This is a genomic window from Ruegeria sp. BHSB056 (assembly GCF_059613305.1).
Genome location: NZ_JBXWSG010000003.1, coordinates 54,860 through 96,052 on the forward strand (window position 1 = coordinate 54,860; position 41,193 = coordinate 96,052).

Genomic DNA, 41,193 nt, shown 5'->3' on the forward strand with positions numbered 1-41,193 from the left:
GCATCAGAAAAACCGCGTGAGACCGTGATTTTCACAACCCAAAACTGCCATACGGGATAAACCGAACCATATCCCCGGGTTGGATATGCCGGGCACCATCTTCTATTTCGACCAGCCCTTCGGCCCAGCTGAGCCCGCTGATCCGGCCCGATCCTTCTGACTTGAAGACTTCAACCCGGCCTTCCCGTATGCGCGCGCGCAGGTATTCGCGGCGGCCCGGTTTCTTGCGCTTTTCAAAGGCAGCGGGCACTTCGAACCCTTGCGGCTCGATCCAGCCTTCACCCGACATCAGGCCCAACGCCGGTCGCGCAAAGATCAAGGTGCAGACCAAAGCGGCAACGGGATTGCCGGGCAGTCCAAAGACCGGGGTTCCAGACCACAACCCCAAAGCCAGAGGGCGACCGGGTTTCAAGGCGATCCGCCAGTGTTGCATCGCCCCCGCCTGGCGCAGCAAGGCAGATACGTGGTCTTCGTCACCAGCAGATGCGCCACCACTCGTCAGTATCACATCTGCCTGTTCCGCAGCCTGGTCCAGCCGTTCCCGCAGGGCGTCCCGATCATCTGACACACGCCCCATATCCACAGGCACAAACCCCAGCCTTTCGACCAGAGACAAAAGCATCGGGCGGTTGGCGTCGAATATCTGACCCGGTCCGGCGCACTCTCCGGCGTCGACCAGTTCATCACCGGTCGATACCACGGCGACACGCAGCGGTTTGCGCACCTTCACCTCGGCAATGCCCAAAGCGGTGAGCAGCGCAAGATCAGCCGGTGTCAATCGGCGCCCTGTAGGCAAGGCCAGATCGCCCGCGGCCACATCCTCGCCCGCTTGCCTGGTATTTGCCCCCTGTTTCAGCGGACCATGGAATGCGATATGCCCGTCTTTTACTGTGACATCCTCTTCCAGAATAACCGTATCCACCCCGTCAGGCAGCGCCGCACCCGTCAGAACGCGCACTGCCTTGCCCGCAGGAACGTCACCCTCAAACGGAATACCGGCTGCTGCACGCCCATCGACCAGCGGCAGGACCTGTGGCCCATCTGAAACCGGACCAGCGAACCCGAACCCATCCACGGCTGTATTCGGCTGCGGCGGGTTGGAACGTTGGGCTGTCACATCCTCTGCCAGAATGCGCCCACTCGCCTTGTTCAGCGCGACCACCTCGACCGAGGTAATCGGATGCAACACGTCGCGCAAATAGGCCAAGGCGTCATCAACCGGCGTCCACTCCACACCCGCTGGCAACGCAAAACAATCGTTGCGCAACGGTGGCGGGGCTATGTTTGGCTTTTTCTGAGTCACACCCAATATCCAGCCTTCCTCTGCCGCTGAAACATCTAATTGCGCATTCAACTCCTGCTCTGTCAAACGCGACAGAGTCAAGGCGACCTGTTCGACCTGCCAGGCATCCTTGATCCGCCCGTCCGGTGGCGCACCCAAGGTGAGCGACGGCCAGATTTCCACAAAGGCGATGGGTCTATCCAACGACTCGAACGGCCAGACCGCGACTTGTCCGGCAAAGCGATGGCGGAGCCTGCTTAGAACTGGAAGCCCCATCATCACCTGCCCACCGACCGCGCCTGCACCCGCCATCTGCCAGCAGGTGAAACTGCCTTTTGCCAAGGCTTCAACCGCACGACGGTCGGAAAACGGATTGGAATAGCCTGTCTTGGTTCGCGGCAAACCATCAATGTCACGCCCGAGGCCATTCATCCAAAATGGGCCTCTTCCTCCGAATTGTCGATTGATCCGGCCTGCCAAGTCGAAACGATTGTTCATTTTCGAACCGTCCTCGACATGCTGTTCGTACCAGTCCCACAAGGTCAAGGGGTCATCCGTACCGGTCATCGCGCGGGCAAAACCCTTCGGGTATCCAAAAGGGAAATCAAACCCCAGAAACAGGCGGCGACCTGCCTTCAGTTCGGTGCGGATCAGGGCATCCAGCCACGCCTCGGCAAGCGCCCGGTTGCGCAGGTATTCAGGCTTCTGTGCCTGCCCTTCACGCACAATACAGACCCAGATCGCGTCTTTGCGCGGCGTTGGTCCGGTGTCATTTCCACCAGACCAGTCCACTATGGCAAAGGTCTGGAACAGGGTCACAAACCGACCTCATCTAATATGAAGTCCGCGATCCTGACTGTGTCGTTCAGGTCGAATACCGGGCGATCCAGTTCCAGCGCCGTGTCGCTGGCAACGGCTCGAACGGTATCGTTTTCAATCGCGATCAGAGTGTTTCCTGTCTCGGCGCGAAACGCCTCGACCTTTGGGTGGCCTTCCCGCTTGAAGCCTTCAACCAGCACCAGATCAACCGGAGAAAGCCGCGCCAGCAGTTCAGCCAAAGGCGGCTCGGGTGCGCCGCGCAGCTCTTGCATCAAGGCGACGCGCTGCCCCGACGCAAGCAACACCTCGCTGGCGCCAGCAACGCGGTGACGATGACTGTCCGTGCCCGGCTGATCCACATCGACGCCGTGATGCGCGTGTTTGACGGTTGAGACGGTAAAGCCCCGCCCCGTGATTTCGGCCACCAGCCGTTCCATCAGCCCGGTTTTGCCCGCGTTTTTCCAGCCGGTGACGCCGTAGACCCTCATACCTGCTCCAACAATGTCCGGGCGCGGTCCAGATCGTCAGGCGTATTAACATTGAAGAACGGATCAAACGGGTCAGCCTGAAACAAAGCCTCGCGTCCGTCATGTTTATCAGTCCACAGCACGACCTTGCGCAACCCGTCCGTCAGAGCCGCCCGCAGATCATCGCGCAACGCCACAGGCCAGAGCCCAAAGGTCGGGTGCCGGTTGACCCGCCTGCCCCCACCGGATTTCAGCGCCTCGTCGCCCGTTCGCGGAGTAGTGGCCAAGACCAGAGGATGCACCTGCCCCGCTGCCGCCTCTTGCAGGCGCGCCACCAGATCACGAGGGAAGAACGGTGTATCTGCGGCAGCCGTTACGATACTGTCGGCCCCCTGATCTGCCGCCCAATCGAGCCCCGCCAGAACACCGGCCAAAGGGCCAGCGAAGCCTTCAATCGTGTCAGGCAGAACGGGTAGCGTCAGATCGCTGAAACGCTCGGGGTCGCCATTTGCGTTCAGGGCCAAACCATCGACTTGCGGAGACAGCCGGTCAACGACATGGGACAGCAGGCTCTGCCCACCAATCTGCAATAGACCTTTGTCACCGCCGCCCATCCGGGTGGCCTGCCCGCCTGCGAGGATGACGCCGAGGGGTTTCCTGTTTTCATCACTCATTGGCTACTCTTCCGCCTGTGTTTCCTGTCTTCGGCCACAACCGTCGACGGATCCACATCACGAACCAACCGTTCCTCACCGGAAAGACAAACAAAGCGCTGTCCGCGCATCCGGCCGATCAGCGTAAGGCCGACCTCACGCGCGATCTCGACACCCCAGGCGGTAAAGCCGGAACGGGACGCCAACACAGGAATGCCCATCATCGCCGTTTTGATCACCATCTCGGATGTCAGGCGACCGGTGGTGTAAAGGATCTTGTCCTCTGCCGTCGCACCCTCGGACAGCATCCAGCCTGCGATCTTGTCGACAGCGTTATGGCGACCCACGTCTTCCATATAAACCAGCGGGCGGTTTTCCCGGCACAAGACAGTCCCATGAATTGCCCCGGCCTCAAGATAAAGCGACGGAGTGCGGTTGATCTTGGCCGCCAGTTCGTAAAGCCACGAGGTACGGACCTGCACTTGCGGCAGCTGAACGCCCTCAAGGCCCTCCATCATGTCCCCAAACACCGTTCCCACAGCGCAGCCACTGGTGCGTGTCTTTTTCTTCAACTTGTCTTCGTACGAAGTCGCGCGTGCGGTGCGGACAATAACGGCTTCAAGATCATCATCGTAATCGACACGGGTAATCTCATCACCAGCCAGCAGCATGCCCTGATTTCGCAGAAAACCCAGCGCCAGATATTCGGGATAGTCGCCAATGGTCATCGCCGTCACAATTTCCTGCGCGTTGAGGAAGATCGTCAGTGGGCGCTCTTCAACCACTGAAATCTGACTGACCTCGCCATTCTGGTCCACCCCCTTGACCGCACGGGTCAGGCGGGCCGCGCCCGGATCAGGAGCGATTACATAGTCTGACACGTCGGTTTCGGTGACCAATTGCAACCCCTTCACAAGACCGATACTGCTGCTGGCGTCACCATAGGATTTAGCCATGGCCTCTGCCACATCCAAGTCATACTTCTGGAAAGGTTTTCGCGACGGCACGCCGTTTGTCTTCGTGGCTGTGCCTTTTGGTCTGTTGTTCGGTGTCTTCTCGACAGAAGCAGGGTTGAATATCGTGCAGACCATTGCCTTTTCCATTACCGTCTTTGCAGGCGCGGCGCAGTTCACAGCTCTGCAACTTCTGCAGGATGAAACGCCGACAATCATCGTTTTGATCTCGGCCCTGGCAGTGAACCTGCGGGTCGCGATGTATTCCGCGTCGCTGACGCCGTATCTGGGTGCCGCGCCCTTGTGGCAGAGAGCATGTGCGGCTTACCTGATCGTGGATCAGTCTTACGCCTGCTCAATCGCGCAGTTCGAAAAAGAGCCTGAACTGACGATCCCCCAGCGAATGGCCTATTTCCTTGGTTCGGTCACTCCGATCACACCGCTGTGGGTTTTGGGAACCTGTCTGGGTGCCGTGCTGGGCGCTCAAATACCGGAAAGCTGGGCGCTGGACTTTGCGCTGCCGATCACCTTTCTGGCGATGATCGGGCCAATGATGCGTACGCTGGCCCATGTCATCGCCGCCCTGGTCGCCATTGTCGTTGCCCTGCTGACCGTGAGTGTGCCGTTCAATCTGGGCCTGCTGATCGCAGGCGCGGCAGGGATGATGGCCGGTGCGCAGGCAGAATTGATGCTAAAGCGGAACGCGCCATGAACCAGATCGACCAGACAACAATATGGATCATCATCGTGGGTCTTGCGGTGGGCAGCTATGCTTTGCGCTTTACCTTCATCGGTCTCGTCGGTGATCGCCCGATGCCGCCCTGGTTGTTACGTCACCTTCGATATACAGCCGTGGCCATCCTGCCTGCATTGATCGCGCCGCTGGTGGTTTGGCCTGCAGCCACCGAAGGACAACCGGATATACCCCGTATGTCGGCCGCAGCGGTTGCATTGTCTGTGGGCATTCTAACCAAGAACGTGCTGGCGGCCATTTTTACCGGGGCGGCAACGCTTTACACATTGCTGTATCTAGTTGGATGAAGCCGCGTCCAACTGGTTCAGGCGCGCATTGTTGAACGCCAGTCCCTTTTGCAGGTCCGCGTCGTCGTTTTCACGGTATTCCGCCGTTTGAACACCTTGCAACGCCCCAAACTGATCGGACAGTTTGACCGGATAGAATGTGGTCGTGATCTGTTCGAACCCCGGAACCTGCTGCAACAGCTGCGAGGTAGAGTTTGCACAGAATGCACCAGCCACCGGGCCCATCTGTTTGGCCAGTTGCAATGCAATTTCGGCCTGCTGCGGAGTGACCTCGATCGTCTGGATGCGCGCATAATGTGTTTCGCGGGCGTGGCTGCTGCGATACGCTCGTTCGACATTCGGGGTAATACCGTAAAGCACATCGTTCCTGATCGGTACAACATCCGCCCGGAACGATCCTGCCGGGTCGAAGATAACCCGCTCACTGCCGCTGATCATCAGCGACGTGTGCGCGCCCGAACCGGTCCGGGTGCTGATCATCGTGTACAAGGTCAGGGTCGATGGCCCCGGATCGCGATAGGAGCGGGACGTAATTTCAGTCTGATCCGCTTGCGGGCGCTGTGATGCAGCGCAACCAGCCAACGTTGCGGCCACAAGACACGCAGTCAATATCCTGAGCAAAGCCGCCCCCGAGTTGCTTACGAGGCGAAAACTGCCAGGAACAGGCACAACAAGGCGATTGCAACCACACACCAGGTGGTGGCTTTGATGAAACCGTTAAAAGTTTTGGTTTGAACGTCGATGTTCATTTCGCCGTGTTTGTGTTCAGCCATGAGTCTCAGAATCCCAATTCGCGTGTTTGACTTGTTGGATAATGGAAAACAAAACGCCTGTCACCACGTCATTCGCGCGCAGGGCGCGCTTACTTGAGGACCGAGCATCCGGGATACCCAAACCCCCACCGCCAGGGCAGGCCGCTGCACGGCCCGCCACCGAAACGAACCGCCCCATACATGGCATCCGCAGTAATCGCATGAATGGAGCGGATCTGATCAGGTTCCATATCATAGCGATCAGCATATTCGTCAGCATACAGATCTCCATGCGCCGCAACACAGGCATGCAGGGCATCATCCGCCGCTAAACGCGCGTCATAGCTTTCCTCGGCCGAATCCGTTCCGCCAGCGTTGTGATATGCCCGGTCGTGGATCACGCAACAGTTTTCCCATGGCGGATGTTCTTCAAAAAGCTCGCCAACCTGTGGGAATTGCTTTGCCACCCAGCGCCAGCTTGCGGACAACCCACCCGAACACCCGTCTGTTTCGAATGGTTGCAGCTCGGCTCCGTCGCTCTGGTCCATCAAGGCGTGATGGGCAGGCATTTCGAACCGGCGCATCAAGTCCTGTGCCAAGGCAACATGCGGAAATATGAGTAACAGCAGCGACAGATTAAGGGCTTTCATCGCGCATCGCCTTGGTGTCGACCTGCAATCCGAACGCCGTGGCCAGCCACAACATCAGCCGCTCTGCCGGTCCCATTTCGGCGCGCACGCGCAGAACCTCATTGGCCATGGCCGGGCGATCGGTTATCAGGCCATCAACACCCATAGACGCCATTTTGGACATCTGCAGCGGATCGTTCACTGTCCAGACATAGATATCCTTACCGGCATCGTGGACCTTTCGGATCAGGCCCGGCGTCGCAATCCCTGCATTGACCGCGACAAACTCGCCCTCCAACCCCGACAGATCGCCAACGGCTGTGGCCGCCAATACACCCGAACGCCAGTCCGGGCGCAGTTTCTTCATCTTTTGGACGGCCGGGTATTTCAACGACATTGTGGCGACATCGTTCTGCATCTCCAGTTCTTCCACCAGATTGATCACCCGGTTTTCCAGATCGATGTCATGGCCATAGTATTTCAGTTCGATAAGAACCCTGGACTTGCCTTTGGCCGCCTCCAGCACATCACGCAGAGTTGGCGTGCGTTCCGAGGCGTATTCCGGGTCAAACCAGCTGCCGATGTCGATATCGGCCACATCCGCCATCGTTGCATCCCAGACCTTCAGGTTAACACCCGCCAGTTTCATGAAATCACTGTCATGGGCCACGATGACCACATCATCCGCAGATTCCTGAACATCGATTTCAACCCAATCCGCTCCGTCCTCGATGGCTTTCAGAACCGAGGCCATCGTGTTTTCCGGCCGCAAGGCCGCAGCACCCCGGTGGCCAATGACCTCGGCATGATCCGGGGCCTGCACACGTTCCAGCAGACTTTGACCTGACCAAAGGCCAATACCCAACGCGGCAAGGGATGCGCCCACTGTCACAAATACAGGCGCCCGAATTTTCTGGGGCTCTGGGTGAGCGATCTTTTTTCCGTCTGTATCGAAAAACCCGTCCAGCAAGACGGCCAGCGCGCCCAGCGCCGTTGCTGCCAAAACCAGCCCCGCCAATGACCACAGCCCAGCGACGACAAAACTGAAGGTCAGGGCCAGCTTGAGGTTGCCGCCGTCCTGTACGGGTACGAGAGTAAACAAAAGGCTGGCCACTGCGGCAATCAAAGCGGCGACGACAAGGCGCATTCCCAGCCAAAGGGCAAGTTCGATCTTCAGCCGCCCGCGCTTGCCTTCCATTTTCTGCGCACTTTGGGCAAACGCCAATCGGGGCGCTGTTCGTTCGAAAAGGACCAAATGCAGGGCCAGCGCCCAGGCGGACAGGCGGCGGATCAAAAGCCACGCCAGTACAAGAACAACCACTCCGATCAGAAGAACCGCCACCTTGAAGGCGGGGGGGCGGAAGGTCAGGTAATAGTTGATGTCGTATTCAGTCAGCGTCCACCAAGCGATCAAGCCAGCGACAGCCACGAATGGCAGGGCAAGCAACAGGACACGCAGGATGAAACGCACGGCAAATCCGAACAACGCAGGGAAACGGGACAGGATCAATGCGAGCGCCGCACTGCCAGCACGCCAGGGATCTTGTTCGCCCATACGCAGCGACCCGGCCATAACCGAGAACACAAAGACCTCGGCCAGTAGAAACAGGCTCAAAACTACAACTGACGAGATAAATCCGACCGGAGACAGCAGGAACATGGCAATGTCCTGATCGGTCAAGGCCGTTTGGTCAGACAGGGAAACTGCCAGATTGACCGCCAGCGCCACCCCTGGCGCGATCAGCGCCACAAGCAGCAATCGCACAGCGAAATAGATTGGCACAAAAACCCGACGCCGGGCCCAAGCCCCCGCGTAGGCATGTGTTACGGCATGGAAATATCTGCTCACGCGGTCGCCTCCGAACTGATACAGTCATTCAAAGGCGCGCAAACGTGAATTGCAAGTCAGCTGTCTTTCAGGTCCGCAGCCAGGCGGAACCCGATGCGGTTGGCTGGCTTGTCCTCAACCGATTTGGGAAGCGCACGCAACATCACGTTCAACTGGCTGACATGTTGCACCAGTTGCGTGCGGGCTCCGGTCCCATCTGACCCGTAAAAGGTTATCATGTCAGGGTCGAAATAACCCATCCCCTCGATCCGCATCACGCCCGCGTCGCCACCGGTGAACCCCATGGCGACCTCATGATCACCGTCCAGCGTCTGTTCGAAATTCTGGATATACAGGATTAACCGCTCGTAGGCCCATTGTGCAGGGCTTTTGCTGGCCACCGGTTTCTTCAACGTCTCGGGCAGTTTTTTGCTTCCGGATTCGGCTTTTGGATCGGCGTGCACCTCGTAACACCTTGGCAACGCTGCAGCTTCTGCGGCCTCGGCCGAGGTTTCGATCTGGTCCTGCATTCGTCTACCCTTTGCGCTGATATAACCATGCCCCATCCGCGCGTTGCGTCCGGGTTACTGCACCAATGTGGTAGAGGTGATTTACATGTGCAACCGCCTCAACCAGCGCAAGGCCATACTCACCCTCGCGAATTGTGCGTTTGAACAACGGCATAAAGCAGTCAGCAGCAGATTTGGGCTGATCCAGATGATCCAGCAGCCGTTCCAGCGCGCCATGGTGGTTATCAATCAGCTGCTTCATACGCAACGGCAGACCCGTGAAGGGCAGTTTGTGCCCGCCCAAAACCAGATGATCGGGACGGGCGAGCGCCTGAAGCCTCTCGCAGGCCTCCATCCATCCTGAAACAGGATCGGCCATGGGTTCGGTCGCATAGACACCCAGATTGGGGCTGATCGAGCTTAGGATCTGATCGCCGCTGAGCACCAGATTGTCATCGCGGCTCCAGAAGGTGGCGTGTTCCGGTGCATGGCCATTGCCCAAATGAACGTCCCAGTCGCGTCCACCCATACGGATCACGTCACCCTGCTTGATCCCGGTAAAACCCAGCGGCATGGGATAGACCGTGTCGGCAAAATTAAAGGGCCGGTCCGCCATCCGTTTGTTCAAAACTTCGGATGCCATGCCCGCGCTGCGATAAAAATCCAGCGTTTCTTGCGGCCAGGTTTCCTGCACATCCAGCGTCAGCATCCGCGCAAACAGCCACGAGGTGCGGCTTGTCACCAGCTCGGCGCCGTGTTCCGTCTGAAACCATCCGGCATTGCCAACATGATCGGGATGATGGTGAGTCACCACCACCCGTCTGATCGGCTTGCCTTTAAGTGGCCCGGCCATCAACGCTTCCCAGATGCGCCGCGTCTTGTTCGAGGACAGCCCTGTATCGATCACGGTCCAGCTGTCGCCATCGTCCAGCGCATAGATATTTACATGATCCAGCGCCATAGGCAGGGGCAGGCGCATCCAGAGAACACCTTGGGCAATCTCGGTGGCTTCGCCCTGCACGGGCGGTTCAGCCCACGGATATCTGATCCCCAAGACGTGATCCCCATCCATCAGGCTTCGAACTCGTCCGTGCTCAGCGCGAAAAGGTTGTCCGCCCCGTTCTGCGCCCGCGCCAAAAGGCCCGTATGTTCTGGCAACAGGGCGTTGATGTAATATTGCGCCAGTTTCACCCGCGGCCCATCCGGATCGGCAAGGGCTGCGGTCAGGTGATAGTGCCCGCCCAGCACCCGGGCAAAAGCCTGCAGATAAGCAACTGCGCCTGCAAAACGGTTATTCAAATCGTCCTGTGCCACCAGCCATTCTGTCGCCTCGCGCAGCGTTTCGGTGGCTTCCCATACTGGCCCCGCCAGATCGGGCAGCGTTGCACGGGCGCGTTCGGCCTGATCTTCGATCTCATCCAGCAGGTTCGAAGCAGCCTCGCCCCCGTCCATCATCTTCCGCGCCACAAGGTCCATCGCCTGAATGCCGTTGGTGCCCTCGTAGATCGCGGTGACACGCGCATCGCGATAGAACTGTGCCGCTCCGGTTTCCTCAATATATCCCATGCCACCATGCACCTGGACCCCGGTTTCAGCCACACGCATCCCAGTCTGAGTACCAAACGCCTTGCTGATCGGCGTCAACAGCGCGGCCCGCGCAGCCCAATCGGCGTCACCAGTGGCCTCTGCCATATCAATTGCAACCGCATTGGCCAACAGGATCGCGCGCGCGGCATAAACATCAGCACGCATATCCAAAAGCATACGGCGCACATCCGCATGGTCGATAATCGTCCCGGACGGCGTTTTGCCTTGTTTCCGTTCCAGCGCATAGGCCAACGCGTGCTGATATGCACCTTCGGCCACACCCACGCCCTGTCCGCCCACACCCAGACGCGCATTGTTCATCATGGTAAACATGGCCGCCATACCGCCATGTTCGGCGCCCACCAGCCAGCCTTTGGCTTTGTCATATTGCATCACGCAGGTGGGCGACCCGTGCAAACCCATCTTGTGTTCCAGCGAAACCACTTTCAGATCGTTGGCCGCGCCCGGATCACCATTTTCATCAGGCAGGAATTTGGGGACAAGGAATAACGAGATTCCTTTGGTGCCGGGCACCCCATCTGGAAGGCGGGCCAGTACCAGATGGCAGACATTCTCGGTGAAATCGGTATCGCCCCACGAGATGAAGATCTTTTGACCGGTGATCGAATATGTCCCGTCACCGTTCGGCTCAGCCTTCGCAGACAACGCGCCGACATCCGACCCGGCCTGAGCTTCGGTCAGGTTCATGGTGCCCGACCATTCCCCCGTCATCATCTTAGGCAGATACAGCGCTTTCAATTCGTCGCTGGCGTGATGGTCCAACGCCTCGATCTGGCCCTGAGACATAAGCGGCGCAAGTTGCAGCGACAGGCAAGCGGCACTCATCATCTCGTTGACCGCCGTGGTGATGGTCATAGGCAACCCCATCCCCCCGTATTCAGGATTACCACTGATCCCGATCCAGCCACCTTCAGCAATAGCCTTCCAGCCATCTGCATATCCCGGAGAAGTTCGCAGCACGCCATTTTCAAGTCGTGCAGGTTCCAGATCACCGGGGCGCTGCAAAGGGGCCATCACCTCTTCGCACATTTTCCCAGCTTCGGTCAGGATCGCATTGACCACATCCCCGCTGGCATCAGCAAATTTATCCGTCGCAGCGACCTGGTCGAACCCGACCACATGGTCCAGCAGGAACTGGTAATCTGAAATTGGGGTGCGGTAGGGCATGATCACTCTCGAAGGCTAACAATTCAGAACATATCGGCAGGCTTGGAATTGTGGGCAAGCGCCGGTAAGCGTATGAGCTTGGATCAATTACCTACTGTCCCCTATGTTTCAAGCAACCAAAACGCGGCGTCACCAGATATGATCTCAACCGGCACTCAGGAATTGACGGCGGATCCCGGCGGCATCGCGCGGGCTGCAGATATGTTGCGGCAGGGCCTTCTGGTCGCTTTCCCGACCGAGACGGTCTACGGTCTGGGCGGCGATGCGCGCAACGGGCAGGCGGTGGCGTCGATCTACGAGGCCAAGGGGCGGCCCAGCTTCAATCCGCTGATCGCACATGTCGCATCGGTCGCCGCGGCGCAACGGTATGTGCAATGGTCAGATCAGGCCGAGCATCTGGCACAGGCCTTTTGGCCCGGTCCGCTTACCTTGGTTTTGCCCTTGCGCGAAGGGCACGGGATTTCATCGCTGGTGACCGCAGGTTTGGATACGCTGGCCGTCCGCGTTCCGGCACATCCGACAGCGCGCGCGCTGCTGGCCGAATTTGATGGCCCGGTTGCGGCGCCTTCGGCAAACCCGTCGGGTCAGATCAGTCCAACCACGGCAAGTCATGTCTGGTCGGGTCTTGGCGGCAAGATTGCGGCTGTTCTGGATGACGGGCCGTGCGATGTCGGGCTTGAATCCACCATCATCGGCCTGGCCGGGGAACCTGCACTTTTGCGTCCAGGTGGCATCGCGCTGGAGCAGGTCGAAGAGACGCTGAAAACGCGATTGCATTTGCATCAATCCGGTGATCTTCTGACCGCCCCCGGCCAGTTGCAATCACACTATGCGCCGGACGCCCCGGTCCGTTTGAATGCCGAAATCCGTCAGGGTGACGAGGTGTTGCTGGGATTTGGACAGGTTGAGTGCGACCTGAACTTGTCCGTCACTGGCAACCTGACCGAAGCAGCGGCAAATCTGTTTGCGTTTCTGCATCAGCTGAACGAAACCGGGCGACCGATTGCCGTTTCTCCGATCCCGGGCACGGGATTGGGGGAGGCAATCAATGACCGGCTGCGGCGTGCTGCTGCACCCCGCGACAGCTGATCAGGCGCGCCCCGCGCTGGCAGAAAGGGTCAGCGGGTCCACGCCCAAAGTAGCCAACGCTGCCTCCCATTTCGCATCATCGGGCACATCGAAAACAAGTTTCGACGTTGCCTCGGTGGTTAGCCAGCCGTTCATGGCAATTTCATCCTCAAGCTGACCGGGACCCCAGCCAGAATAACCCAGCGCCAGCATCGAGTTCAGCGGCCCGCTGCCTGACGCCAAATCCTCGAGCACATCAAGTGTCGCCGTCATGCTGAAGTCCTCGGAAATCTGCATTGAATGCAGGTTGGCCTCATAATCGGCGCTGTGAAGAACAAAGCCGCGCGACATCTCGACCGGCCCACCAAAATGCACAAGGCGCTCTCCGACAATCGGAATACGGCAGGCGATGTTCAGCTGACCCAGTAAGGTCTTAATCCGCAGGTCCGAGGGCTTGTTCACAATCAAACCCATCGCACCATCGTCGCCGTGGCTGCACACATACACAACCGAATGGTCGAATCGCGGATCCCCCATACCGGGCATCGCAATCAACAGTTTTCCGGTCAGGTCCATGGGCCGCCATCTCTTTCTCAGAACACCTCAACAATGGCCCCGCAGCATGTCCATTGGCAAGAGAACAACAGGTATTTTGGCGGAATTCATCCCAGTGAACAGAACGTGACTTGGAATCCGGGCCAACGCCACGCATTTAAGAAGGATGAAGATGTCGATGAAACACACTGCCGTCGCCGCAATCGCTTGCCTGCAACTGTCCGTCCCGGTTGCCGCACAGGGTCTGGATGGTGTGGTTCGGCTGGATATTCTGGATGGCGGACGGACTGCAAACGGCACTTATCTTACCGCCTTGAAGCTGACGCTTGAGGATGGTTGGAAAACCTACTGGCGCGCGCCAGGAGATGCTGGCATCCCGCCGGAAATCAACTGGAAACGCTCAAGCAATGTCGGGCGTGTTGAAATCACATGGCCTGCCCCCGATGTCTTCGATCAGAACGGGTTGCAGTCGATCGGTTACAAGAACCAACTGGTCCTTCCGATTGAGATTACGCCGCGCAACCCTGCCAAGCCGGTCCGATTGCAGGGCGAAATGGATCTGGGCGTTTGCAAAGACGTTTGTATTCCGGAACGTCTGGGCTTTGACCACACGCTCGACGCCAAAGCCGGGCGCCATCCCGCGATTGCCGCCGCACTGGCGCAACGCCCCTATTCCGCAGCCGAAGCTCGTGTGTCCAGTGCCACGTGTCGTCTGACGCCAACGAAGGACGGTATGCGTATCGAAGCACGGGTGACCATGCCATCGGCAGGTGGTCATGAAGTGGCTGTGATCGAACCCGGCAACCCCTCCCTCTGGGCTTCGCAGCCGGTTGCGCAACGGCAGGGCGATACGTTGGTGGCCGAGGCCGAGATTATCAATGCATCGGGCACACCCTTTGCGCTGGATCGGTCTGAGATCCGGATTACGGTTCTGGGCGCCAATCACGCAGTAGATATTCAGGGCTGCAGCGCAGGCTGAATTCATGACCCAATCACCAAAAATCGGTGCCCTGGCCGTTGTTCTGCATCAGGATCAGGTTCTTCTGGTTCAGCGCAGCAAGCAGCCCGACGCAGGGCTGTGGGGGTTTCCCGGTGGCCATGTCGAATGGGGTGAAACCGTGTTGGAAGCGGCGCAACGCGAATTGTTGGAAGAAACCTCGGTGATCGCGCAGCCATCACATTATCTGAACAATCTGGACCTTCTGCGCCGAGCCCCAGATGGGGTGGTCGTGTCCCATTACCTGCTGGTCGGGGTCGCATGTCAGTATCGCTCGGGCACGCCGAGGGCCGGTGACGACGCAATGGATGCCCGGTGGTTTCCCGTCGATCAGATACGCCAGGGCAACCTGCCCATGAGCGCGCGCGTCATAGAGCTAATGGAATATGCCTTGCGTGCGGTTCAAGCACCTGCCGATTTCGTGAGGCGACCATAGAGCATGCCTGAGGCAACAATGCTCAGAATCACAATCGGCACAGCGCCGGCAACAAACGCGCCCAGCCCCATTTTCAATGCGGCAATGCCATCCTCACCGGGATAAAGGCTTTGTAGCATGGCAAGCGGTGCACCGTTGACGGCGGGCCAGATCATCGTCAAGGCAAACCAGATCCCAAGCGTCACACCGGTTCCGGCCAACGCGCCACGAACAACCTTGTCAGGGGCCCGTGCAGCACGGCGCATGGCTGTCATCGGACGTGCCACGTCATTGAGAGTTCCCAGCAAGGCGGGCACAAGCACCAACACCAGCAACATTCCGAAACCAAGCCCGTAGACCAGTGTGATTACTGTCGGTTTCAGGAACTGCGCCTGTTGAGAGCCTTCGTATAGTAAGGGCGCTAGCCCAAGAACCGTCGTCAGCGTGGTCAGCATGACAGGTCGCAACCTGTCCGCCGTGCCATCCAGAATCGACGGAATCAACCCGCGATCCTGCTGGTATGCGTCGATCGTGGTCACCAAAACGATCGAGTCGTTGATAATGATCCCTGTCATGCCCAGCAGCCCGACAACCGTGAACATGCTCAGTGGCACCTCCCAGATGTAATGGCCCCAAATCGCCCCGACTAGGCCAAAGGGAATAATCGCCATGACCACAAGGGGTCGTGTCCAGCTGGCAAAAACCCAGGCCAGTACAAGGTAAATACCGGTCAGGCACAGGATCAGACCGTTGCGGGCCTCGGACAGGAACTCGTTTTCCTGTTCGCTCAGACCCGACATGCGCCACTCAACCTGCCTTTCGGCTGCGATATTGGGCAGGATCTCGTCCTGCATCGCGCGTTCAATTTCGGCGGCCCGTGCCGGATCGTCTTCCGAAATGTCACCTGTTACCGAAACCACCCTCAGGCCGTTTTCACGCCGAACCGTCGAAAACCCGGACTTGCGCGCGACCGAAACGATATCAGCCAAAGGTACGTAGACCCCATCAGGAGAACGCATCAGAGTTCGTTCCAGAAAATCTGCCGTCAGTTCACCTTCGGGCAGTTCGACACGGATCTCGGCACTGCGCGGCCCGTCGGGGAAGGTTGCGGCCTCAATCCCGTTCAAACGGTTGCGCAAAGCCCGCCCCAGCGTTTCGATCCGAAAACCCAGCGCCTGACCCTGCGCTGTCAGGTCCAGAAGAAACTCTTCCTTGTCATATGCCAGAGTGTCTTCGAGCGCCGAGACTTCAGGAAACTTCGACAGCGCGGTTTGCAGATCTTCTGATGCGGCTTTCAGGACATTTACGTCCGAGCCATAGAACTGCACGTCGATGGCGTCGCCACCGGGGCCGGACCGCCAACCGCGGAAGCTGATCACCTCGACCTTGGGGTGGCGCGGTACGAAATCCTGTAGCTCGCCCACAAACTCAAAACTCGAATATGGGCGCAGATCGGCGTCGATCAGTTCAATCGAAATGCCCCCCAGCACACTGCCGTCCTTGCCGTCAGCCGCAGCAAGAGCACGCCCGGCATTGCCACCAACCTCGGCCAGGACGTAGTCAATTGGATTTCGGCCATGACGCTCTTCGTAGATTCGGCCCAGCTCGTTGGTCGCATCCTGTAGAATGCGCATCATTTCAAGCGTATCTGACCGGGTCGACCCTTCGCGCATGATAAACCCGCCGCTGACTGAGCTGCGTTCAGGTGCGTTGAAGAACCGCCAGTTCACGTCGCCGCGAATGAACAATGCAACCTGACTGGCCAGAATAGCAATCATCAACGCGGCGACCACATAACGCGCCCAGATCACCCAAGCGATCAACGGGCGGAACAAGTGATCCCGGACCCAACGAAAGCCACGATTGACGACACGGTTCGGCAGATCGTACCAGTGTTCCTTGGCCGAATGCGCAATTGCGTGCGCCATGTGATTGGGCAGGATCAGGAAGCATTCCACCAGCGACGCAACCAGAACTGCGATCACCGTGAAGGGGATATCGCGGATCAGCTCTCCGAAACGTCCTCCAACCAACGTCAGGCCGAAAAACGCAATCACGGTCGTTACTGTGGCGGCCAGAACCGGCATTGCCATTCGACGGGCGGCACGCTCAGCGGCTTCCACAGGTGTCTCACCCAATCGGCGGGCGCGATAATCGGCGTGCTCTCCCACGACAATCGCATCATCTACGACGATCCCCAAGGTGATGATCAAACCGAACAGGGAAACCATATTCACCGACAAACCGCCCAGATACATCAGTGCAATCGCCGCCGACATCGCCACCGGAATGCCCGCAGCAACCCAAAACGCAATGCGCGCATTCAGAAACAGGAACAACAGGATGACAACCAGCCCCAACCCCATCAGCCCGTTATCCACGAGGATATTCAGCCGGTCGGTAATTGCTTGCGCCCGGGTACGGATCAGATCAATTCTCACACCTTCAGGCAGGCTGGCCTGCATCTCGCGGGCTACATCCTCGACCGTGTGCTGAATACCTATCGCATCTCCCAAGTTCGACCGGTCCACTCTGATGGACATGGCGGGATTGTCGCCCACGTAATAGCTGCGGTGCCGGGTGACGTCTTCGATCCGAATTGTTGCTATGTCACCAACCTTCAGCTTCGACCCATCTTCGTTCACCCGCAGCGCGATGCCTTCGATCTGTTCGGGTGTACGTTTCTCAGTTCCTGCCCGGATACGAGCCCCGGCGCCTTCCACATCGCCCGCAGGATCCGTGGTGACTTCGGCCCCGATCGCCGCCGCGATTTCCGCCATTGAGATATCATTGGCAATCAATTGCGCTGTGGTGACTTCGACAACGATGCGCGGTGCGGCAATACCCCGGATCGTTGTGCGGGTCACACCCGATGCGAACAAACGATTGACAAGCTCATCCGTCAGTTTCGCCAGCTGAGCAGTATCGGTCGGCCCCGTGATCACCACATCCGTCACCCGATCACGCCACGCACCACGTTGAATCTTGGGCTCCTCAGCGTCTTCCGGCAGATCTGTGACAGCGTCTACGGCGGTCCTAACATCCTCGACAGCGCGGGACACATCCCAGTTGGGTTCGAATTCCAGCCTGATCCGGGTCCATTCATGATGCGAAGAAGCCTCGGTGCTGATCACCCCTTCGACGGCCAGCAGCGCCGGTTCCAGCAACTGCACGATCCCGGCGTCCATGTCCTCGGGCCCGGCACCATCCCAGGTTACGGATACATCGACGCGTTCCAGAATAACGTCCGGAAAGAACTGTGCCCGCATGTTCGGGATTGCCGCCGCGCCAAGAACCAGCATGACAAGCAACAGCAGGTTGGCAACTGTCCGATGCCGCGTGAAATAACTGAGAATGCCGCCCGCCGCGCCAGGTATCTCGCGCATCATGGCGTTTATCCCCCAGCCCTGGTTTCAATACTGCGCACTAAAGACGTCGGAACACGAGCTTCGCGCAGCCGGGTTAGAACCTGCGTCTTTTCCTTCGGAGGCATCGCACTGTTCGCTTCGACCTGAGCTACAAGTTCGGCTCGTTTCTCGTCCGTCAGCTCGACCATTCCGGGGTCTGCACCCGCCTCAAACCGCAGGGGCCGCACCCGCACGCCTGACCCAAGCAGGGGGGTCCGACCGATGACGACCTCTCGCCCTTCCAATCCGTCGCCCCGCAAAAGAACTTCGTCCCCCTGGCGGCGGATCAGCTGAACCGGCAAGCTTTCCAATCGATCGTCAGGTCCAAGCACAAGAACTGTTCCAGATGCATCAAGGACCGAGGACGGCAACCGGTAAACTCCGGCAAGAGGTTGCTCCTGAACAGAGACCGTAACGAAATCCCCGGGTTTGAACCCAGATGCCTCTTGCAAGCGGGCATAGATCAACCGCCCGGTCTGGCCTTCACCGGCAGACCCGCTGTCGCGGCTAATCTGGCCAATCGCAGTCAGATCGGTCCCTGTGACTTCAAGAGATATGGTGACCGGCGCGTTGATCAGACGATCACCGCCATCCAGAAGCCGCACATATTGCGCGGTTGACACCCGAAATGCCACCTCAAGGTCGTTGGGATCAACCAGTTCAGCCAGCTTTTCATTTGCCGATACCAGCCGCCCTTCCACAAGTGTCACATCCGTTAAAGTACCGCCAAAGCCTGCCCGGATTGTCATGTCGCCCAGATCACGTTCCGCAGCTTCCAGTGCTATCATGGCGCGGGCCAACAGGGTTGATGCCTGATCCACACGGGATTCAGCCTGTGCCAGCGCAATACGCCGCGCCAGTACGGCCTGTTGCGCCGCTGCGGCAGCCAGTTCGGCCTCTTCCACGCTAGCGGCGGCCCCCACGCCCCGAGATTCCAGATCGCGTTGACGTTGCAACGCCCTTTCCCGCAGTTCCGCCTGAGCCTCAGCCGATTTCAGCTCGTCCTGCGCCAGCAGCAACGAGCGTTCTGCATCGCGCTCTTCAAACTGAGCGTCCAAGAGGTCGGACTTGGCCCGATCCAGTGCGGATTGCGCATCTGCCGGATCCAGTTCAACCAGCACTTCGCCAGCCTCGACAATTCCACCATCTTCAAAGTCTTCCGCCAGCGCGACAACGCGACCGCCAAGCGCCGCGCGCAACTCCAGCCTGCGGCGGCTTTGAACCTCTCCGAAAGCTTCAAGATATGGGGTGACGGTTTCCGCCTCGGCAGGCCGAACCGAAACAGCAAAGATCCTTTCTCGAGCGGGAGGTGTCGCGTTATCGTGCGTCAAAGCCTCCTGAACGGCCCCAACGATCATCTGCACGGCAACAAACAACAAAGCCAGCGCCAGAAACGCCAGAAAAATACCGACAAGACTATGTCGTAGAAATCGCATCGATCAGTTACCCCGGTTGCACCACGCTGCCGTCCACAACATGTAGCTGGATCAGGAAATATGCCAAGCCACAAGGCGGTTATACGGAATGGAACGTATGACCAGTCTACTTCCGTCGCAGATGTTCGTCCAATCTGGGCATTATTTCCACAAAATTGCACGGGCGATGGCGATAATCGAACTGTTTTTCCAAAATACCGTCCCACGCATCCTTGCAGGCCCCCGGGCTGCCGGGCAAGGCGAACAGATATGTTCCCCCGGCAACACCCCCTGTCGCCCGCGATTGCACCGCGGAAGTTCCGATCTTCTCCATCGAGATGATCGTGAAGACGGTGCCAAAGGCTTCGATCTCTTTTTCATAGACATCGCGATGCGCCTCGACGGTGACATCGCGCCCGGTCAGACCCGTACCGCCGGTCGAAATCACGACGTCGATCTGTTCATCCGCCACCCACGCGCGCAACTGATCTGCGATCTGTTTGCGCTCGTCCCGAATTATTCTCCGATCCGCGACAACATGGCCCGCCTTTTCGATCCGGTCCGCCAATATCTGACCCGAGCGGTCCTCTTCCAGCGATCTGGTATCCGAGACAGTCAGTACGGCGATCTTAACCGGGATGAACTCCATGGTTTCGTCAATGCGCGACATGTGGTGTCAGGCCCTTTCCAGGATGGCAAGCCGGACCGCAAGGGCCGAAAAAATGCCCCCTGCAATCCAGCCCAGAATACGTGAAGCGCGCGGATTCGAGACCAGATGGCGCCCCGCGCTTCCGGCGAAAACACCAACCAGCCCGTTCACGACGAACCCACCGATGCCGATGATTGTGCCAAAGATCAAAAACTGCACCAGGACCGATCCCCGCGACGGGTCTACAAACTGCGGGATAAAGGCAAGAACGAACAGAATAACCTTGGGGTTCGTCAGATTGACAAGCATCCCGTCCCGAAAAGACAACCGGGTCGGTTTGACGGGTGCCTCGGCTGACACTGCGCCATTTCGAACGGCACCCCAGGCCAAGTACAGCAGGTATGCAACACCAACCCAGCGAATGACATCAAACAGCCATGGCAAGGTCGCAACCGCCGCGCCAAGGCCCAGCCCAGCCAGAAGGACCTGTATCATTCCACCCGCGGATATCCCGGCACTTGCGGCAATTGCGGCGCGCGGACCTGATCGCAGGCCCTGACCGAAACAGAACATCATATCCGCGCCCGGTGTCAGGTTCAGCGCCAGCGCGGCGGGAATGAAGGCAAGCAGCGTTACCAACTCAATCATAAGGCGACCTCGAACCAGTTTACCTTGGGACCAAGGTTGGCGATCCGGGTGCGGCCGATCGAGCCGCGATATCCCCAGCTGTCGTGAATATGGCCGCAAAACGTGAAACGGGGCTGTATCCGCTCGATCGCGTTCCGGACAGCGACCGAACCAACAGCCATGCCTTGCGAGGTCACATCCCCATGACCCTTGGGCGGCGAGTGCGAAATCAGGATGTCTGCTCCGCCGCAGCGCGCCAGCAGTTCGGCGGCCTCACCTTCGGTAAGATCGCAGGACCAATCACCAAACGGTGTGGGTGGAACACCGTAGCCAAGCCCGAACAGGCGCAATCCATCCACCGTCATTCCCGTTCCATGCAGAACATGCACACCCTCGGGCACAGCTTTGCCCAGATCCTCTGCGCTTTCGGCATTCCCGGGTATCAGGACCAGCGGTGCTGAAACGCCCGAAAGCATTTGCATCGCCTCATCCAGACCCTGCCGCATGTTGCAATAGTCCCCTGCGCCGATGACCAAGTCGGCATCAGCGCTGGCGGCTACCAGATCAGCGGCGCGGTTTCGCGCCATATGAAGATCGGAAAACGCCAAGACCTTCATGACTCACCTCGCAGCCGGGCTTTCAACTCCAGCAGATCAGCCCAAGCCTGCCGCTTCATTTGCGGCTGGCGCAGCAAATAAGCTGGATGAAACATCGGGATCACAGGCAGGTCCATCGCCTGATCCCACTGGCCGCGCAATCGGGTAATCCCGCGTTTCCCCAGAACAGCCTGACAGCTGATATTGCCCATTACCACCAGAACCTCGGGCCGGGCCAGCGCCACGTGACGTTCCAGAAAGGGCTTCATCATCCCTATTTCTTCGGGCTTTGGGTCACGGTTCTGTGGGGGCCGCCACGGCAGCACATTTGTGATATAGACGTTCTGCCTGCGATCCAGATCAATCGCGGCCAACATGCGATCCAGCAACTGGCCCGCGCGCCCGACAAAGGGCTTGCCCTCGCGGTCTTCGTCGCGGCCCGGAGCCTCACCAATGATCATCACCCGCGCACCGGGCGTTCCATCAGCAAAAACCAACTGCCGCGCACCGCGCTTCAGCTCGCAGTGATCAAAAGCTTCCATCGCATCGCGCAGCTGATCCAGTGACCCCGCCCCCTTGGCCGCTGCTTGCGCAACCGTTACCGGGTCGGCCTGTCCGGGCTTTGACGGGATGGCTGCCGCAACCTCTGCCTTCTTGGGCTTTGGTGACGTGTCCGGCACCGAATATCGATCAACCGGAGCGTCCCCGATTGCCTCGGTCACGCCCAGTTCGACCTGCCATTCCAGCAAGGCCCGTGCAGAGTAATAGTCCAAGCCCGATTCCATATGGATAATTTACCCGCCTGAGGGCTGATGGAAAGCGAATTGGGCTTGATTGGTCGCTCTGTCGCGCCGACCATCAGGGCACGATGCTCAGAACCTTGCGAATCCTCCTGATCGGGCTTGGGCTGGTGCTTACCGGCGATCCGGTATTGGCGACGTTCCACGACGCACAGGGCCAATGCCGTGCGGGCCAGTTCAAATGCGGCACCACCTGTTGTTCAGGTGGTCAAAGATGCAGCTTTGATGGGCATTGCATACCGCTGGGCGGCACCTATTGCGGTGGCGGGCGCAGTTGCGGCCCGTTTGAACGCTGCGTGGCGGGAGGAGCGCGTTGTGCACCCGCAGGCGCGAACAAATGCACATCGCGTCTGGATTGCCCCGGTGACAGTTTTTGCAATGGGCGCGGCGAATGTGAACGGACCATACCAGATCCGGATTCGGCCCCTCCCACGATATGCGAGGATGGCCGCACCTGCGCGCGCGGCTCGTCCTGCTTGCCGGGCGGGGGGTGTTCCCGTCCGGGATGGTTCCTGTGCGAGGAAACAGGCTCGCAGTGCCGTCCGGGATTCAAATGCTCGGCCCATCAGGGTTGCGTGCCGATCAAAGCCATCGACTGCGGATACGGCAAATGGTGCAAACCGGGTGAACAATGCCTGCCAGAGGGTGGCTGCGAAAAACTGCCAGAGGGTTCTGATCCTTAGGTTGCTTTGCCCCGCGTGGCTTTCTATAAGCGGCCCGATTGTCAGACAGGAGCCCGCCCATGCGTTTCGCCCATCGTCACCTTCTTGGCATCGAGCATCTGTCGCAATCCGATATCACCGAAATTCTCGATCTGGCCGAAACCTATGTCGACATGAACCGCCAGTCGACCAAGCATTCGGACGTTCTGTCGGGGCTGACCCAGATCAACATGTTCTTTGAAAACTCGACCCGAACGCAGGCAAGCTTCGAGCTGGCTGGCAAGCGTCTGGGCGCGGACGTGATGAACATGGCGATGCAGGCCAGTTCGATCAAAAAGGGTGAGACGTTGATCGACACTGCGCTGACCCTGAACGCGATGCATCCCGACCTTTTGGTGGTGCGTCACCCGCATTCGGGCGCGGTCGATCTGCTGGCGCAAAAAGTCAACTGTGCCGTGTTGAACGCGGGCGACGGGCGGCATGAACATCCGACACAAGCTTTGCTGGACGCGCTGACGATCCGCCGCGCAAAAGGTCGCCTGCACCGTCTGAACATCGCCGTTTGCGGCGATGTCGCGCACTCCCGTGTTGCACGCTCCAACCTGATCCTGCTGGGGAAGATGGAAAACCGCATTCGTCTGATCGGCCCGCCCACACTCGTGCCGTCGCAATTCGCCGAGTTCGGGGCCGAGGTATATGACGACATGAACGAAGGCCTCAAAGACGTCGATGTGGTCATGATGCTGCGCCTTCAGAAAGAACGAATGGACGGAGGCTTCATCCCGTCAGAACGCGAGTACTACCACCGTTACGGCTTGAATGCGGAAAAGCTGGCGCTGGCCAAGCCCGATGCCATCGTCATGCACCCCGGCCCAATGAACCGCGGGGTTGAGATCGACGGAACCCTGGCTGATGACATCAATCGATCCGTAATACAGGAGCAGGTGGAGATGGGGGTCGCTGTCCGCATGGCCGCCATGGACCTTCTGGCCCGCAACCTGCGCGAGGTTGCATGAGCAATCTGAAAATCGCCCCCCATGAACGCGGCGTTCTGCGCCTATTCACACTGAACATGCGCCCGGAAGAGGCAAAGTTCCTGCGCGAACCGGGTGCCGCCGATCAGGTGCTTGGCGTCGACGGGCTGGACCCCGAGCAGATCGACATTTTTCCGGTATCCGACCTCGAAGAACTTGGGCTTTACGGCTATCTGAACGAAGGGTGCGGCGTGTCCGAAGATCAGTTGGACCGTGCCGCGCTGGCGCAGATCGGCGGATGGGTCATGGTTCTGCGCAGCGCAGCGTTCAAAGACCAGGCCACGACCCTTGAACCCGATCCCCGGCTTCACATGATTGGTCTTTTCACGGAAGAGGCGACCAATTGGACCGGCGGAACGATCGAAACCGACAGCGCCAAGCCTTTCTCGGCCCCGCAAACCGCGCCGGTTGACAACAAACCGCTCCGCATAGGCTCGGCTGTTATGGCATTGGCAGTACTTTTGATCACCGGAGGGATTCTGTGGCTGATCCTGTAGTCTTTGCCCCGGACAAGGGCGCGTATATCCGCACCAATGCATGGCTTGCGGCGGCTGCCATGGCCGGTGCAATGGCTGTGTTGTGGTTGACCGGCAACCCTTATGTCTGGACCGGAGCACCTGCCGGCCTCGCCGCAATTGGCATCCGCGCGTGGTATCTGGCATCGGAAGAACTGGCCGCTAACTGGGAGATGACCGAAACTTTGTTGACCGGTCCCGGCCCACGCAAAGTACCGTTGAATCAGGTCGAGGCGGTCAAAACCATGGGCAGTTTCGTACAAGTCGTTACCAAGGGCGGCGACAAACACCTGATCAAGTATCAGGCCGATCCCGCCGCCACGAAGGCTGCCATCGAAAGGGCTGTTCCATGATTACCGTTCTTTTCACCAACGCACGCCTGATCGATCCCGAAGCCGGAACAGAGTCTACTGGCTGGTTGCAGGTGAACGATGGCCGGATTAGCGCCCGAGGCGAAGGAAGCGCGCCGAGTACTGAGGGGCATATCGTAGATTGCAACGGCAAGTGCCTCGCCCCTGGCATCATCGATATTGGCGTCAAGGTCTGTGAACCCGGTGAACGTCATAAGGAAAGCTATCGGTCAGCAGGACTTGCTGCCGCGGCTGGTGGTGTCACGACGATTGTCACCCGACCGGATACTCTGCCAGCAGTCGACACACCGGAAACGCTGGAATTCGCGACACGCCGGGCGCAGGCCGATGCGCCGGTCAATGTTCTGCCGATGGCTGCCCTGACCAAAGGACGCGAAGGGCGCGAGATGACTGAAATCGGGTTTCTGATGGACGCGGGCGCGATCGCCTTCACCGATTGCGATCACGTCATCACCAATACCAAGGTGTTTTCCCGCGCCCTGACCTATGCGAAGTCCTGTGGCGCGCTTGTGATAGCCCACCCGCAAGAGCCGGGGCTGAGCGCCGGGGCCTCAGCGACCAGCGGCAAGTTTGCGGCATTGCGCGGCCTGCCCGCAGTATCATCGATGGCAGAGCGGATGGGGCTGGACCGCGACATTGCCCTGCTGGAGATGACCGGCGCCGCCTATCACGCCGACCAGATCACCACGGCCCGTGCGCTGCCTGCACTGGAGCGCGCCAAGCGCAATGGGTTGGATATAACCGCAGGGACGTCGATCCACCACCTGACGTTGAACGAGCTTGACGTGGCCGACTATCGCACCTTCTTTAAGGTCAAGCCGCCGCTGCGATCAGAAGATGACAGGCAGGCGGTTATCGAAGCCGTTCGCACCGGGCTGATCGATATCATCAGCTCGATGCACACCCCTCAGGACGAAGAAAGCAAACGCCTGCCGTTTGAAGAAGCGGCCTCGGGTGCAGTCGCGCTGGAAACGCTTCTGCCCGCGGCCTTGCGCCTGTACCACGCAGGCCAGCTGGATCTGCCGACGCTGTTTCGGGCCATGGCCCTCAACCCGGCCAAACGGCTTGGCCTGGACACCGGTCGCCTGTCGCAAGGCGCACCAGCGGATCTGGTTCTGTTCGACCCGGATGTGCCTTTTGTGCTTGATCGGTTTGCACTAAAATCAAAATCTCAGAACACTCCATTTGACGGCCAGCGGATGCAAGGTAAGGTCATTTCGACCTATGTAGCAGGTAATGAAGTGTTCCGGAGACCCTGATGCCCCCAATCGACAACTCAACTAGCGAACTGCTCCAATGGGCGGTGGTTGGATATCTGATGGGCTCTATTCCCTTCGGCCTGTTGCTGGCCAAGTTCATGGGGTTGGGAAATCTGCGCGAGATCGGTTCCGGCAATATCGGAGCAACCAACGTCCTGCGTACCGGCAACAAGACCGCTGCGGCGCTGACCCTGCTGTTTGACGCAGGCAAGGGCGCGGCAGCCGTTCTGATTGCGCGTGCCTATGCGGGTGAAGATGCGGCCCAGGTTGCTGCACTTTTGGCGTTTCTGGGCCATTGCTTTCCGGTTTGGCTGGGCTTCAAGGGCGGCAAGGGCGTGGCGACCTTCCTGGGGCTTTGGCTGGCGCTCGACTGGCGCGTCGGTGTTGCCTGCTGCCTTACCTGGCTGGTCGCGGCGGCAATCTGGCGGATATCCTCGGTTGGTGCACTGGCAGCCGCTGCGCTTTCCACAACCTGGGTGCTGTTGCTGACAAACGGGACTACATTTATCCTTGGGATAATTCTGACACTTCTTGTCTACTGGCGGCACAGCTCGAACGTTGCGCGGATCAAGGCCGGAACGGAACCCAGAATCGGAAAACCGTGACTGCGTCAGACGCGTTTCTGTCTGCGCTTTTTGCACTGCCCTTGGGCAGTTTCACCGGAACCTTCGGCGGCCGGCGCTATGTTGTTGTGCGTCAACTAATGGCGGGTGGTAAATCCCACAAGCTGGTCGCGCACGAGCTAGGCGGAACCGACTATATCAGCCTGAATCTGTATCAGACCATGGGAAGCGGCGCGTTGCTGCGACCCTGTGAAATGCCCGCAAACAAAGTCATCGCTTTTGTTCTGAACTTAAAGCCGGACGCCTGAGGTGGCTCGGCAAAAAAGAACAGTGGCTCTATCACCTGCGCACAATCACAAATCATTGTTTTGAACGTGATCAGCCCGCTTCCCAGATCGCTATCGTGACGGTCAATTACGGGCCACACAGGACAACAATCTGGGCCTTACGGCGGCAATTATTGCGGTGCTGAACGGGCTCATTTCACGAAAGGTGAAACAATGAACAAGTTTAAATCTCTGATCAGTGGCGTGGCACTGTCTGTCACTTTGGCAACCTCCGCACTGGCGGCTGGCGTCGAAATCAACGCAAGCTCGACCGGTCTAGCCATGCAGGGTTATGATCCGGTGGCGTACTTCACCGCTGGCGAAGCGACAAAAGGCGATTACCGCATCACTGCGCTGCATGATGAGGCCCTGTACCGTTTCTCGTCGGAAGAAAACAAAGCTGCCTTTGAAGCCAACCCCGAAGCGTACCTGCCTGCATATGGCGGCTATTGTGCCTTCGGCGCGGCCATGGGCTTTAAATTCGACGGCGACCCGAACCACTGGAAGATCGTTGACAACAAGCTGTATCTGAACCTGTCCAAAGACATTCAGGAGCGCTGGGAAGGCGACATCCCAGGTTTCATCGAAAGCGCGAGCGCAAACTGGGAAACGATTGCTGAAAAATCCCCGGCAGAGCTGCAATCGCAGTAAAACCTGATTTTTTTCAGGCACAGCGGCGGCGGGTTTTCCGCCGCCGTATGTCATTGAAGACCTCTTGTCCCTCCCATCCGGCGGATCAAGCATCCCAATTCAAAGGGCAATGGCGTTTCAGTACCGCGTTACAGGTCCAGAATTGTGCTGCCGGTCGTTTTCCGCGCCTCAAGCGCGCGATGCGCATCAGCAACCTGATCCAAGGCAAAGCGCTGATCGACATGGATTTTGACCTCACCCCCCTCGACTTTGCCAAACAGGCGACGCGACATTGCCTGACACACCGCATGGTCCGCGATATGTGTAAACAACGTGGGCCGGGTGATCTTGAGTGAGCCTTTCTGGCCCAGAACTCCGAGGTTGAACGGTGGAACCGGACCCGAGGCGTTGCCGAAGGAAATCATCATGCCCAGTGGTTTCAGGCAATCCAGTGATCCTTCGAATGTGTCCGCCCCGACCGAGTCCATCACCACGTCTACGCCTTGACCCTTTGTAATCTCAGCCACGCGTTCGGCGAAATTCTCGGACCTGTAATTGATGCAATGCGCGGCCCCGTTAAACCGGGCAAGGCTGCATTTCTCGTCACTACCCGCCGTTCCGATCAAGGTGATGCCTTCGGACTTAGCCCATTGACATGCGATCAACCCGACCCCGCCAGCTGCCGCATGGAACAAGACCGTATCGCCCCGTTTCAATGGTGTGGTCCGATGAAAAAGGTACTCAACCGTCAGACCTTTCAGCATCATCGCTGCGCCGGCTTCGAATGTGATGCCGTCTGGCAGCGGACAAACCTGAGCGGCAGGCATCACGCGCGCCTCGCAATATGCACCGGGCGGTGCTGCGGCGTAAGCGGCCCGCTGCCCCGGTTGAAGGTGGGTCACCCCTTCCCCAACCGCTTCAACGGTACCAGCCGCTTCCATGCCTAAAGCATGTGGAAGATCAAGGGGATACAGGCCGGTGCGTTGATATACGTCGATGAAGTTCAACCCGCAGGCCTGATGCCGAATACGTATCTCACCCGGACCGGGGTCGCCCACTGGCCTGTCTTCGATCCGCAAAACCTCAGGCCCACCAAATTCATGAATCACAACCGTTTTCGCTGTTTTCTGCATCCTGACCTCCTCTTGCCTGCCATCAAGCTAACATGACTGTGACACAGGGCAATCCGTCCGATGCCGGAGTATTGATCCAGATTTCGTAAATTTATGTTATACTGAGGCATGGCGTTGCCGGTTGGACCGGCCACGGGCAACTGAATGCCGGATCCGTTCCGCGGCGCGAGTCTCGCCAGGGAAGGGTGGAGAAATGGCTAAGACAATCGGAAATCCGATCAGCTGGGCGGCCCAGGCTCTGGGCGCTACAAGTGACCACGTCACAGAAAGCGTCTCGCAACTTGGCAGTGCAGATCCAACGCAAGTGCCAATGGTGCAGACCTTGACCCTGCAAGACCTACGGACCTGCCTGAGGGCGGGGTATCAGGATTTTCTCGAAACCCGAGCGGATGTCGTATTCATTGTCCTGGTTTACCCGGTTGCGGGGCTTTTGATGTTCGGCTTTGCCCTGAACGCCAATCTGGTTCCGCTTCTGGCCCCTCTGGTCGCAGGCTTTGCGCTGATCGGACCTGTTGCGGCCGTGGGCCTCTATGAGATCAGCCGCAAACGTGAACAGGGCAGCGAGGTTCACTGGCTGGACGCATTTGGTGTGCTTCGATCGCCGTCGTTCGGAGCAATTCTGGTTTTGGGGTTTTACCTAGTAATGCTGCTGCTGCTTTGGCTAATGGTGGCGCAAAGCATTCACACCTACACGATGGGCCCCGAGGTTCCAGCGTCGCTCAGCGCATTTGCCACACAGGTGTTCACGACCTCTGCGGGCTGGACGATGGTCATTGTCGGAACTGCGGTTGGGTTTGTTTTTGCCCTTTGCGCTCTGGCGATCAGCGTGGTCAGTTTTCCCTTACTGCTGGACCGCAAAGTGGGCTTGCCGGTTGCTGTTGTGACATCATTCAGAGTGCTGCGTCACAACCCCGGAGTCATTCTGACCTGGGGGTTCATTGTAGCGGTGCTTTTGTTCCTGGGGGCTTTGCCACTGCTGTTGGGTCTTATCGTGGTTATGCCCGTTCTGGGTCATGCCACGTGGCACCTGTATCGCCGAGCCGTTGCGTGAACGCGCGGGACACGCCCGCGCATTCAAAACTCAACCCGCGACCTTCAGAACAATCTTGCCAATATGGCCCGAGGTTTCCATGCGCGCATGGGCGGCGGCTGCCTCGGTCAGATCAAACTCGCTGTCCATCACGGGCGCAACTTTTCCGGCTTCCAAAAGAGGCCAGACAGCTTCGCGCAGGTCCTGCGCGATTTGCGCCTTGGCCAGACCACTTTGTGGGCGCAAGGTGCTGCCGGTCAGGGTCAGGCGCTTGACCATCATCAGGGCAAAGTTCAGCTCGACCACCGGGCCTTGCAGAAACGCGATTTGCACCAGCCGCCCATCCTCGGCCAGAGCTTTAACGTTGCGCGGAATGTAATCACCGCCGACCATATCAAGGATCAGGTTTGCCCCACCTTCGGCGCGCATGGCTGCTACGAAATCCTCGTCGCGATAGTTGATCGCCTTTTCCGCGCCCAGTTTGACACAAGCCTCGCATTTTTCATCCGACCCAGCCGTGGCGAAAACGCGCGCGCCAAAGGCATTGGCCAGTTGGATTGCCGTCGTACCAATCCCACTGGACCCACCGTGAACCAAAAAGCGTTCACCTGCCTTCAACCCGCCACGCATGAACACGTTGGACCAGACTGTAAAGAATGTCTCGGGCAGACACGCTGCCTCTTTCATTCCCATACCTGCAGGCACTGGCAAACAATGGGCCGCTGGAGTCGAAACGTATTCCGCATATCCTCCGCCCGGCAGCAGTGCGCAGACCTGATCGCCGACAGACAGTCCTTCGACCCCCGCACCGACTGAAACCACTTCGCCCGAAGCCTCAAGCCCCGGCAGGTCGCTGGCACCCGGCGGCGGATCGTAAGCGCCCGCGCGTTGCAAAGCATCGGGGCGGTTCACCCCGGCATAGGACACTTTCAATACAACCTGTCCGGCCCCCGGCTTAGGGATAGGCCGTTCGGTCAGCTGCAAAACATCGGGACCACCCGGTTGAGTGATCTCAACAGCACGCATCATCTGGGTCATAGGCACCTCCTTTGCCCAATGCCTAACAGGCATCAGAGGCAAGGCCCAGCACCAAGACGCGTTACTTTCTGGGGTTCAACATGCCTGGCAGATCACCCCGCATCTTGGACGGTGCCCTCACCTGACCCGCCAGCCAGTTTGGAACTGCAAGAAAGGGTTTCAACACCGGGTTGTCACGCACCTGAGCCTTGAGCTTTTCGAACTCCATGACATTTGCGATCCGGCGATCCAGAAACTCCCAGGTGCGCTGATGGTCCGGGCTGTCATCGCCCAGCCAGAACAGCAAGGTCGAGGAATAGACCCCCGACAAGGTTGCCCGTTTGGTGTACCAGTTCACATCGTCCGATGTATCGCCCAGCGCGCCCCAGATCAGGTCACAGGTCTGCCATAAGGCCTTGGCCCCATCGGCCGCATATGCTGGCAGGGAAAACAGCGTCATGCCCCGGCGCACCAGCTCTTTGTCTTCAACAGCCTGCAACCGGAACCTGACCGCGGCGGCAATCTTGTCGCGAAATTTTAGCCCGCTCATGTCCTCGGACCTGAGGCGGTCCAGCATCACCTGATCGCCGCGCGCATGAAAGGCCAGTGCCAGATCAACCGCCCCGCGCGGGCAGATTGCACGTGCCAAACCGTCATCCAGCCCACAATCGGAAACCGAGGCGCGAAAGCTAGTTTCCGACCAGCCGTCGAAAGGAACATGGTTCAGCATCGCGTCCAAAAGCTGCCGTTTTGCATCTTCATATGTGGTGGTCATGACGGTTCTCCGGTTGTCAGGCCCAGTACTAGACAAGTTAGGGCGGCTTTGCTATACGGCCAACTCCTGCAATTTCCTTGCAACTCTATCTAGAAAGGTGGTGACAACCACATGCAGGTTAGTGTTCGCGACAATAACGTCGATCAGGCGCTTCGTGCCCTGAAGAAAAAGCTGCAGCGCGAAGGCGTGTTCCGTGAAATGAAGCTTAAGCAACATTTCGAGAAACCGTCCGAGAAAAAAGCGCGTGAGAAAGCTGAAGCGATTCGCCGTGCCCGTAAACTGGCGCGCAAGAAAGCCCAGCGCGAAGGTCTGCTTTAAGATCTTTGATTTCGTCCAGCTTTGGATGACACTATTTGACGACCCCCGAGGCATGGCCCGGGGGTTTGTCGTTTCAGGGCTCGGATACAATCCGCCGACTCGTGGTTAAGGTTGTGCGGCAAGCTGCCATTTCCGTACAGGCAGTGTTTTGCCCGGCGCTTTGCAGCGCAACGAATCTCGTCTCGGTAGCATTGCGCCGCCAAAACTCGCCTAAATTGCACCGCCCTCTATCACCCCCGACATCCCCGCCTCTAAGTGAGCCCGTCCGCAAGGGCACAAACACAAACGGAGGCAAATATGTCGACTGCAAGTACATACGAACGCGAGATGCTGGCGCTTATAAACCAGGAGCGCACATCCCGCGGTCTCAACCCGCTGCAACTTGAAACGCAGCTGAACGACTCGTCCGAAGATCACAGCACCTGGATGCTGAATACAGACACCTTCAGCCACACCGGTTCAGGCGGTTCCAGCGCAACCCAGCGGATGCAAAACGCGGGGTTCGATCTTGAAGGAAGCTGGCGCACCGGGGAAAACATCGCATGGCAGTCCGAACGCGGCGCGCCGGGTATCAGCGACGATGTCGCCCAGTTGCATCAAAACCTGATGAACAGTCCGGGGCACCGCGCCAATATCCTGAACCCGGATTTCAAGTATGTCGGGATCGGGATCGAAACCGGTGACATGCAGGGCTTCGATGCGGTGATGGTTACGCAAAACTTTGCCGCAACCGACGCGGCTGTCATGCTGGACAACGGCAATACAAACGCCCCGCCCGTTCCTCCGACAACACCGGACGAGGTTGCCGAGCCCGAGGAACCAGAAACCGAAACCCCGGATACTGACGTCACCGAGACCGAAGAGCCCGGGACTGAGACCCCAGAAACCGGGGAACCGATACCCGAGACACCGGACACCGATGTCACAGAGACGGAAGAGCCGGACCCAGAAACGCCCGATACCGACGTCACTGAGACCGAAGACCCGGAACCTGAAACCCCCGGCACTGAGGACCCAACACCCGAGACACCGGACACTGACGTCACCGAGACGGAAGAACCGGAACCTGAAGCGCCGGATACTGACGTCACCGAAACCGAGGACCCGCAACCTGAAACGCCCGATACCGAAGTCGTCGATGATAGTGAGCCGGAAGCCTTCTGCTTCGATGTTCAGGCCTTCCTGGATGAAATCGCCAGCTTCCTTGAAAACCTGCAAGCTCAGTTTGACGAGTTTGACTGGCGCGACGACATGAATGGCGGCACTGATGTGGCAGGCAATAATGACGACGTCGATATCATGCCAGCCATAGATACCACTCCGGAGACCGAGGTTGAGCCTGTCGACACCCAAACAGCCGAAGACGATGGCTGCGATGTCTTCATGATCAATATCTTCACCCACGACTGCATGATGGATGCAGCCTGATCACGTGAAATTGTGCGAGGTCGGCCCTGCCGGCCTCGCATGCGTTGCTCAGTAAATCTTTGGGACGTAAAGCTCGTCTGGCAATACCCGCCGCTCGTATTCAGGATTGTACCGCCGGTCAGGCAAATTGACCTTTTCCTGTGGCACGTCTTCGTAGGGGATTCTTGTCAACAGATGCTCGATACAATTCAGACGTTCGCGTTTCTTGTCATTGCCCTCAACGATATACCACGGTGCTTCTGGTATGTTGGTTCGAAACAACATGTCTTCCTTGGCCTTCGTGTACGCCTCCCAGCGAATGCGGGATTCAAGATCCATCGGTGACAGTTTCCACTGTTTCATCGGATCGTGAATACGCATGAGGAACCGCAGTTGTTGCTCTTCATCCGTGATCGAGAACCAGTATTTCAGCAGAATGATCCCTGACCGCACCAGCATCCGTTCAAATTCGGGAACGTCCTGAAAGAACTGTTCGACCTGATCCTCGGACGCAAAGCCCATCACCCGTTCAACCCCCGCCCGGTTGTACCACGAGCGGTCGAACAAGACGATTTCACCCGCGGCAGGCAGATGCGGCACGTAGCGTTGAAAGTACCATTGGCTTTGCTCGCGGCGACTGGGCGCTGGCAGAGCAACCACACGGGCGACACGGGGGTTCAGACGCTGCGTGATCCGTTTGATCACGCCTCCCTTGCCTGCACTGTCACGGCCTTCAAACAGGATACAAACCTTGGCACCAGTGTGCTGAACCCAATCCTGCACCTTGATCAACTCGGCCTGCAACCGCAGCAGGTTTCGGAAATAGACTTTGCGATCCAGCATTTCAGGGTGCTGGTCCCGATAGATTTTGCGGACTTCCATCGACAGCATAGGCTCGCTGAACTCGATCTCGAAATCTTCGTCCAGCGTGTCTTCCAATTCGGCCTCAAGCCAGTTCTTGGTGCCCCCATCGTTTTCGTAAGCCAAGATCAGCTCCTTCTCAGTCTTCGGGTTCGAACCATATCGAGCCTGTGTAACCGCCTGATGTCATCAGATAAATTGAAGCCGATCCGTTGCAGCAGTCTCTATCGGAAATCAGGGTCTGGACGGGTATATGGTCTTTTACCCGAATGTGTACGTCTGGCCCAAAGGATACAAGCACAAGAATTGTCACAAGGCGTCAGTCGCGTGCTTTCAGGTTGCTTGCATTGCCTTGTTTTTGTGCGGCATGACTGGGTCCACAATTTAGACGAGAGCGCCGTGACATTCTTCTTTTCGACATTGCCGGTCACCTGGCCCTGGCTGATCCTGATCACAGCGCAAGTTGCGGCGATGGCGCGACGAACCGGACTTGCGTTTGCCCTGCTGATTCTGTTCGTCAGTGTCGCCTCGGTTACCGGGCTGATGTCACCGACAGCAATGGTGACGGTGGCGCTTGGTCTGATCGTGGCCTTCTTCCTCCCACGCCAGACAGGTCTGCTCGCCATCGCGGGGCATACTCTGTTGATCCTGTGGTGCCTGGCGTTGGGGGCACATCTGCTGCCAGGGTTCAACAATTTGAAACTGCTGGATCAAGTGCAGGCAAGTGCCTCGAGCACAAGTTTCACACTGCATCTGAACTTGGACAAACCCATGGTCTTCTTTGCCGTTCTTCTGGCTTGGCCCGGAATGCTGAACAGCGCAATCCAGACCAGAATAAGACCTTTGCTAACGGGTTTGCTGATTTTACCCGGCCTGTTTTTGCTGGGTCTTTTGGTTGGCGCGGTGCGCCTGGACTTCACGATCCCCTATTGGTGGCTGGAATTTTGCCTGTCCAACCTGTTTCTGACTTGTCTTACGGAAGAGGCGTTCTTTCGCGGCTACTTGCAACCTGCCATTACTTCGCGCCTTGGGGTAACAGGCGGTCTGGTCGCCGCCAGCCTGCTGTTTGGATTGGCGCATATCGGCGGAGGACCCGCGCTTGTGGGCTTTGCATCCCTTCTCGGGCTGGGGTGCGGGTTGGGATACTTTGCAACCGGTCGGCTTTGGGTGCCTGTTGCGATGCATTTCGGGTTCAATCTGACCCACCTGCTGCTGTTCACCTATCCCGGCCCGTTATGACGGTCAGACCGGCAAGGCTGTGGTCTTGAACACAGTACGCAGCGCAAATGAACTTTGCATCTGCGCCACCCCAGGCAAGCGCGACAGGTATTGCCGGTGGATACGCGCGAAATCTTCTGTGTTTTCCGCCACGACCTTAAGAATGTAGTCTGCGGTGCCGGCCATCAGGTGACACTCCAGCACATCCGGTATTCGGGCCACCGCCTTTTCGAAAACATCCAGAACCTCTTCGGCCTGACCTTGTAACGTGATCTCGACAAAGACGGTGGTAGGCACGTTCATTTTCCGCGCATCCAGCAGAGCCACGTAGTTGCGGATATAGCCGTCAACCTCCAACCGTTGAACGCGGCGGTGGCACGCAGACGGAGACAGGTTGACCTGTTCAGACAGTTCCGAATTCGACATCCGGCCATTCTTTTGAAGTGCGGCCAGAATCTTTCGATCAGTCGTGTCCAGGCTCATTCCTGCAATTCCTTTGCGAGTTTTTCGAATAGTACGGGAAATTCTTCCAAAGAAAAGCCCGTTGGCACGTTTTCTTTCACAGAAATTGCGCGGCAAAATGCACATAATTTAAGCAGCTTGTGAACGGAGAGCCCAATGAAAATCGGTTGCCCCAAGGAAATCAAACCTCAGGAATTTCGCGTCGGGATGACGCCCAATGCCGCTCAGGAAGCGGTCGCACGCGGACACCAAGTCCTGATCGAATCCGGTGCAGGCATCGGCGCAGGTTTCGACAACGACGCCTATGTCGCCGCTGGTGCGCAAATTATTGACACCGCGGAAGAGGTGTTTGCCACCGCTGACATGATCGTCAAGGTCAAGGAACCGCAGGCTGTGGAACGCAAGATGCTGCGTGAAGGACAGTTGCTGTTCACCTATCTGCACCTAGCTCCGGACCCGGATCAGACGCATGACCTGCTGGAGTCGGGCTGTACCGCAATCGCCTATGAGACCGTAACGGATGCCAACGGCGGTCTGCCGCTGCTGGCACCTATGTCCGAGGTCGCGGGTCGTCTGGCCCCTCAAGTCGGATCCTGGACCCTGCAGAAGGCCAATGGCGGCCGTGGGGTTCTGATGGGTGGCGTTCCCGGCGTCGGCCCGGCCAAAGTGGTTGTGATTGGCGGCGGTGTCGTCGGGACACACGCGGCAAAGATTGCCGCCGGAATGGGGGCTGATGTCACCGTTCTGGATCGGTCGCTGCCGCGTCTGCGCTACTTGGACGATGTCTTTGGCGGAACTTTCAAGAACCAGTATTCGACAGCAGGTGCGACCGCTGAACTGATCCAGGACGCCGATATGGTCATCGGTGCTGTTCTGATCCCCGGCGCAGCCGCACCAAAACTGGTGTCGCGTGCTCAGCTGTCGACGATGAAACCCGGCGCAGTACTGGTGGATGTCGCCATCGACCAAGGCGGTTGCTTTGAGACGTCAAAAGCCACCACCCATGCCGATCCCATCTACGATGTCGATGGCATCATGCATTACTGCGTTGCCAACATGCCGGGTGCTGTCGCGCGCACTTCGACCATCGCACTGGGCAATGCCACAATGCCGTTCATGTTGTCGTTGGCCGACAAAGGATGGAAACAGGCATGTCAGGACGATCCGCACCTGATGGAAGGTCTGAACGTTCATGCTGGCAAACTGACATACTATGCCGTTGGCAAGGCCCTTGGCATCGATGTTGTTTCGCCAAATGTGGTGGTCAAATCGTAAGTACCTCCACTCCTGAAGTTGCCTGTTGATGGCAATTTTCAAGATGGCGCGGTCGGTATCGAACCGACGGCTTTCACAAAAAAGGGCACCGCGTTTCTGCGCGGTGCCCTTTTCAATACGCGGAAGGGATGAATGCTCGCCCACACAATGAGCGCCAGCTGTCACCCCTGTTTTTGAATTTCGACCGAATGCGGATACGGAATCGAAACACCTTTGGCGTCAAACGCCTCTTTAACCGCCTTCGTAAGCTCGAACTTGACGTCCCAGTAATCGGCTGCGGCACACCATAGCCGCGCAGTCAGATCGACCGAACTGTCACCCAGATTCGTGACCCGAACCCAGGGTTCAGGGTCGCTGTGAATGCGCTGGTCGGCCTTGGCCACATCCATAATGATCTGCATGGCGGTATCTGCGCTGTCCGCATAATCAATTCCAAACACCAGATCGACACGTCGTGTGTCATGGGCTGAATAATTGGTGATGATCGACCCCCATGCCTGACCGTTTGGAACAATGATCTGCACGTTGTCGGGGGTCACAAGCTCGGTCGTGAACAGGCTCAGGTCCATAACGGTTCCTGCCGTGCCACCGATATCCACATACTGTCCCAGCTTGTAGGGCCGGAAAACCACCAACATTACACCGGCCGCAAGATCACTCAGCGTACCCTGCAGTGCCAACCCGACAGCCAGAGAGGCAGCACCCAGAATGGCGACGATACTGGTGGCTTCTATCCCGAAGATCCCCAGAACGGCGACCAGAACTATGGCCAAAATTGCCCACTTGATCACGCTGGCGGCAAAATTCCCAAGAGTCGGGTCGATCTGCGGTGTTTTGTTGATCCGGCGGCGTACAACACCCGCGATCGTTCGGGCGGCGATCCAACCCAGAACAAGAACGATCAGTGCCTTCGCTGCATTCAAGGCAATGGGCAAGTATTGATTGGCCATACCAATCGCCTGCTCAGCCAAGTCGGCGGTTTGTTCCATCTCGAATTTCCTCGTGTTTTCTGTTCGTCAATTCCAATAAAACAGGCTCCGCGATTGGTGCGGAGCCCGATGTCATAACAGAACTACTGGTCTATTTCTTCAAAGCGTCCCGGATTTCCATCAGGATGTCCAGTTCGCTGGGACCTGCGGGCGCCTCTTCAGCCGCTTCTTCCTCTGCTTCGGCAGCGTCTTTGACCTTGTTCACCATTTTTACCAGCATGAAGACGACCCAGGCGATGATCAGGAAATTGATAATAGCCATTATGAAAGCACCATAGGCAAAGACGGATGCGCCTGCTTCACGTGCCGCTTCAAGGCTGGCACCTTCTGCCACTTCACCTGCCAGAACGGCGTAGTTGTTCGTAAAGTCGATACCCCCTGTGAACAATCCAATAAGCGGATTGATCAGATCGCCCACCAACGAGGTAACGATTGCAGTAAATGCGGCACCGATAATGATACCGACCGCCATGTCCATGACATTGCCCTTGGCAATGAAAGTCTTGAATTCTTCCAGCATAGCATCCCTCTTGTTTTTTTAGACCACGCCTCTGTTCACGCATGAGCGCATAGGAATTGTGCGTTAAACGCATGAAGAAGGGTATGTTTTTTAGGGGAAAGCCACCCTATTTTTCCCCAAACGGCATTACTCAGGGGGTTTCATGTCTCAACTTGCACCTTTTTTCGTAACCGACAGATGGCCTGCGAAGAATCCCAGCATCCTTCAACTCTACTCCTATCCAACACCAAACGGCGTTAAAGCCTCGATCATGCTTGAGGAAACCGGCCTGCCCTATGAGGCGCATCTGGTGACACTGGCAGATGCTGATGTTAAAAGCTCCGAGTTCCTGTCGCTGAACCCGAACAACAAGATCCCGGCGATAATCGACCCCGACGGCCCGGATGGTGTGCCGCTGGCCCTGTTCGAAAGCGGTGCCATCCTTCTGTATCTGGCCGAAAAAACAGGTAAGTTCCTGGGTCAAAGCGCAGCGGACAAGCACCGGATCACCCAATGGCTGATGTTTCAGATGGGCGGCATCGGGCCAATGTTTGGCCAGCTCGGGTTTTTCTACAAGTTCGCTGGCAGCGAGATAGAAGATCCGCGCCCGCGCGAGCGTTACATCAACGAAGCCAAGCGCCTGCTGAACGTAGTGAACACGCAACTGGAAGGACAGGACTGGATCGCGGGCGAATATTCCATCGCGGATATCGCGCTTGCTCCGTGGCTGAATGCGCTGGATTTCTATGGCGCGAAGGATGTGGTTGATTGGAACGGCTATTCCAATGTCGTCGCTTATGTCGATCGCTTCTTCCAACGCCCAGCGGTTCAGCGCGGCAAAGCCATACCGGCACGAAACTGATAACAGTTAAATGAATTGGAGCGCCAAACCGGCGCCCCTTTCATCGATCAGCCGGGCAGAGCACCTGTCAGCACGTAACGCAGAATTTCGACCACCTGAGCAGGTTCTTCCGCAACGGCCAGTGCGGCGGCATCAACTTCTTTCAACGCGTGCTGATGATCCGGGCCGTGCAGAACGATGATAGACTTGCCCAGTGCTGCAGCATAACCCGCGTCAAAGGCGGCGTTCCACTGTTTGTACTTGTCACCAAACCTGACGACGACAACATCCGCATCCGCAATCCCCTTGCGGGTCCGGATCGCATTCACCATCGCACCCTTGTGGTCGTGCCAATACTTGTTCGGCTCGGCCCCCAGAATGGCCACACCACAATCATCACTGGCCGCGTGATCGGTCACAGGGCCGTTGAAGGTCACGTCCAACCCTTGCGCCCCATCGATGATCTGTTCACGCCAGTCGGTGTGGATTTCTCCGGAAAGATATACGTTCAGGCCCATGGCAAACTCCGCTGTTGTTCCCGACCAATTTAAGGGTCCCACACCCAAAGCCCAACGCGGATTCCGGTAAAACCTTACATTTTACGAGCCACTAGGAATCGGCGGGCGTCACGTAAGGGGAAACTGTCGCTCTCGATGATGCTGAACCCGGCGCGTTCAAGGGCCGCATCAAGATCCGCCTCAGACAGGAATCGCACAAACGGAGCCTTACCAAAGAACTGCATGATCGGCAGCGCGAGACGAACAGCGTAATACTTCAGGCTCGCCCCGCTGGACGGCCGGCAAAAGGTTTTCGAAATAAACAGTCCGCCGGGTCTAAGGACCGAGTGTACTCGGCTCAATGTCAGATCCAGATCTTCGACCAGATGCAAAAGGTTGAATGCCAGCGCCGCATCAAATGAACCCTGAGGCGGTTGATTTGCATCAGCCTCGGCAAAGGTGACGTTTTCGATGCTTTGCGAAGCGGCGTTTCGACGTCCAACGGCCAACATACCGGGGGACACATCGGTTGCAGTGATAGATCCTACATATCCGGACAGCTTCAGAGCAGTCATGCCTGTGCCGCACCCAAGTTCCAGAACATCATCGGTTTTCTTCAGGTAAGACGCTGTCCGTTCCAGCGTATGCTCGTACGAAGCCATGTCTTTTATGGGCGAGCGGGCATATTTCTCGGCCACTCCATCCCAAAATTTCGCAGTGGTGGTCATTGAGGGGTCTCCTTTCGGCCAGAATTTATTCATGCGCAGACCGAATATAAATTGCTGAAATTTGCAGGTTTACTATACATTTTTGTATGAACGATTTTGGCGATTTTGATTGGAACCACATCCGGGCCTTTCTGGCGACGGCTGAAACCGGGTCATTTTCCGCAGCGGCACGGCAGCTACGGCAAACCCAGCCTACGCTTAGTCGCCAGATAGCAGCGCTTGAACAGGACTTGGGCGTGATGCTGTTTGAACGGGTTGGCAGAACTCTTGAGATCACTCAGGCTGGATTAGAGCTGCTGGATCATACTCGCAAAATGGGGGACGCCGCCAACCGCATCGCGCTGACGGCATCCGGACAGGCACAATCCATTGAAGGCCGGGTTCGCATCACTGCCAGTGACGTGATGTCGGCCTATGTCTTGCCCGACCTGCTGCGCGAAATCCGGACGCAAGCCCCGCGCCTGCGGATTGACGTGATTGCCTCAAACGATATTCAGGATCTTATGCGGCGCGAGGCAGATATCGCGATCCGCCATGTCCGTCCTG

Annotated in this window: 48 protein-coding genes (1 of these 48 running past the window's edge); 20 read left to right on the top strand and 28 right to left on the bottom strand. The window is 58.0% G+C overall.

Annotated elements, in window-relative coordinates; all coding sequences use genetic code 11:
* The 5 genes in view from AC2FND_RS01630 to AC2FND_RS01650 are tightly spaced (each overlapping or abutting the next) and all read right to left on the bottom strand, a layout consistent with a single transcriptional unit that may run on beyond the window.
* Window positions 1–35 carry the 5' portion of a GNAT family N-acetyltransferase gene (locus AC2FND_RS01630; RefSeq protein WP_496767519.1) on the bottom strand. Its footprint begins 559 nt before the window's first position, so the window shows 35 of its 594 coding nt (coding positions 1–35); the start codon lies at window positions 33–35; its stop codon lies off the left edge, out of view.
* Window positions 32–2,101 carry a molybdenum cofactor synthesis domain-containing protein gene (locus tag AC2FND_RS01635; protein WP_496767520.1) on the bottom strand — a complete coding sequence of 690 codons (2,070 nt, stop codon included), beginning with the start codon at window positions 2,099–2,101 and terminating at the stop codon, window positions 32–34. Before AC2FND_RS01635 ends, AC2FND_RS01630 begins: the two co-directional genes overlap by 4 nt.
* Window positions 2,098–2,589, bottom strand: a complete 492-nt coding sequence (gene mobB / locus AC2FND_RS01640) for a molybdopterin-guanine dinucleotide biosynthesis protein B (protein ID WP_496767522.1) — start codon at window positions 2,587–2,589, stop codon at window positions 2,098–2,100. The genes AC2FND_RS01635 and mobB overlap by 4 nt, the downstream gene beginning before the upstream one ends.
* Window positions 2,586–3,242: a molybdenum cofactor guanylyltransferase MobA gene (gene mobA / locus AC2FND_RS01645; protein ID WP_496767524.1), complete on the bottom strand. Its 657-nt coding sequence runs from the start codon at window positions 3,240–3,242 to the stop codon at window positions 2,586–2,588. Before mobA ends, mobB begins: the two co-directional genes overlap by 4 nt.
* Window positions 3,239–4,177 carry a formate dehydrogenase accessory sulfurtransferase FdhD gene (locus AC2FND_RS01650; RefSeq protein ID WP_496767525.1) on the bottom strand — a complete coding sequence of 313 codons (939 nt, stop codon included), beginning with the start codon at window positions 4,175–4,177 and terminating at the stop codon, window positions 3,239–3,241. The genes mobA and AC2FND_RS01650 overlap by 4 nt, the downstream gene beginning before the upstream one ends.
* Between AC2FND_RS01650 and AC2FND_RS01655 the strand changes: the two genes are divergently transcribed.
* Window positions 4,176–4,886: an AzlC family ABC transporter permease gene (locus AC2FND_RS01655; RefSeq protein ID WP_496767527.1), complete on the top strand. Its 711-nt coding sequence runs from the start codon at window positions 4,176–4,178 to the stop codon at window positions 4,884–4,886. The genes AC2FND_RS01650 and AC2FND_RS01655 overlap by 2 nt on opposite strands.
* Window positions 4,883–5,215, top strand: a complete 333-nt coding sequence (locus AC2FND_RS01660) for an AzlD domain-containing protein (protein ID WP_209506607.1) — start codon at window positions 4,883–4,885, stop codon at window positions 5,213–5,215. The genes AC2FND_RS01655 and AC2FND_RS01660 overlap by 4 nt, the downstream gene beginning before the upstream one ends.
* Here the strand turns inward: AC2FND_RS01660 and AC2FND_RS01665 are convergent.
* The 7 genes from AC2FND_RS01665 to AC2FND_RS01695 all read right to left on the bottom strand — a co-directional run bounded on the left by AC2FND_RS01665 (window position 5,204) and on the right by AC2FND_RS01695 (window position 11,708).
* Entirely contained in the window at window positions 5,204–5,836 is a 633-nt protein-coding gene (locus AC2FND_RS01665; protein ID WP_480475007.1) for a hypothetical protein, read from the bottom strand. The genes AC2FND_RS01660 and AC2FND_RS01665 overlap by 12 nt on opposite strands.
* Window positions 5,837–5,853: 17 nt before the next feature.
* Window positions 5,854–5,988 (bottom strand): aa3-type cytochrome c oxidase subunit IV, encoded by a 135-nt coding sequence (locus AC2FND_RS01670; RefSeq protein WP_209506609.1) that lies wholly within the window; start codon window positions 5,986–5,988, stop codon window positions 5,854–5,856.
* A gap of 89 nt (window positions 5,989–6,077) precedes the next feature.
* On the bottom strand, window positions 6,078–6,617 hold the full coding sequence (locus AC2FND_RS01675; RefSeq protein ID WP_496767529.1) for a hypothetical protein: 540 nt from the start codon (window positions 6,615–6,617) through the stop codon (window positions 6,078–6,080).
* Window positions 6,604–8,445 carry a glycerophosphodiester phosphodiesterase gene (locus AC2FND_RS01680; RefSeq protein WP_496767530.1) on the bottom strand — a complete coding sequence of 614 codons (1,842 nt, stop codon included), beginning with the start codon at window positions 8,443–8,445 and terminating at the stop codon, window positions 6,604–6,606. Before AC2FND_RS01680 ends, AC2FND_RS01675 begins: the two co-directional genes overlap by 14 nt.
* A gap of 56 nt (window positions 8,446–8,501) precedes the next feature.
* A complete protein-coding gene (locus AC2FND_RS01685; RefSeq protein WP_209598676.1) occupies window positions 8,502–8,954 on the bottom strand; it encodes a DUF6173 family protein in 453 nt (150 codons plus the stop codon).
* Window positions 8,955–8,958: 4 nt separating this feature from the next.
* Window positions 8,959–9,987, bottom strand: a complete 1,029-nt coding sequence (locus AC2FND_RS01690) for an MBL fold metallo-hydrolase (protein ID WP_496767531.1) — start codon at window positions 9,985–9,987, stop codon at window positions 8,959–8,961.
* 17 nt (window positions 9,988–10,004) lie between these two features.
* Window positions 10,005–11,708 (bottom strand): acyl-CoA dehydrogenase, encoded by a 1,704-nt coding sequence (locus tag AC2FND_RS01695; RefSeq protein ID WP_496767532.1) that lies wholly within the window; start codon window positions 11,706–11,708, stop codon window positions 10,005–10,007.
* 138 nt (window positions 11,709–11,846) lie between these two features.
* Here AC2FND_RS01695 and AC2FND_RS01700 point away from each other — a divergent pair, with 138 nt between their 5' ends.
* The gene (locus AC2FND_RS01700) at window positions 11,847–12,797 is read left to right on the top strand and encodes an L-threonylcarbamoyladenylate synthase (RefSeq protein ID WP_496767566.1); all 951 of its coding nucleotides are present in this window, start codon (window positions 11,847–11,849) and stop codon (window positions 12,795–12,797) included.
* On the opposite strand, the gene AC2FND_RS01705 is transcribed toward AC2FND_RS01700, so the two are convergent.
* The gene (locus tag AC2FND_RS01705; protein ID WP_209506616.1) at window positions 12,798–13,352 is read right to left on the bottom strand and encodes a YqgE/AlgH family protein; all 555 of its coding nucleotides are present in this window, start codon (window positions 13,350–13,352) and stop codon (window positions 12,798–12,800) included. It abuts the gene before it with no gap.
* A 157-nt stretch (window positions 13,353–13,509) separates the two neighbouring features.
* Here AC2FND_RS01705 and AC2FND_RS01710 point away from each other — a divergent pair, with 157 nt between their 5' ends.
* Entirely contained in the window at window positions 13,510–14,310 is an 801-nt protein-coding gene (locus AC2FND_RS01710) for a protein-disulfide reductase DsbD domain-containing protein (RefSeq protein WP_496767533.1), read from the top strand.
* Window positions 14,311–14,314: 4 nt separating this feature from the next.
* Entirely contained in the window at window positions 14,315–14,764 is a 450-nt protein-coding gene (locus AC2FND_RS01715) for an NUDIX hydrolase (protein ID WP_496767535.1), read from the top strand.
* Here AC2FND_RS01715 and AC2FND_RS01720 read toward each other — a convergent pair.
* The 6 genes from AC2FND_RS01720 to AC2FND_RS01745 form a co-directional block, all read right to left on the bottom strand.
* Window positions 14,731–18,132, bottom strand: a complete 3,402-nt coding sequence (locus AC2FND_RS01720) for an efflux RND transporter permease subunit (protein ID WP_496767536.1) — start codon at window positions 18,130–18,132, stop codon at window positions 14,731–14,733. The genes AC2FND_RS01715 and AC2FND_RS01720 overlap by 34 nt on opposite strands.
* Window positions 18,133–18,137: 5 nt before the next feature.
* On the bottom strand, window positions 18,138–19,586 hold the full coding sequence (locus AC2FND_RS01725; protein WP_480518373.1) for an efflux RND transporter periplasmic adaptor subunit: 1,449 nt from the start codon (window positions 19,584–19,586) through the stop codon (window positions 18,138–18,140).
* Window positions 19,587–19,692: 106 nt separating this feature from the next.
* Complete coding sequence (gene moaB, locus AC2FND_RS01730) at window positions 19,693–20,235, bottom strand: molybdenum cofactor biosynthesis protein B (protein WP_480518371.1); 543 nt, start codon at window positions 20,233–20,235, stop codon at window positions 19,693–19,695.
* A gap of 6 nt (window positions 20,236–20,241) precedes the next feature.
* The gene (locus AC2FND_RS01735; protein ID WP_480518370.1) at window positions 20,242–20,862 is read right to left on the bottom strand and encodes a LysE family translocator; all 621 of its coding nucleotides are present in this window, start codon (window positions 20,860–20,862) and stop codon (window positions 20,242–20,244) included.
* Window positions 20,859–21,458: a metallophosphoesterase family protein gene (locus AC2FND_RS01740; protein WP_496767539.1), complete on the bottom strand. Its 600-nt coding sequence runs from the start codon at window positions 21,456–21,458 to the stop codon at window positions 20,859–20,861. Before AC2FND_RS01740 ends, AC2FND_RS01735 begins: the two co-directional genes overlap by 4 nt.
* Window positions 21,455–22,222, bottom strand: a complete 768-nt coding sequence (locus AC2FND_RS01745) for a uracil-DNA glycosylase (protein WP_480919801.1) — start codon at window positions 22,220–22,222, stop codon at window positions 21,455–21,457. Before AC2FND_RS01745 ends, AC2FND_RS01740 begins: the two co-directional genes overlap by 4 nt.
* A gap of 83 nt (window positions 22,223–22,305) precedes the next feature.
* On the opposite strand from AC2FND_RS01745, the gene AC2FND_RS01750 reads away from it, so the two are divergent.
* From AC2FND_RS01750 to AC2FND_RS01785, 8 genes are all read left to right on the top strand, one after another.
* A complete protein-coding gene (locus tag AC2FND_RS01750; protein WP_496767541.1) occupies window positions 22,306–22,920 on the top strand; it encodes a scavenger receptor class F, member 2 in 615 nt (204 codons plus the stop codon).
* A gap of 59 nt (window positions 22,921–22,979) precedes the next feature.
* A complete protein-coding gene (locus tag AC2FND_RS01755) occupies window positions 22,980–23,915 on the top strand; it encodes an aspartate carbamoyltransferase catalytic subunit (protein ID WP_496767543.1) in 936 nt (311 codons plus the stop codon).
* Window positions 23,912–24,430, top strand: coding sequence for a hypothetical protein (locus AC2FND_RS01760; protein WP_496767545.1), 519 nt, complete (start codon window positions 23,912–23,914; stop codon window positions 24,428–24,430). Before AC2FND_RS01755 ends, AC2FND_RS01760 begins: the two co-directional genes overlap by 4 nt.
* Complete coding sequence (locus AC2FND_RS01765) at window positions 24,415–24,801, top strand: hypothetical protein (protein ID WP_209598689.1); 387 nt, start codon at window positions 24,415–24,417, stop codon at window positions 24,799–24,801. Before AC2FND_RS01760 ends, AC2FND_RS01765 begins: the two co-directional genes overlap by 16 nt.
* Window positions 24,798–26,078 (top strand): dihydroorotase, encoded by a 1,281-nt coding sequence (gene pyrC / locus AC2FND_RS01770; RefSeq protein ID WP_209598690.1) that lies wholly within the window; start codon window positions 24,798–24,800, stop codon window positions 26,076–26,078. The genes AC2FND_RS01765 and pyrC overlap by 4 nt, the downstream gene beginning before the upstream one ends.
* Window positions 26,078–26,683 carry a glycerol-3-phosphate 1-O-acyltransferase PlsY gene (gene plsY, locus AC2FND_RS01775; RefSeq protein WP_209506631.1) on the top strand — a complete coding sequence of 202 codons (606 nt, stop codon included), beginning with the start codon at window positions 26,078–26,080 and terminating at the stop codon, window positions 26,681–26,683. Before pyrC ends, plsY begins: the two co-directional genes overlap by 1 nt.
* Window positions 26,680–26,949 carry a hypothetical protein gene (locus AC2FND_RS01780; RefSeq protein ID WP_209598691.1) on the top strand — a complete coding sequence of 90 codons (270 nt, stop codon included), beginning with the start codon at window positions 26,680–26,682 and terminating at the stop codon, window positions 26,947–26,949. The genes plsY and AC2FND_RS01780 overlap by 4 nt, the downstream gene beginning before the upstream one ends.
* Before the next feature lie 192 nt (window positions 26,950–27,141).
* Window positions 27,142–27,618, top strand: a complete 477-nt coding sequence (locus tag AC2FND_RS01785) for a YHS domain-containing (seleno)protein (RefSeq protein WP_480506669.1) — start codon at window positions 27,142–27,144, stop codon at window positions 27,616–27,618.
* 128 nt (window positions 27,619–27,746) lie between these two features.
* Here AC2FND_RS01785 and AC2FND_RS01790 read toward each other — a convergent pair whose 3' ends face one another.
* Window positions 27,747–28,730, bottom strand: coding sequence for a quinone oxidoreductase family protein (locus tag AC2FND_RS01790; protein WP_496767548.1), 984 nt, complete (start codon window positions 28,728–28,730; stop codon window positions 27,747–27,749).
* 193 nt (window positions 28,731–28,923) lie between these two features.
* Between AC2FND_RS01790 and AC2FND_RS01795 the strand changes: the two genes are divergently transcribed.
* On the top strand, window positions 28,924–29,781 hold the full coding sequence (locus tag AC2FND_RS01795) for a DUF2189 domain-containing protein (RefSeq protein WP_496767550.1): 858 nt from the start codon (window positions 28,924–28,926) through the stop codon (window positions 29,779–29,781).
* A 30-nt stretch (window positions 29,782–29,811) separates the two neighbouring features.
* Here the strand turns inward: AC2FND_RS01795 and AC2FND_RS01800 are convergent, their stop codons facing one another.
* Entirely contained in the window at window positions 29,812–30,798 is a 987-nt protein-coding gene (locus AC2FND_RS01800) for an NAD(P)H-quinone oxidoreductase (protein ID WP_496767552.1), read from the bottom strand.
* Window positions 30,799–30,859: 61 nt separating this feature from the next.
* Window positions 30,860–31,552: a COQ9 family protein gene (locus AC2FND_RS01805; RefSeq protein ID WP_496767554.1), complete on the bottom strand. Its 693-nt coding sequence runs from the start codon at window positions 31,550–31,552 to the stop codon at window positions 30,860–30,862.
* Window positions 31,553–31,663: 111 nt separating this feature from the next.
* Between AC2FND_RS01805 and rpsU the strand changes: the two genes are divergently transcribed.
* Window positions 31,664–31,870 (top strand): 30S ribosomal protein S21, encoded by a 207-nt coding sequence (gene rpsU, locus AC2FND_RS01810; protein ID WP_005614280.1) that lies wholly within the window; start codon window positions 31,664–31,666, stop codon window positions 31,868–31,870.
* 297 nt (window positions 31,871–32,167) lie between these two features.
* Window positions 32,168–33,298, top strand: a complete 1,131-nt coding sequence (locus AC2FND_RS01815; RefSeq protein WP_480919792.1) for a CAP domain-containing protein — start codon at window positions 32,168–32,170, stop codon at window positions 33,296–33,298.
* Window positions 33,299–33,346: 48 nt separating this feature from the next.
* Here AC2FND_RS01815 and ppk2 read toward each other — a convergent pair whose 3' ends face one another.
* Window positions 33,347–34,264, bottom strand: coding sequence for a polyphosphate kinase 2 (ppk2, locus tag AC2FND_RS01820; protein ID WP_209506639.1), 918 nt, complete (start codon window positions 34,262–34,264; stop codon window positions 33,347–33,349).
* A gap of 273 nt (window positions 34,265–34,537) precedes the next feature.
* On the opposite strand from ppk2, the gene AC2FND_RS01825 reads away from it, so the two are divergent.
* Window positions 34,538–35,377, top strand: coding sequence for a CPBP family intramembrane glutamic endopeptidase (locus tag AC2FND_RS01825; RefSeq protein WP_496767557.1), 840 nt, complete (start codon window positions 34,538–34,540; stop codon window positions 35,375–35,377).
* A gap of 3 nt (window positions 35,378–35,380) precedes the next feature.
* On the opposite strand, the gene AC2FND_RS01830 is transcribed toward AC2FND_RS01825, so the two are convergent.
* Window positions 35,381–35,839 (bottom strand): Lrp/AsnC family transcriptional regulator, encoded by a 459-nt coding sequence (locus AC2FND_RS01830; protein ID WP_209506641.1) that lies wholly within the window; start codon window positions 35,837–35,839, stop codon window positions 35,381–35,383.
* Window positions 35,840–35,974: 135 nt separating this feature from the next.
* On the opposite strand from AC2FND_RS01830, the gene ald reads away from it, so the two are divergent.
* Window positions 35,975–37,093 (top strand): alanine dehydrogenase, encoded by a 1,119-nt coding sequence (ald, locus tag AC2FND_RS01835; protein ID WP_209506642.1) that lies wholly within the window; start codon window positions 35,975–35,977, stop codon window positions 37,091–37,093.
* Window positions 37,094–37,254: 161 nt separating this feature from the next.
* Here ald and AC2FND_RS01840 read toward each other — a convergent pair whose 3' ends face one another.
* Both AC2FND_RS01840 and mscL read right to left on the bottom strand, forming a co-directional pair.
* Window positions 37,255–38,043: a mechanosensitive ion channel family protein gene (locus AC2FND_RS01840; RefSeq protein WP_480486828.1), complete on the bottom strand. Its 789-nt coding sequence runs from the start codon at window positions 38,041–38,043 to the stop codon at window positions 37,255–37,257.
* Window positions 38,044–38,173: 130 nt separating this feature from the next.
* Window positions 38,174–38,602 (bottom strand): large conductance mechanosensitive channel protein MscL, encoded by a 429-nt coding sequence (gene mscL, locus AC2FND_RS01845; RefSeq protein ID WP_496767559.1) that lies wholly within the window; start codon window positions 38,600–38,602, stop codon window positions 38,174–38,176.
* 142 nt (window positions 38,603–38,744) lie between these two features.
* On the opposite strand from mscL, the gene AC2FND_RS01850 reads away from it, so the two are divergent.
* On the top strand, window positions 38,745–39,443 hold the full coding sequence (locus AC2FND_RS01850; RefSeq protein ID WP_480486569.1) for a glutathione S-transferase N-terminal domain-containing protein: 699 nt from the start codon (window positions 38,745–38,747) through the stop codon (window positions 39,441–39,443).
* 47 nt (window positions 39,444–39,490) lie between these two features.
* Here the strand turns inward: AC2FND_RS01850 and AC2FND_RS01855 are convergent, their stop codons facing one another.
* Complete coding sequence (locus tag AC2FND_RS01855; RefSeq protein ID WP_209506645.1) at window positions 39,491–39,940, bottom strand: YtoQ family protein; 450 nt, start codon at window positions 39,938–39,940, stop codon at window positions 39,491–39,493.
* Window positions 39,941–40,014: 74 nt separating this feature from the next.
* On the bottom strand, window positions 40,015–40,647 hold the full coding sequence (locus AC2FND_RS01860; protein WP_496767560.1) for a methyltransferase domain-containing protein: 633 nt from the start codon (window positions 40,645–40,647) through the stop codon (window positions 40,015–40,017).
* Window positions 40,648–40,733: 86 nt separating this feature from the next.
* On the opposite strand from AC2FND_RS01860, the gene AC2FND_RS01865 reads away from it, so the two are divergent.
* The coding region (locus AC2FND_RS01865) for a LysR family transcriptional regulator (RefSeq protein WP_496767562.1) at window positions 40,734–41,193 on the top strand (460 nt) is incomplete at its 3' end.

Excerpts from the sequence above, each read along its gene's own strand:
- mobB (WP_496767522.1), bottom strand. The coding sequence starts at position 2,589 with ATGAGGGTCTACGGCGTCACCGGCTGGAAAAACGCGGGCAAAACCGGG.
- mobA (WP_496767524.1), bottom strand. The coding sequence starts at position 3,242 with ATGAGTGATGAAAACAGGAAACCCCTCGGCGTCATCCTCGCAGGCGGG.
- AC2FND_RS01655 (WP_496767527.1), top strand. The coding sequence starts at position 4,176 with ATGGCCTCTGCCACATCCAAGTCATACTTCTGGAAAGGTTTTCGCGAC.
- AC2FND_RS01650 (WP_496767525.1), bottom strand. The coding sequence starts at position 4,177 with ATGGCTAAATCCTATGGTGACGCCAGCAGCAGTATCGGTCTTGTGAAG.
- AC2FND_RS01660 (WP_209506607.1), top strand. The coding sequence starts at position 4,883 with ATGAACCAGATCGACCAGACAACAATATGGATCATCATCGTGGGTCTT.
- AC2FND_RS01670 (WP_209506609.1), bottom strand. The coding sequence starts at position 5,988 with ATGGCTGAACACAAACACGGCGAAATGAACATCGACGTTCAAACCAAA.
- AC2FND_RS01675 (WP_496767529.1), bottom strand. The coding sequence starts at position 6,617 with ATGAAAGCCCTTAATCTGTCGCTGCTGTTACTCATATTTCCGCATGTT.
- AC2FND_RS01685 (WP_209598676.1), bottom strand. The coding sequence starts at position 8,954 with ATGCAGGACCAGATCGAAACCTCGGCCGAGGCCGCAGAAGCTGCAGCG.
- AC2FND_RS01695 (WP_496767532.1), bottom strand. The coding sequence starts at position 11,708 with ATGCCCTACCGCACCCCAATTTCAGATTACCAGTTCCTGCTGGACCAT.
- AC2FND_RS01700 (WP_496767566.1), top strand. The coding sequence starts at position 11,847 with ATGATCTCAACCGGCACTCAGGAATTGACGGCGGATCCCGGCGGCATC.
- AC2FND_RS01705 (WP_209506616.1), bottom strand. The coding sequence starts at position 13,352 with ATGGACCTGACCGGAAAACTGTTGATTGCGATGCCCGGTATGGGGGAT.
- AC2FND_RS01710 (WP_496767533.1), top strand. The coding sequence starts at position 13,510 with ATGAAACACACTGCCGTCGCCGCAATCGCTTGCCTGCAACTGTCCGTC.
- AC2FND_RS01715 (WP_496767535.1), top strand. The coding sequence starts at position 14,315 with ATGACCCAATCACCAAAAATCGGTGCCCTGGCCGTTGTTCTGCATCAG.
- AC2FND_RS01720 (WP_496767536.1), bottom strand. The coding sequence starts at position 18,132 with ATGATGCGCGAGATACCTGGCGCGGCGGGCGGCATTCTCAGTTATTTC.
- AC2FND_RS01725 (WP_480518373.1), bottom strand. The coding sequence starts at position 19,586 with ATGCGATTTCTACGACATAGTCTTGTCGGTATTTTTCTGGCGTTTCTG.
- moaB (WP_480518371.1), bottom strand. The coding sequence starts at position 20,235 with ATGTCGCGCATTGACGAAACCATGGAGTTCATCCCGGTTAAGATCGCC.
- AC2FND_RS01735 (WP_480518370.1), bottom strand. The coding sequence starts at position 20,862 with ATGATTGAGTTGGTAACGCTGCTTGCCTTCATTCCCGCCGCGCTGGCG.
- AC2FND_RS01740 (WP_496767539.1), bottom strand. The coding sequence starts at position 21,458 with ATGAAGGTCTTGGCGTTTTCCGATCTTCATATGGCGCGAAACCGCGCC.
- AC2FND_RS01745 (WP_480919801.1), bottom strand. The coding sequence starts at position 22,222 with ATGGAATCGGGCTTGGACTATTACTCTGCACGGGCCTTGCTGGAATGG.
- AC2FND_RS01750 (WP_496767541.1), top strand. The coding sequence starts at position 22,306 with ATGCTCAGAACCTTGCGAATCCTCCTGATCGGGCTTGGGCTGGTGCTT.
- AC2FND_RS01755 (WP_496767543.1), top strand. The coding sequence starts at position 22,980 with ATGCGTTTCGCCCATCGTCACCTTCTTGGCATCGAGCATCTGTCGCAA.
- AC2FND_RS01760 (WP_496767545.1), top strand. The coding sequence starts at position 23,912 with ATGAGCAATCTGAAAATCGCCCCCCATGAACGCGGCGTTCTGCGCCTA.
- pyrC (WP_209598690.1), top strand. The coding sequence starts at position 24,798 with ATGATTACCGTTCTTTTCACCAACGCACGCCTGATCGATCCCGAAGCC.
- plsY (WP_209506631.1), top strand. The coding sequence starts at position 26,078 with ATGCCCCCAATCGACAACTCAACTAGCGAACTGCTCCAATGGGCGGTG.
- AC2FND_RS01785 (WP_480506669.1), top strand. The coding sequence starts at position 27,142 with ATGAACAAGTTTAAATCTCTGATCAGTGGCGTGGCACTGTCTGTCACT.
- AC2FND_RS01790 (WP_496767548.1), bottom strand. The coding sequence starts at position 28,730 with ATGCAGAAAACAGCGAAAACGGTTGTGATTCATGAATTTGGTGGGCCT.
- AC2FND_RS01795 (WP_496767550.1), top strand. The coding sequence starts at position 28,924 with ATGGCTAAGACAATCGGAAATCCGATCAGCTGGGCGGCCCAGGCTCTG.
- AC2FND_RS01800 (WP_496767552.1), bottom strand. The coding sequence starts at position 30,798 with ATGACCCAGATGATGCGTGCTGTTGAGATCACTCAACCGGGTGGTCCC.
- AC2FND_RS01805 (WP_496767554.1), bottom strand. The coding sequence starts at position 31,552 with ATGACCACCACATATGAAGATGCAAAACGGCAGCTTTTGGACGCGATG.
- rpsU (WP_005614280.1), top strand. The coding sequence starts at position 31,664 with ATGCAGGTTAGTGTTCGCGACAATAACGTCGATCAGGCGCTTCGTGCC.
- AC2FND_RS01815 (WP_480919792.1), top strand. The coding sequence starts at position 32,168 with ATGTCGACTGCAAGTACATACGAACGCGAGATGCTGGCGCTTATAAAC.
- AC2FND_RS01830 (WP_209506641.1), bottom strand. The coding sequence starts at position 35,839 with ATGAGCCTGGACACGACTGATCGAAAGATTCTGGCCGCACTTCAAAAG.
- ald (WP_209506642.1), top strand. The coding sequence starts at position 35,975 with ATGAAAATCGGTTGCCCCAAGGAAATCAAACCTCAGGAATTTCGCGTC.
- AC2FND_RS01840 (WP_480486828.1), bottom strand. The coding sequence starts at position 38,043 with ATGGCCAATCAATACTTGCCCATTGCCTTGAATGCAGCGAAGGCACTG.
- mscL (WP_496767559.1), bottom strand. The coding sequence starts at position 38,602 with ATGCTGGAAGAATTCAAGACTTTCATTGCCAAGGGCAATGTCATGGAC.
- AC2FND_RS01850 (WP_480486569.1), top strand. The coding sequence starts at position 38,745 with ATGTCTCAACTTGCACCTTTTTTCGTAACCGACAGATGGCCTGCGAAG.
- AC2FND_RS01855 (WP_209506645.1), bottom strand. The coding sequence starts at position 39,940 with ATGGGCCTGAACGTATATCTTTCCGGAGAAATCCACACCGACTGGCGT.
- AC2FND_RS01860 (WP_496767560.1), bottom strand. The coding sequence starts at position 40,647 with ATGACCACCACTGCGAAATTTTGGGATGGAGTGGCCGAGAAATATGCC.